A 43,190-nucleotide genomic window follows, 5' to 3' on the forward strand; every position below is an offset into this window, starting at 1 on the left:
GGAACACGCGCCATAGCCGTGGTGTCCGCCCGCACACCGCTGCTTCCTCTCCTCACCCTCCGCGCGGAAGTGATCGCCACTCTCGAGCCGGGAATCCTGAAGTGAAGGTGGTACGGGCGGCCGGTCCGAGGCGAGTCGAGGGGACACCTCCTGAGGTCGCCGCAACTGCGGCTTGGTGGACCTGGCGGCGGGTCGTGGGACGTGACACGCCACTCCTTCACCGCCGGTCGCTTCCGGGGTGTGCCTTCGGAGGCCGGGGTGGGCGGATTGTGTGTGACCGGCAAGCCCGCGTGACCGGTGGCGTTCGAGTGTGGCATGGGAGGCCGGTGTGGGGGGGTGTGTGACCGGGCAAGCCTGCGTGACCGGTGGCACTCGGGGTGTGCCTGGGGAGGCCGGGTTGGGCGGGTTGTGTGCGGCATGGTGAGCCTGCGCTGGTGGCATTCGGGATGTGCCTTGGCAGGCCGGTGTCGGCAGGTCGTATGTGACTTGACTAGCCCGCGTGACCGGTGGCGCTCGGGGCGTGCCCTGGGAGGCGGAGATGTGCGCGGGGCGGGGTGTCGCACAGGTCCGCGCCGCTGGCGGGGCTCGGGACGCGCGTGGGGAGGCTCAGGCAAGCGGCAAGGTTCGAGGTATGACATCGGAGGACGAGACGAGGCCGAGATCGGCGGCGGGATAGCCCGGCGCATGGTGCGGTCCGAGGACGGGTTGGCGACCGTCTTCGCGTGTCTAGCGCTCGTGGCGCTGATCTGGGCGACGCTGCTGATCGCACAGGTGGGCTGCGTGGTGGTGGCGCGCCATCGAGCGCAGGCGGCGGCGGACTTGGCGGCCCTCGCCGCGGCGGGCGCACTGGTCGAAGGCGCCGACACCGCATGCGACGAGGCCGGAGTGCTGGCGCGACGGATGGGGACGCGAGTCCGCGCGTGTACGACATCGGAGTGGGACGTCACTGTGACTGTCGAAAGGAATGTACCAATAGGTCTGTATGGCGTTCGGATCGTTCGGGCGAGCGCGCGAGCCGGCCCGGTTGAAGAGTGACGGAGTTCGATACACAGTCACGCTTGCGTCGCTTCCGGTAGCGGAAATCGGCAATTCTACTGGCCGGTTAAAAACGGACCTCCGGAATTCCCCGAGGAAGCTTGGATAACAAAAGCGAATGGCGTACGGGACGGCAATGGTGCCAGTGGCAATAGTCTAGTTAACATGAATCCATTCCTTTTTATTCGCCAGGGGTGAAGCGTTGCCATTCCACTAGGAGGTGTCCCAACTGCACCAGCATGTTCGCTGGCAAGGTCGACAACCGGTCACGACCCAGGCTCCGCGCCGTCACGAACCGGCCGACACGTCCTCGTCGGCGGAAAGTTCGGCGAGGACGGCGGCGAGCAGGCGTGCCGCCGCCGCCTTGTCCAGCGGATGGTTCCCGTTGCCGCACTTGGGCGATTGGACACAGGACGGGCAGCCCGTCGCGCAGCCACACGACTCGATGGCCAGCCGCGTCGCCGAAAGCCACTGGCGGAGCCGGGCGAACCCGCGTTCGGCGAAACCCGCTCCGCCGGCCTGGCCGTCGTAGACGAAGACGGTGGGCAGGCCGGTATCCGGGTGCTCCGCGGTGGAGACGCCGCCGATGTCCCAGCGGTCGCAGGTCGCCACCAGCGGCAACAGCCCGATAGCCGCGTGCTCGGCCGCGTGCAGCGCTCCGGGAACGTCTTGGGGTTCGATTCCCGCCATGGTCAACAACTCCGGTGTCACGGTGTACATGACCGCCCGGGTCGGCAGCGTCTGCGGCGGCAGGTCCAGTTCGACCAGGTCGAGCACTTCGCCGGTGACCAGCGTGCGAAGGTAGCCGATCACTTGGCTGGTGACCCGCACCTGTGCCAGTCCAACTGTCACGTGACCGTGGGCGCGGTGCTCGGTCACCGCGTCGACGGCGATCGAGGTCACCTGACGTGCGCTGGTGGTCCACCCGGGCTCGGCGGCGTGTACGAAGGCCACGCCGTCGTCGAGGTCCAGCTCGTCGACCACGTAGGTCTCGCCTTGGTGCAGGTGAACGGCGCCTTGGTGCAGCGTCGCCCGTGCCCGCCCCGCGTCGGCGGTGCCCAGCAGCCTGCCGGTCTCACCGTCCACGATGGCCACCGGAGCGCCGATGCCGCCACGGACGTCGACCGCGTCGTGCGGCTGGGTCTCCGCGGTCACGTACCAGCGCGCGCGGTCCGCTGTGCCACGGCGTCTGATCAGCCCTTTCTCGGACAGATCGGCCAATACCTCGCGGGCGCCGAACTCGTCCACCTCGGCGTCGGTGAGCGGGAGCTCGAGCGCGGCGCAGAGTAGCTGTGGGCCCAGCACGTAGGGATTTCGTGGATCGGTGATGGAGGCCTCGACCGGCTTGTCGAGCAGTGCTTCGGGATGGTGGACGAGGTAGGTGTCCAACGGATCGTCCCGCGCCACGAGCAGGACGAGGGATCCCTGGGTGCGCCGTCCCGCCCGTCCGGCCTGCTGCCAGAACGATGCCACCGTTCCGGGAAAACCGGAGATGACCACGGCATCCAGTCCGGCGATATCGACGCCGAGTTCCAGCGCGTTGGTCGTCGCCGCGCCCAGCAGCGATCCGTCCGACAGGGCCGCTTCCAGATCGCGCCGATCCTCCGCGAGATATCCCGCCCGGTAGGACGCCACCCGCGCGGCCAAGTCTGGATCGACCTCGGCCAACAGCCTTTTGGTTTCTATCGCGGTCAGCTCCGCGGCGCGACGCGATCGGACGAACGTCAAGGTCCGCGCCCCTTCGGTTACCAGATCCGCCATGATCCGCGCTGCCTCCGTGGTGGCGGCTCTGCGCACGGGCGCGCCGTTCTCGCCGGTCACCGCCGTGAGCAGAGGTGGTTCCCAGAGCGCGACCGTGCGCGGGCCCTGCGGCGATCCGTCCCGGGTGACCGCGACGCACGGCGCGCCGATCAGTCGCGACGCGGCCGCAGCCGGTTCGGCCGAGGTCGCCGAACAGAGCACGAACACCGGATCGGCGCCATATCGAGCGGCGATGCGCCGCAGCCTGCGCAGCACCAGCGCGACGTGCGAGCCGAAAACACCGCGATAGGCGTGGCATTCGTCGACCACCACATAGCGCAGCTTGCGCAGCACGCGGGCCCAGCGCTGGTGTGACCGCAGTATGCCCAGGTGGAGCATGTCGGGATTGGTGAAGATCCATCGCGCGTTCGCGCGTACCCACTGGCGGATCTCGGCCGGTGTATCGCCGTCGTAGGTGGCCGGATGCACGTCCCGCAGCGGACCTTCGTGGGTCAGCGCGCCGACCGCGCGCAACTGATCGGCGCCCAGCGCCTTCGTCGGCGACAAATACAGTGCGGTGGCCTTCGGATCCGCTTGCAGCGCCGTGAGCACCGGCAACTGGTATCCGAGCGATTTACCTGAAGCGGTGCCGGTGCTCACGACCACGTGCCGACCGTCGAACGCCGCATCCGCCGTCTCCACCTGGTGGCGCCACGGCGCGTCGACGCCCGTGTCGCGCAATGCCGAGATCACCTCCGGTGATGCCCAAGCCGGCCAGGCGCGGCGCTCGGCGGCCCGGGCGGACAGCTCGACCACATGGGTCAGTCGAGGGTCGTCATCCGGACCGCCGGTTAGGACACGATTCAGCAACGATGCTCCGTAGCTGGGCTCGCTTCTCGGTTGCGCGCGCAGCGCCGAGTCGGGTGGATTCACGAGACGAACCCCGCAACACGCTCGGGAAGTGTGAAACGTGTGTGTCCGGGAATCCCCACCTGCCATTTCGATACCAAATAGCGACCTGGGTCACAGCTCCTTTGCTGAACGTCCACTCGGTTATCACCAGGCAAACGAACCCCAAGTCTGGATTCCGCCATTGTGTCCCTCACCTGCGCATTCGCAAGATCAACTTTTTTGCAAATTGTCGGTAACTCGACTGTTGAATTGCCCGAAGACATGGTTCACTGGTTCCTGGTCGCAAGCTTCTGTGTTCGAGGGACGGATCCAAAGTCCAAACCGTCAGCAGGATCGATGTTGCGAACGGTGTGCTTGGTGCTTTCCTGCAGGGGGAACCAACAGTACAGCGGTCGGAACGGACCCGGTGGACGAACCCAGTTGTCCGCCGTTCCGGTAAGAAAAGAGAAGGAACAGAATGGCACAGGGAACTGTGAAGTGGTTCAACGCGGAGAAGGGGTTCGGCTTCATCGCGCCGGAGGACGGCTCCGCTGACGTCTTCGTCCACTACTCCGAGATCCAGGGTTCGGGTTTCCGCACCCTCGAGGAGAACCAGAAGGTCGAGTTCGAGGTCGGCCAGGGCACCAAGGGCCCGCAGGCCACCGGAGTGCGTGCGCTCAGCTGAGCGGCGCGAGATCCACAGCTCGTCCCTCACCACCGGCAACGGGGTGGGGGACGAGCTATATCTGGGGTAGTCACGGCCCGCGTGAGCCGGCGGAACGGCCCGCTGAGCACGCCGCGGCGCAGGTGTGGCGAAAAGACAGGGCATACTGATTCGAACTGACGCGCGTACGCTCAGTGGTTCGAGTCGCAAGCACTCGACCACACGCGGCGTCACGGTATAAACGTGTCTGGTGCGACGTTCAGCCGTCGCAGCCGCTTACCCCAGCCGCGCACAGCGGGAAACAACGCAGCGCGGGTCGATCAGGAAAGGTGTATTCGCCGGTGGCAACACGAGACCGCGGTGCAGCCGACCAGGGCCGTGCCCTGCGTCGTCTCGTGATCGTCGAGTCCCCGACCAAGGCCCGCAAGATCGCGCCGTACCTCGGTCGCAACTACACGGTCGAGGCGTCGGTCGGTCATATCCGGGATCTGCCGCGAGGCGCGGCCGACGTCCCGGCCAAATACAAGGGCCAATCCTGGGCGCGGCTCGGCGTGGACGTGGACAACGACTTCGAGCCCATCTACGTCGTCAGCCCGGACAAGAAGGCCAAGGTCACCGAGCTCAAGAGCCTGCTGAAAGACGCCGACGAGCTCTATCTGGCCACCGACCCCGACCGTGAGGGCGAGGCGATCGCCTGGCACCTGCTGGAGACGCTCAAACCCAAGGTGCCGGTCCGGCGAATGGTGTTCCACGAGATCACCGAGCCGGCCATCCAGGCCGCGGCCGCGGATACCCGCGATCTCGACAACGACTTGGTCGACGCGCAGGAGACCCGCCGCATCCTGGACCGCCTCTACGGCTACGAGGTCAGTCCGGTGCTGTGGAAGAAGGTCATGCCGCGGCTGTCGGCCGGCCGTGTGCAGTCGGTGGCCACCCGGGTGATCGTGCAGCGCGAGCGCGAGCGGATGTCGTTCCGTTCCGCCGAGTACTGGGACATCGCCGCCAAGCTCGACGCGGGCAACGGTGAGGGCGGCGACGCCACCAATCCCAGGACCTTCGGAGCGCGGCTGGTCGCCGTCGACGGGGCGCGGGTCGCCACCGGACGAGATTTCGGGTCGGACGGGCAGCTCAAGGCCGTCAGCGGCGTCGTCGTACTGGACGAGGGCTACGCGCGGCGGCTGGCCGAGGCGCTGGACGGCGCCGACCTGGTGGTCTCCTCGGCGGAAGCCAAGCCGTACACGCGCAAGCCGTATCCGCCGTTCATGACCTCGACGCTGCAGCAGGAAGCGGGGCGCAAACTCCGTTTCACCTCCGAGCGGACCATGCGGGTCGCGCAGCGGTTGTACGAGAACGGCTACATCACCTACATGCGCACCGACTCGACCACGCTGTCGGAGTCGGCCATCGCCGCGGCCCGTGCGCAGGCGACCCAGCTCTACGGCGCCGAGTACGTGCACCCGACCGCGCGCCAATACAACCGCAAGGTGAAGAACGCGCAGGAGGCCCACGAGGCGATCCGCCCGGCGGGCGACACCTTCGCGACGCCGGGCCAGCTGCACGCGCGCCTGGACAACGACGAGTTCCGGCTGTACGAGCTGATCTGGCAGCGCACCGTCGCCTCCCAGATGGCCGACGCCAGGGGCACCACGCTGACGCTGCGCATCACCGGCGTCGCGGGCACCGGCGAGGAGTGCGTGTTCTCCGCGTCCGGCCGCACCATCACGTTCCCCGGGTTCCTCAAGGCCTACGTGGAGAGCGTCGACGAGGAGGCCGGCGGCCAGTCCGACGACGCCGAGTCCAGGCTGCCCGCGCTGGAGGAGGGCCAGGCGGTCACCGCGGTCGAGCTGAATCCCGACGGGCACAGCACGAATCCGCCCGCGCGCTATACCGAGGCGTCGCTGATCAAGACCCTCGAAGAACTCGGCATCGGCCGTCCGTCGACGTATTCGTCGATCATCAAGACGATCCTCGACCGCGGCTACGTCTACAAGCGCGGCAGCGCGCTGGTGCCGTCGTGGGTGGCGTTCGCCGTGATCGGCCTGCTGGAAGAACATTTCGGCCGACTGGTCGATTTCGACTTCACCGCCGCCATGGAGGACGATCTCGACGCCATCGCGGGTGGGCGCGAGCAGCGCGGAAACTGGTTGTCCAGCTTCTACTTCGGCGGCGACCACGGCGTGGAGGGCTCGGTCGCGCGGTCCGGCGGTCTGAAGAAGATGGTCGGAGAGCGGCTCGACGACATCGACGCGCGAGAAATCAACTCCATCAAGCTGTTCAGCGATAACGCTGGACGCGATGTCGTCGTCCGGGTCGGCAAGTACGGGCCGTACCTGGAACGGATGGTCGCCGATCCCGATGACCCGGAGGGCAATCCGGTGTCGCAGCGGGCCAATCTGCCCGACGACCTGCCGCCGGACGAGCTGACGCCCGAGGTGGCCGAGAAGCTGTTCGCGACGCCGCAGGAAGGACGTTCACTCGGCGTCGATCCCGAGTCGGGGCACGAGATCGTCGCCAAGGAAGGGCGTTTCGGTCCTTACGTCACCGAGATCCTGCCCGAACCGCAGGCCGCCGACGGGCAGGAACCCGCCAAGAAGACCGCGAAGAAGGCCGCGGCGCCCAAGCCGCGCACCGGTTCGCTGTTCAAGTCCATGGACCTGTCCACCATCACTCTCGACGACGCGCTGAAGCTGCTGTCGTTGCCCCGCGTGGTCGGCACCGACCCGGCCAGCGGCGAGGAGATCACCGCGCAGAACGGGCGTTACGGGCCCTACCTGAAGAAGGGCACCGACTCCCGGTCGCTGAACACCGAGGACCAGATCTTCACGGTGACGCTGGAGGAGGCGCTGAAGATCTACGCCGAGCCCAAGCGCCGGGGACGACAGGCATCGACCGCCGCCCCGCTGCGTGAACTCGGCAACGACTCGGCCAGCGGCAAGCCGATGGTGATCAAGGACGGCCGCTTCGGCCCGTACGTCACCGATGGCGAGACCAACGCGACGCTGCGCAAGGGCGACGAGATCGAGTCGATCACGCCGGAGCGGGCCATGGAACTGCTCGCCGACCGGCGGGCGCGCGGACCGGTGAAGAAGGCGGCCAAGAAGACCGCCGCGAAGAAGGCGCCCGCCAAGAAGGCAGCGGCGAAGAAGACCGCCGCCAAAAAGGCGACCACCACGAAGACGGTGGCCAAGAAGAGCGCGGCGCAGAAGTCGGCGGCGAAGAAGACCGGCGTCGGGAAGTCGTGAGTTCTCAGCTCATGGCGACGCCCGTAGCGTGTGCGCCATGAGTACAGAACAGGAACGCGAGGATCTGATCGCGATGCTCGCCGACCAGCGTGCGCTTTTTCGCATCACGCTGCGCGGTATCGATGACGAGCAGGCGCGGCGGCGCACCACCGTGAGCGAGCTGACCCTCGGCGGCTTGCTGCACCACCTGGTCAGTTGCGAACGGCACTGGACCTCGGTGATCGTGGAGCGGGACGAGAACGCGGAACTGGACCTCTCGCAGTACGGCAGCGAGTACGTCATGGCGGACGAGGAGACCGTAGCCGGTCTGCTGGCCACCTGGGACGAGGTCGCTGCGGCGACGGCAGAGCTGATCCGCTCGGTGGACAGCCTCGACAGCTCGATCCCCACACCGACGGCGCCGTGGACTCCGGAGCGGATCTGGCAGTCGGTGCGGTACACGGTGCTGCACATCCTGCGAGAGATCGCGCACCACTCGGGCCATGCCGACATCATTCGCGAGGCGCTGGACGGCGCGAACAGCACAGCGCAGCGCGCCTCCTAGCCGCGGTAAGACGCGGCGGCAGTCGACGGAACTGGGCAGGCTTGGTCCTGAGTGGTGCGAGGGGGTCTGTAAGGGTACGCGGAACCGGCAGATCGCCGGGCGTGGCTGTGATGTGCCGAGTCAGCGGGTGTGTCTGCGGTCAGCTTCGGTTCGGCATGGTTGTGGTCTGCCGAACCGGGTGCGACCGGGACCCTTCCGGACGGCGGTGCGCTGTCGGTGGGGGCGGCTAGGGTGTACGGCGTGGCGGGTGTCTTCGATCGGTTGGTCGGCCAGGAGGCGGTCGAGTCCGAGCTGATTGCCGCCGCCGTCGCGGCGGGCGGGGGGCGGGTCGACGGCGCGATGACGCATTCGTGGCTGTTCACCGGGCCGCCGGGGTCGGGCAGATCCGTCGCCGCGCTGTGCTTCGCGGCGGCGTTGCAGTGCACCGACTCGGAGACGCCCGGGTGCGGCAGGTGTCACGCCTGCACCACGACCATGGCGGGTACGCACGGCGACGTTCGCCGGGTGGTGCCCGAGGGACTGAGCATCAGCACCAAGGAGATGCGCGAGATCGTGCAGGTGGCCTCGCGCAGGCCGAGTACGGGGCGCTGGCAGGTGGTGGTGATCGAGGATGCCGACCGGCTGACCGAGGCGGCGGGCAATGTGCTGCTCAAGGTCGTCGAGGAGCCGCCGGACCGGACGGTGTTCCTGCTCTGCGCGCCCTCGGTGGATCCGGAGGACATCTCGATCACGCTGCGCTCCCGCTGTCGGCATGTGCACCTGGTGACGCCTTCGGTGCCCGCCATCGCACGGGTGCTCCGGGAACGCGACAAGCTCGATGAGAAGACCGCGAACTGGGCCGCTTCGATCAGCGGCGGGCATGTCGGCCGAGCCCGCAGGCTCGCCACCGACGAGGAGGCGCGAGCCCGCCGTCGGCGCGCGCTGGCGTTGGTCACGGCGTCCGGAAAACCGGGTGCGGCCTACGCCGCCGCCGACGAACTGGTCCGCGCGGCCGACGACGAGGCCAGGCAGATGAGCGCGGCCCGCGACGAACGCGAACGTGAGGAACTGGCCACCGCGCTGGGGGCGGGCGGCACCGGCAAGGGCGCCGCGAGCGCCACTCGCGGCTCCGCCGGCGTTCTCAAGGATCTGGAGCGACGGCAGAAATCGCGCGCGACCCGCACCGGCCGCGACGCGCTCGATCGCGCCCTGATCGACGTGGCAGGCGTCTACCGGGACGCGCTGGCCGTCCGTTTCGGCGCCACCCGCCTCGGCTCCGGCGTCGCGCTCACCCATCCGGACCTGTCCGACGAGATCCACGATCTGGCCGAACGGGTGCGTCCCGAAGGCCTGCTGCAGTCCATCGAGGCCGTCCTCGCCTGCCGCGAAGCCCTCGACCTGAACGTCAAACCCCGCTTCGCCCTCGCCGCCATGGCCGCCGCCCTCATCGCGGCCCGCGCGAAATGACCGTGACCACCCGTTTTCGCGATCCGGCCGCGAGACGATAGACTCGCTTGGCCGAAAGGCACGCCGCCTTAGCTCAGTCGGTAGAGCGCTTCACTCGTAATGAAAAGGTCGGGGGTTCGATTCCCCCAGGCGGCTCCAACGAAAGGCTAGGTCAACGGCAGTTCCGGTACCCTGGAACGGACCTGGTGTCATCACCGCCGTCATCAACGGCATCTCGAGGCGTGTCTTCCGACAACCGGAAGGTTCACCAAGGCCGGTGGGTCACCCGCTGGAAAGCGGCGTTGAACGCTTTCGACATCACCTTCGAAGGCCGACTCAGCGCTGGACGGAAGTAACCCAATCAAACCGAGTTACACCGATGACTGGACAGACCTGGCCCGAAGGCGGTGTCGCCTCCGGGCCACGCTGCGTCGCCGGTCGCTGTTCAGTTCTGGGTGGATTGGACCGGTGACTTCGCCGGATGTGCGTCAGGGGAAACCCCGTCGTGAGCGACCATGGCATCGGTGCGGGCCAGGCGCGGGCCAGAGGCGAGTAGACCCACCATCGCCCAGGGCGCGAGTTCGGGTTTGGCTTTCTCGGCGTCCATGCCGAGTGCTTTTTGCGCGTCGGCACCTGTGATCCCGTAGCGCACCCCGGTGTCAGCGACGAAGAACATGCTGTCGCGACGTTGGCTGTCGGGCTCGATGCCGGTGGTCTGCACGAAGAATCCCGATCCCGGGGTGGAATAGAACTGGGCGACCTTGTCACTGCCGGACGAATCGGCCTGGGCCAGGCGCACCGGTCGGGCGGTACCGGGGATCGGCAGTGCCTTGCCGGTGATCAATGTCAGCTCAGCGTGTTTGCTGCCATCGGAGACGTTCGCGCCGGACAGCGGTTGCCATGACAGACACTGCACCGGTGAATCCTTGGTGTCAACGATGGTCGGGGCTGTATCAGGAAAGTCAGCCACCGGGAGCACGTTCACCATATCCACGCGGGTGCGTTCGAACGGCTGAATCTCACTGTTTCCGGCGGTTATCGGGTTGGAGTTGCGAACGATGGCGGCGGTCAGCGGTGAGATCGCCTGTAACCCCTCGCGGAGCACTACGAAGTGTTGATTGTCGGTCGACAGCTTCACAACATCGCCGTTGTGGTACCTGCTCAGAACGGCAGACAACGGGACCCCGCCCGGGTCGGTGATCTTCGGCGCCACGATGGCCGGCACTTCAGGAATCGCGTTGAGCAGGCCTTCGCTGATCGGGCGCGGGGTCATGCCGCGGATGCCTAATGCGTCGGTCACCGAGCGGTCGGCCATATCCACCCGGGCACGGCGGTTGTCGTAGATCAGATACGCCGAGTCTCGCCCTTGCACCAGCAGCGCCCGGCCGTGGACGAGGGCGCCGGCCTTGTCTCCGAGGTCGGGACTGCCAGCGATCACGGTGCTGGTCACAGTGTTCGAGCCGTCGTTGCGCAGCTCGTCGCACACCGTCCACGCGCGGCCCTTGCCGTCGGTGGCGAAATTCAGCGACGAGGGGGCGCCTGGAATACCGATCAGAAGCCCGCGCGGCTTCTTCGCCAGTTCCGACTCTTTGATGATCACCGGTTTGGCCGGATCACCGACCGCCAACCGTGCCGACGCGAGATTCAGTGCCGGGTGCACCACGCCCTCGATCACCGCATACACCTGACCGGACTCTTTGCCGATGAGGATCTTGTTGTCGTCGATCTTGTCCTGCGGTCGTATCAGCGCCAGCACACCACAGCCCGCGAGCACGACACAGCCGAGGATCAGGCCGGCCGCGTAGGCACGCGACTGCGAACGCATCGGATCATGCAACATACGCACATCCCGGCGCACCAAGGCATGCTCCATACGCCGGACCAGGAAGCGGTAACCGCTGACCTGCCAACGCGTAGTGGGTTTTGAAGGCATACGTGCTCCCCCTACCAGTGCTCACAACTTGCCGACATACCCTAGCCCCGCGTCACCTTCCCAGCACTAATTTAGCGGCCAACCACAGGTGGGTCCCCAGCCGATCCACGCAGGTACTGGTGTCGCGGTCGCCTATCTGTCGGAACGATCGAAACGCCGCGGTGTCGACCCAAACGACACGGCGCCGGCAGGGTCCGCACGAACTACAGCGAACGAACGACACACCATCAGCAGTCAGAAGAATGCCTTGTCATGTCGCCAGACGCGGTAACTGCGGAATCCAGTGAGCGGTCGGACCGAGGATCAGACCGTTGACGGAGTGGTCCTTGATGCTGGCGCGTCGTTGCCGCGGCCGACCGGGCGTCGCTGCTGGCATCGTGCCGGTCGGGTAGCAGGCGCCCGTTCGAGAACACTTGACTGCGGGAAGCAGATCTTCAGCTGAGGCAGTGAATTTGTTCTGAATAACGAACCGATCCGCGCATGACGAGGCCGAGCGGTTCATGACCGCCCGGCCGTGTCGACCACCTCGATCCGATTCCTCGGGAGACCATCATCAGAATGGCAAGAACAGGCCGATGGTCGCACCGATGGCAGCGCCGACCGCGCAACCGATGACGGCGCCGACGAGGAAGAACCAGATACCGATCAGAACGCCGATCGCGCACCCGATCGCCGCGCCCACGAAGACGCCGACGAGCAGAGCGTCATGCAGCAAGCCCTCCACCTCGGGTGGGGTGTTGACCGCGGCGGGGTTCGGTACGCCGGCCGCCGGTGTCAGCGTCAGCGACTTACCCGACGGATCGAGTGCTGGTGTCAGGGCGAAGTTCTGGCCGGTCTCCATACGCAGTGTCGTCGGGATCGCACCGATGATCGCGCCGTCGTCAGCGAGCACGTTGACCGCAGCCGGTGTCACTTCGAACCGTCCCGAAGCCAGATCCACCGTAGCGGTGCGATGATCCGGCGCCAAGGATGTCGTGTAGGAGATAGGCCCATCCACCCCGTTCATCGTGAGGCCTGCCAGGGTGCCCTCACCGTGTGCTGTGGCCGTTGCTATGCCCGTTGCCGACGGTCAATCCATGGCCGGGCGGGATGGCGGCCAGGCGTCACCCCACTCCACGTTCCTCGCACCGCGGTACGCGTCGCCCTGTCGCTTCGAGACTCGGGTCTGCAGTACGCCGTCGTCCGGCGTGCAGAGCTGCATGGTGACCAGGCCCTTGCGTTTGAGTGGATGCCGCAGCATTCGACCCTGCGCGGGCCGGTACGGGGTTCGAGAGGCGATGACATAAGAAAACTTCTCGTCCTCATGGCCGCGTTCGCCGCCCTTCAGCCGCCTATGGAGGGAAGTCCGGTTGATCCGCGTGCTGAAATGGCACCAGTCCGTGCCCGGGGCGAGCGGGCATGCGCGCTGGTGCGGGCAGGGCGCCACGACCGTCATATCGGAAGCGATCAGCACGTCGCGGGCGGCGAGGATTCTTCGGTGGCCGTCTGGGGTTCCCGGTTCGATGACGGCCACTACTTCCGCGCCGCCAGCAGCTCGGGCAACCAAAGCGGCTTGCTCTGCGTCGGACAGCTCGCTCAGCACATAGGAAATCGTGACCAGGTCGGCTGCGCGGAGTACCTCCTGGTCGGCGAACGAGGCTCGCCGCCACACGGCAGAACGTGTCGCCGCGGCGGTGGCGCCCTGCGCAAGCCTGCGGCCGAGCTGCAGCGCCTCGTCCACCTGATCGAGAACCGTCGCGTCGGTCAGGGAAGGGAACAGTTCCGCCGCGGCCCATAGCGCCGCGCCGGTACCTCCGCCGACGTCGAGAAAGGTCCGCGGCAGGAAGTCGGGGGCCTGCTCGGCGAACCGATCGAGGGCCCTGCGCACGGCGGCCCAGGTTGCGGGCATGCGGTAGGCGGCGTACGCGGTGACATCGGCGGTCGATACGAGGATCGGCGTCGACGCCGGATGCGGGTCCCGATAGCGAGAGATCAGCCGGTCGACCGAAGCGGCGAGTTGCCGCTCGGGAACGCCCACACACGCCCGGTCCAGGGCTTCGATGAGTTCGACGGGCAACTCCACCCGAAAGCTCCTCCGTGTCGACTGGGTCGTCATTCTGACATGTCGGCCCACGCCCACTGGTCAGCGGTGACCGACGACCCGCACCGGGTGGCGGACAATGCCTCGGCGGTGCTGCTGCTGACCGACTGGCCGCAATACCGATCGCTGGATTGGCGGGGATCGCCGCGGCGATGCGGCATCCGATCGACACCCGTAATCTCCTCAATTGTGCGATGGCCGCGGCAGCAGGGCTGCAATGGACCGGCACCGGACGGGCAGCCCTCGAGCTGACGGTGTAGCTAATCGTGAAGGCGGTTCGCCGCTCAGGAGGCCCAGGGGCCGATGCCGCCGACCTTCTCGATTCGGATGCGGGTGAGATAGCCGGGGGTGCGTCCGCCGGGGGAACTGGGCGTTCGGGCTGGCCAAAGTCTTGGCGAGCTCACGGAGCAGTTCGGGTGCGCCGCCCTCCACGACGCGGGCGGTGCCGGTGATCGACAGGTATGGGCGCATCACCTCGCCGCGTTCCTGGGACAGAATTGTCACCGCCACGCGCGGGTCGCGGCGGACATTGCGGATCTTCTGGTAGACGCCCAGGTGGGCGGTGACGAGTTCGTCGCCCTCCGGCGTCGATCGCAAAGCCACCCAGACGACCGATACCTGTGGGCTGCCGTCCGGGTTGATGGTCACCAAGGTCGCGTCAGCGCCGGAACCGATGAGTGCGCGTGCGGCGTCGTCGAGTCTCATGTGCTTTTCGACTATCTGATCGGCGCTTTCATTCCCGCGCGGGCGCCACAGTCCTGCTGGGGTACCGCGGGCTGCCGGCGAAGATCGCGAGGCAGCCGCGGGCTAACAGCCGTGGTCAGTGTTCGCACCGGTTACGTGACGACGAAGACTCCCTTCCCGGGAACATGCGGGAAGTTGGTCGCGATGAGGACTTCCACCCGGCCGAGGCCAGAGGGTATGCGGACAGGCACCCAGACATCCGCGACGTTCTCCTCGGCCGGTGTGGCGTCATCGAGCCAGATCGAGGGGAGGGTGCCCAGCTCGCCGGTGTCGGAGTTCCGCCACGACACGGTGACCTCCGCGCCGCAGGAGCCGCCCGGCCGGTCGGGGCTGAAGACGAACTCCGGCCGCAGCCAGAGCGTCGCGTTGTCGGCGTAGTTGCGGTCGGGGTCGTATCGGGCGGCGATCATGCCGATACCCGCGCCCTCGCCGCCGCACAGGGTTCGCGCCGGGGGGACGCCGAGGGGCAGCGCGGATGCGGACGGGGTGGACACGGCAAGTGCGCCTATGGCCAGAGCCAGGACCGCCACACCACGACAGACATTCACCGCTGCTCCCTTCGCCGGAACCAGAACTTGTCTGTCTGAAGTGTCGACTCTAGTTCGCTGTGTGTTAACGGTTCTGGTGGAAATGAGGAGCTGAGCGGCGGAAACCACAGCTGTTACCGCTGGATAAGCGAGGAGGGCGGTACTGATCGCTGGATAGATGTCCGGTCGAGTATCTGACGGGCAAACAGGACGGCCCGGATGGGACGGTCCTGCGACACGACCGAGAGCAGGGCCGGGAAAGCGCGAATCCACGCGGCGCGCGGCCCCGCGGTCGCAGCCGCTACACGTCAGCCGCCGTGCCCGGCGTTGCCGCGGAGACAGTTGCTCCTGGACCGGGCGCCGTTGACCGGCCCAGGAGAACGTCCTCCGGGGTCAACCGGCGACTGCGGAGCGCAGATGGGCGCGCTCGGCGGTAGCGGCCAATTCCGCGTTGAAGCGGTCGGCGGCTTCGATATTGCCCAGGTGGCCGGTGGGCCACACATGGTAGGCGGCCAAGTGGCCGGTCTCGGCGAGGGCGTCGGCGATGCGGCGCGACATACGTTCGGGCAGCAAGCGGTCGTGTGCGCCCGCGATCACCGTGGTGGGCACGGTGAGGGCCGCGGCGGCTTCGGCGAGATCCATGTCGGCGAGCGCTGCGGCGTGCCTGCCGCGGGTGAGCGGCCGGCACGAGCGCACGATGCCGAGGGCGAACTCCACCTGGTCGTCGGTCGCGTGTGGCGTCATCACGCGCGCCTTGAGCAGTGCGCTGACCGGCCAGCCGCCCGGCAGCGGGACCGGGGCGGTGAGCAGTGTCTCCGCGATGATCATCGGCATGCGCACGGTGGCGCCGAGCACGGTGATGGGCCGGTCCGCCAGCGTCAGCGGCTTGTTCAGCAGCGGAAGCAGATCGGTGTCGTAGCGGATATTGCCCGAGGAACTGTTCAACAGCACGGCGGCGGCGGCTTGCTTGCGGACCTGCTCCGGATAACGAGCGGCCCACGCCTGCACGGTGATGCCGCCCATGCTGTGGCCGACCAGGACGGCGCGCTGCCCGGGGCGCAGCGTCGCGTTCAGGACCGCAGACAGATCGTCGGCCAGCGATTCCTTGCTGGGCAGCGACTTGCCGCATTCGCTGGCGCCGTGGCCGCGCTGGTCGTAACAGACCACGCGGTACCGGTCGGCGAACGCGTTGATCTGCGGGTTCCAGTACTCGATGCTGCAGCTCCAGCCGTGGATCAGCACGATGACGTCGCCCTTGGCAGGACCGTACGCGTGTACTCGAAGGCGGGCGCCGTCTGCGGTGGTGACGGGGATGACCGCGTGACGGGCGGTGGGGGCGTTCAATGACGCGGTGCGGAACGTACGGGACCGCAGTCCGGCACGGTATTCGGCGGTCAGCGCGCCATTGCGCGCGTCGGCCAGCGTCCTCATCGACTTCACCAGCATCGAGCACTCCTTTGTGTCCACCGTCACCGTACAGTGCAAGCAGGGTGCTTGCTAGTGCTAGCGCCGTAGGACGGTATTCCTGGTCTATATCGGGGAGTACCCCCGGAATCGCTACGGCAAAAGATCATTTCCGGCACGAAACTCGGACGCGATGAATCGGGCTTGTCGGAGTTCGATGCCGGGATCGCAGCCGGCGTAGCGCCGCGCTGCGGTGGCAGTCGCGACCGCCGCACGGTTACCGTTGACCTCGTGGACATCGCGCGCACTGCTTCCGGCCCCGTGACGGAACCGGGCCCCGAGCCGAGGACAGGTCGGCGTGGCATCGCGCTCCCCCTGCTCATGGCGGGAGTCGGAATAGGTGTCGGCGTGTTGCTGCACCTGCGCGATCCGCATATCGAAGGCTCCTACGGCACCTGCCCGGTCTACGCTCTGACCGGCTGGTACTGCCCCGGCTGCGGCGGCATGCGGGCCGTGCACAACCTCACCGATGGGCAGGTCATCGACGCGCTGCACAGCAACTTGCTCGCGCTTCCGCTGGTCCTCGCGTTCGCGGTGTGGGTGACGGACTGGACCGTGCGGGCATGGCGTGGTCAGAAGATGCGGCTGCCGTCGATCAGCCGCACCGCGATGTGGAGTTTCTTCGCGTTCCTGGCGATCTACACGGTGTTGCGCAATACGCCGTGGGGAACCTTGTTCACACCGGTGTAACAATCCGGGATCAGGGCATCCGCAAGTATGAACGATTCGCTGAAGACCAGGGTGCGGCAGAAGTTGCTGCGCCAGCTCGTGGAAGATCCGCGCGACACCGAACACGACGACCCCCGGCAGATCGCCGTGGAAACCGATCTGGACGCGCTGGCCAACGTCCCGGAGGACGATCCGCTCGTCGAGGAACTGGCGGCGCGCTATCTCGTGTTCTGATCAGGCGGTCGAGGCGCCGCCGAAGGGCGGCAGCTGCGGTAGTCGCTCGGCGCGCAGCCAGCTGTCCCACAGCGATCGCAGCGGCACCAGACTGTAGTGCCCCGCCAGGTCGGTGAACTCCTCGGTGGTCACCGAGGAGTGCCGGTAGCGGATGGTCCACTCGCGGAGCAGATCGAAGAACGGCGAGTCGCCGAGTTCCAAGCGCAGGGCATGCAGGGTCAGGGCGCCGCGTTTGTAGACGCGGTCGTCGAACATGCGCAGCGGTCCCGGATCGCCGATGACGATGTCCTGCGGTTCGCGAGAGAGGTTGTGCCGAGCGGCTCGGGCCAGCTGGTCGGTGGTGGGTCCGCCCGCCGCCTCCGACCAGATCCATTCGGCGTAGCAGGCGAAACCTTCGTGCAGCCAGATGTCTCGCCACTGCCGGATGGTGAGGCTGTTGCCGAACCACTGGTGCGCCAGTTCGTGGGCGACCAGCCGTTCGGCGCCGCGGCGGCCGTCGCAGTGGTTGGCGCCGAAGATCGAGATGCCGTGGGCCTCGATCGGGATCTCCAGCTCGTCGTCGGTGACGACCACGGTGTAGTCCTGGAACGGGTAAGGGCCGAACTTCTCGCTGAAGACCTCCAGCATCTTCGGCTGACGAGCGAAGTCGTAATCGAAACTGGCGCGCAGACGCGACGGCAGGACGGCGTGCATCGGCACCAGGGAGTGCGAGGAACCGATCCGGTGCTTGGAATAGTGGCCGATCTGGATGGTGGCCAGGTAGCTCGACATCGGTTCGGGCTGCTCGTACACCCACGTGGTCTGACTGGCTTTGGTCTGCTTGCGCAGCAAGGTCCCGTTGGCCACCGCGTAGTACGGTGAATCGGTGGTGATCGAGATCCGGTAGCTCGCCTTGGAACTCGGGTGGTCGTCACAGGGAAACCAGGACGCCGCGCCATTGGGCTGGCTGGCCACGAGCGCCCCTTCGGTGAGTTCCTCCCAGCCCACTTCGCCCCAGGGGCCGCGCACCGGTTTCGGGGCGCCGCCGTACTGCACCACGAGCGAGAGCACGCCGCCCGCCGGAATCCGCTGGTTCGGCGTGATCACAAGCTTGCCGTGCTGGTGGGTGAACTTCGCGGCCTTGGCGCCGTTGACCGACACCTTCGACACGCTCAACGCCTGGGAGAGATCGAGCGCGAACCGAGGCCGCACCTCGGTGGTCACCGCGGTGATCACGGCGCGGCCGGCGAGCCGGTTGGCGGCCACCCGGTAGGACAGCTCGAGCTCGTACCGGGAGACGCGGTACCCGCGGTTGCCGTTCTGCGGAAGGTAGTCATCGATGGGGGCTTCGTAGAACTTGCCCGCCATCAGCGCGTCCCGGGATCGCCCGTGAACCAGGGCGCGATCGGGTTGCCCCACCAGCGCGTCGAGGCGGGCACCGTGTCCCCGCGCATGACCAGCGAGGCCGGGCCGACGGTCGCGCCGTCGCCGAGCGCGGAAGCGGGCAACGCCACGCAGTGCGGACCGAGGGTGGCGCCCGCGCCGATGGTGACGGTGTCCATCGCCATGATCCGGTCGTGGAACAGGTGGGTCTGCACCACACAGCCGCGTTCCACGGTCGCGCCGTCGCCGAGAGTCACCAGGTCCGCCTCCGGTAGCCAGTAGGACTCGCACCATACCCCGCGGCCGATGTGCGCGCCGAGACCGCGAAGCCACAAGTTCAGCACGGGCGTCCCGGTCGCCGCGCGCGCGAACCACGGAGCGGCAACCGTTTCCACGAAAGTGTCGGAGACCTCGTTGCGCCAGACGAACGAACTCCACAGCGGGTGCTCCCCGGTGCGGATGCGGCCGACCAGCAACCATTTGGCGGCCACCGCGCTCGCTCCCGCGACAGCGCCCGCCGCGAGCAGCACCAGCCCGCTGAGCACCCCGGCGGCCAGATGGCCGAAGGTTCGCGCGAGCCAGGCCAGGGTGAACAGCACGCCGAGGCCGATCGCGAAGGTGACCAGGACCGGGATCAAGCGGCAGGTTTCGACGACGCCCCGGGCGACGCGCAGGCGGGCGGGCGGGTCGAAGGTGCGCGCCGTATCGGCGCTCTCCGCGGCGCGGCGCAGCCGGACCGGCGGACTGCCCAGCCAAGACGAACCGGGCTTCGCCTTCGACGGCGCCGCCGACAGCACCGCCACCAGCCCGTTCTTCGGAACCCGTCGGCCGGGCGCGGTCATCCCGGAGTTGCCGAGGAAGGCGCGTTTGCCGACCTTGGCCTCACCGATGCGCAGCCAGCCGCCGCCGAGTTCGTAACCGGCGATCATGGTGTCGTCGGCCAGGAACGCCCCGTCGGCGACGGTGGTGAACTTCGGCAGCAGCAGCACCGTGGACGCCTCCACGCTCTTGCCCACCTTGGCGCCGAGCAGGCGCAGCCACACCGGAGTGAGCAGGCTCGCGTACAGCGGGAACAGGAACGTGCGCGCGGAGTCCAGCAGTCGCTCCGTGGCCCACGCCTGCCAGCCGACGCGGCTGCGCACCGGGTGGTAGCCCTCGGTCAGGCCGATGCTCAGCAGCCGGACCGCGACGATGGTCGCCCCGGCGTAGACGCCCAGACTGAGCAATGTCGCGAGGGGAAGTACGGCGAACGCGCGCACCGCGCCGTCGGCGAGCGTGCGGGTGTCGCGAATGAACCAGGCGAGGAACGCGCCGCCGGCGCCGATACCGAGAATCGGCATGGCGGCCAACGCCATCGACGTGATGCCGAAGATGCCGACCCAGTGCCGGGCCCGCCGAGGCGTGTGCGCCGGCCAGCGGTGCTGGGCCTTGCCGACCTTCACCGCGGGCGAACCGGCCCACTCCTGCTCCGCCTTCACCTTGCCCGCCACCGCGGAACCCGGCGCGACCTCGGCATTCTTGCCGACCTTCGTGCCGGGCAGCAAGATCGAGCGCGAGCCGACCACCGCGCCGGGGCCGACGGTGATCGGCCCGAGGTGCACCACGTCGCCGTCGATCCAGTACCCGGACAGGTCGACCTCCGGCTCCACGCTGCAACCGTCGCCGAGTTCGAGCATGCCGGTCACCGGGGGGAGGCTGTGCAGATCGACTCCCGCACCGATCTTCGCGCCGAGCGCGCGGGCGAACGGCACCATCCACGGCGCTCCGGAGAGGTTCTCGGCGCCGCTGGCCTCGGAGAGGCGGACGGCGGCCCACAGGCGTAGATGCACCGAGCCGCCGCGCGGGTAGCGGCCCGGCCCGATACCGCGCAGCAGCAGCCGCGCCCCGGCCACGCAGATCGCCATGCGGCCGGGCGGGGAGATGAACAGCAGGAACGCCGTGAGCGTCCACCACCACGACAGCTGCGGCAGCCAGGGCAGCGAACCGGACCAGGCGGCGATGTTGCCGACGATCGCCAGCCAGGTGAGCCACTGCAATCCGGTGAGGGTGGTGAGCGGAATGGTGGCCAGCACCTGCGCCGCCTGTGCGAGCCGTGGCGTCGGGCGCACCGTCCGCTCGGCGACGGCCACGGCGGGCGTGGTCTGCTCCAGCAGGTCGGCCAGCGCGCCGAGGCGGGGATGATCGTAGACGTCGGCGACGGCGATCTGCGGATACCGTTCGCGCAGCGCCGTGACCAGCTGCGCCGCCGCGAGCGAGCCGCCGCCGAGGTCGAAGAAGTCCGCGTCGAGGTCGCCGACCTCCGCGCCGAGAATGGCGTCCCACAGTCCCGCGACCCATTGCGCGGTGCCGGTGAGGTCGTTGTCGTCGTCGTCCTCGGCGGCGTTGGGCAGCGGCCAGGGCAGCGCGTCGCGGTCGACCTTGCCGGATGTGCGAGTGGGTAGCTCCTCGACGACGGCGAGCCTGGGCACCAGCGGAGCGGGAAGTCGTTCGGTGAGGACGGCGCGGGCGGCCTTGGCGTCGAAGTCCGGCCCCGGGCCGGTCAAATAGCCGACCAGGATCTTGTTGCCCGCTTTGGTGGTCCGGATGGCCGCCGCGGCTCCGGTGACACCGGGTAGATGCTGTAGCGCGTTATCGATTTCGCCGAGTTCGATGCGCCGCCCGCCGAGCTTGATCTGATCGTCGGCGCGACCGAGGAAGACCAGTCCGGCGCTGTCGTTGCGGACCAGGTCGCCGCTGCGGTACGCGCGCTCCCAGCCGACGGAGGGCAGCGGCGCGTACTTCTCGGCGTCCTTGACCGGGTCGAGATAGCGAGCCAGACCGACGCCGCCGATCACCAATTCGCCGGATTCGCCCTCGGCCACCGGGCTACCCGCCGAATCCACCACGACCAGATCCCAGCCATTGAGCGGCAGCCCGATGCGAATCGGCCACCGGCCGTCCAATCGCGCGGCGCATGCGACGACCGTCGCTTCGGTGGGGCCGTAGGTGTTCCACACCTCGCGAGCCGAATCACCGTTCCCGGCCAGACGTTCGGCGAGTTCCGGCGGGACGGCCTCGCCGCCGAAGATGAGCAGGCGCACGGCCTCCAGCGCCTCCACCGGCCAGGTCGCCGCCAACGTCGGTACGGTCGAGACCACGCTGATCTCCCGCCGCACCAGCCAGGGACCGAGATCGGCGCCGGTGCGCACCAGCTCACGCGGGGCGGGCACCAGGCAGGCGCCGTTGCGCCAGGCCAGCCACATCTCCTCGCAGGACGCGTCGAAGGCCACCGACAGACCGGCGAGCACCCGGTCGCCGGGGCCGATCGGGGCGTCACGCAGGAACAGGTCGGCTTCGGCGTCGACGAACGCGGCGGCGTTGCGGTGGGTGACGGCAACGCCTTTCGGGGTGCCGGTGGAACCGGAGGTGAAGATGATCCAGGCGTCGTCGCCGGGGCCGGGCAGCGTCGACCAGGTGTCCTCGCGCCGCAGCTCCGCGGCGCGGATGCCCGCGGCGGTGGTCTCGATGCCGTCGGCGGTCACGATCGCGGTGACCTGCGCCTCCCCGAACACCAGCTGGGCGCGCTCGTCCGGGTCGTCGGCGTCGACCGGCACGTACGCGGCCCCGGAATACAGGACGGCGAGGATGGTCACGTAGAGCCCGCGGGTGCCCGACGGCATCCGCACGCCGACCCGGTCGCCCGGCCGCACGCCGGCCGTGGCGAGACGGGCCATGGTCTTCTCGATCTCGACGACCAACTCCAGGTAGGACAGCGTCACCTGGCCGTCATCGATCGCGGGGGCGTCGGGATGGGCGAGGGCCGTTGCGGTCAGGATGTCCACGAGGGTCCTGGCCTCGGGCGCGCGGTCGCCGCGCGACAACGGGCGCGCCGGTGCGTGGACGTCTGTCTCGAGCATGGTGCTCTGCGCACCTCCCATCGGCCTGCCTCACACTTTCCTGTTGTTGTGTCATAGCTGGGTTACCAAACGGCAAACACCGCTACGGCCAGCTGTCCACGGTACCCGGGGTTGTCGTCGCTTGTTGGGCACCGGACCGGCTGCCGGATCGGTAGGCGCTGCGCGTGTTGTTGCAGGTGGAATCGTGATTTGCCGCTGCGGCTGGCCGAAATGCTGGTCGCCGGGCAGTCCGCTGGGTTCGCCGGAAGATCGCTGGCACCGAGGTGTGATTCGGCTCATCGAAGCGGTCCGTGCCTCGCCGATGTCATGGTGCCGACGCTTGGAGCGTCCCGGTCGCACGGCGCTACGTGCGACTGCCAGGCGGATCAGCTCGTTCAAAAATCGATCTGCGGAGGAGGGGCGGGCATCGGCTGTTGGGAGCTGCGTGAAAGCCCCAGGAAGGCGCGGCGCGCGTGTTGTCGTGGGGGTGCTTGTAATGGCTCCGGTGTGGTGGTTATGTCCACGCGGTGCTCATGGCAGCTCGGGTCGAACGTGGTTGACAGTGCCGGGGCGCTTCTGCCACTCTCGGGTCAGGTCATGAGTGCCAGCGTCAAGCCCCGGCTTGCTGGCCGGCAACCCTCCTCCGCGGTGGGGTGCTCCGGGTGACGACCCGGCCGCCGCCCGACCGGGCGCGGCAAGCGCGGACTCGATGAATCATGCGATCACGGGTCCTTGAGCCGACGGGATTTCACGTGACGATTACCGCTGTCGACAATTCCTGTGCCGCACTCGCCCCAGTCTCGGGTGCCGAATTGCGCGTGCCGCTGGTGCAGGGTGGAACGGCGACCTACGCCAACTTCGACTACGCGGCGAGCGCGCCGGCGTTGACGCAGGTGACCGACCGGGTGCAGCAGTTGCTGCCGTACTACGCGAGCGTGCACCGCGGTGCGGGCTACGCCTCGCGGATCTCCACGGAGTGCTACGAGGCCGCCCGCGGGTCGGTCTCCCGATTCCTCGACGCAGCCGACGACCAGGTGGTGGTCTTCACCCGCAACACCACCGACTCGCTGAACCTGCTCGCGGCCTGCGTTCCAGGCGACACCGTGGTGCTCGACATCGAACACCATGCGAACTTCCTGCCGTGGAACAGGCAGGGCCGCCGAGTCGTCGCCGCCGCCGACACGGTCGAGGAGACCGTCGGCAGGTTGGTCGCCGAACTGTGCAGCAGGCCCGCCGCATTGCTCGCGGTGACCGGCGCGTCGAACGTGACGGGGGAGGTGCTCCCGCTCGAGCGGCTGGCCACCATCGCCCACCAGTGCGGCGCCCGGATCCTGGTGGACGCCGCCCAGTTGGCGCCGCATCGGCGAATCAGCCTGCGGGACAGCGGAATCGACTACCTTGCGTTCTCCGGGCACAAGCTGTACGCGCCGTTCGGCGCGGGTGTGCTGGTGGGCAGGCGCGATTGGCTCGACGCGGCGCAGCCCTATCTGGCGGGCGGCGGGGCAGTGCGCGAGGTGCGTACCGACGGGGCCGAGTGGGCGCCGGCTCCGCAGCGGCACGAAGCCGGGTCGCCGAACGTGCTCGGCGCCGCCGCGCTGGCCGCCGCCTGTGACGCGCTCTGTGCCATCGACGCGGAAACCCTCGCCGCGCACGAACACCGGCTGGCCGACCGGCTGCGCGACGGCTTGGCCGCGATTCCCGGCGTCCAACTGCTGCGCATCTGGACCGACAGCCCGGACGCCGTCGGCATCGTCGCTTTCACGCTCGATGATTTCGTCCCGGGACACGTCGCGGCCTATCTGTCCGCCGAACACGGCATCGGCGTGCGGGACGGACGCTTCTGCGCCCACCCGCTGCTCACCCGTCTCGGACTGGACGGTGCACTGCGCGCCAGCATCGGCCTCGGCACCACCTCCGCCGACGTGGACCGCCTGATCGATGCGATCGCCACCCTCGTAGGAACTGGTCCCACCTGGAACTACGCCCTTACCGGCGGCGTGTGGAACCCCACCCCGGAAACCCGCCCCTTCAACTCCACCGCCCCCACCGGCGCCGCCCCCTGCCTCGTCGGCTGACACCGCGCTTGCCGTCAGTTCGGCGCGGGCCCCTCGCCGCAGGTATAGCATTGATGCTATGGCGTGGGGTACTGTTGAGTTGGAACCGGAGGTACGCGATTGGGTGGAAAGGCTCCCCTCGGTCGCATTTGCCAGAGTGGCGTTCTATATCGATCTGCTTGCGGACAAGGGGCCACTGCTCGGCGAGCCGTATACCCGACAGTTGGACGGTAAGTTGCGGGAACTGCGGTTTTACTTGGACAGTTTCGCGGTCCCGGCTCACCTACTGGATTGCGCCCGGGCGTCGGATCGTGATGCTGACCGTATTCGTCAAGACGAGAATGCGGGAGCATGCCGAGATCGAGCGAGCGCGGCGAGCGTTCGACCTCTGCATCGCAGAGCGGCACACGGCCGAGGAGGATGAAGTAAATGGCTGAGCGCGGTGAGTGGGCGGACATCAGAGACCGCCGGATGCAGGAACCCGGTGCTGCGGAGGCTTACGAAGCGGCCCGGTTGGCCTATGAACTGGGTCGAACGATTCGGCGCATGCGCGAGGAGCGGGGCTGGAGTCAGACCGTATTGGCCGAGGCCGCGGGTATGACGCAGTCCGCGGTGGCCAGGTTCGAGGCGGGTGGGACGGTGCCGAGTCTTCCCGTGCTGGAGCGTTTGGCTCGCGCGCTCGACGCGGAGTTGATCGTGCAGGTGCGGCCGAAGGTGGCGTAGCCGCGTCGGCTCAGTCGCCCAGAGCGGTCGGGCGGTAGTAGCGCCCGTTGTAATACAGCAGTGGTGCGGCGGCGGGCTTCTCGTCGGTGTTGTCGTGCACCCGGGTGACCAGGCCGACGACGAAGGTGTGGTCGCCGATGGGGATCAGCTGGTGCACGGTGGCGCGCATCCAGATCGGGGTGCCGTGCAGGACCGGTTCGCCGGTGTCGAGGGTGGTCCACAAGGCGCGGTCGGTGAAGCGCTCCTCGGCGGTCCGGGAGAACCGATGCGCCAGATGCTGCTGGTGTTCGCCGAGGAAGTGGATGACGACGGACTCGGCGTCGAGCATGGCGGACAGGCTGGAGGAGGTGTGCGCGATGTTGAACGAGACCAGCGGCGGGTCCAGTGAGAGCGAGGCGAATGAGGTCGCGGTGAAGCCGACCGGCCCCTGTGGCGAGTGCAGCGTGACGACGGTGACGCCCGCCGGATAGTGGCGCATGGACGCGCGATACTGCTCCGCGGTGATGCCGCTCAGGTCATCGGGAATTCGTAGTTCCGTCTCGGGGCGTGGTGCGTCGGTCACATGACGAAACTACGCCCGGATTTTCCGGTCCCGCGAGGGGTGTGTTGGTTCGGCACTGTTTCGCGGCCCTCGCCGCGATCAGTCCACGTCGATCGGAAGACCGGCGGTGATCCGCAGCAATTCGGGGAACGACGTGCGGAAGACGGTGTTCGGGTGTCCGCCCGCCGCCCAGATCTCGCGGTGGCGCCCCAGCGCGTTGTCCACCCAGGTGGGCAGGTTGGTCGGGTGGCCGACCGGCGCGACGCCGCCGATGGGCTGACCGGTCACTTCGCGCACCGTATCGGCGGGAGCGCGGGTCAACGTCCCTTCCAGGCGCGCACCGGTCCGTGCCAGATCGACCTGGTGTTCGCCCGACACCAGCAGGAGGACCGGGTCGTCGTCGAGTAGGAAGACCAGCGATTTCGTGATCGCCCCCACGTCGACGCCGAGTGCCCGCGCGGCGTCCACCGCGGTGCGCGTCGGTTCCGGCTGGGTGACGATGAGACCGTGATGACCCCGGGAGATGAGGGTGTCGGCGACCCGGCAGGCGACCGGTGGCAATGACGACCTGCGCATCTCACCAGGGTAGAGCGATTGCGGACGGTACGCCGGACAAGTCGCGCGGCCGGTTCAGTATTCCGGGTAGCCTTCGCTGGGGCCGAGCATCCCGGCGATCCGCTCGCGGGTGATCCGGGCCAGTTCGGTCAGGTCGCGCGCGGAGACTTGTTCGTGCGCAACCGCTTCGAAGGCGCGGTCGACATCCCGCGGGGACAGCGCGAGCAATTCGAGATCTGCCTTGGTCAGCAGGGCCTCGTGATCCGGATATGGTCGGGCGTCGCTCAATGTCGTGGCCCAGGTGACGTTGCAGCAGCACGCGTACAGGGCGTGCACCGCGCGGGCGCGCGGCATTTCGTTGAACCGGTCCAGACCTATTCCCCGATGCATCAGCATGGTGTCCTCCGAAACCGATGAATGAGGTTTGCTGACTCGACCATGATCCGCCGTCGGGCGAGTCGGGAACCAGTTCGCCACCGCATTTTTTGCACAGGGTTTACCCGCTGCGGAGTTTCACCGCGAATCCTCGCACGCCGCGAACTCCCGGGCCGGGACACCGGGCGCGCGTCGCCTCGATACGCTGTACAAATGACTGATTGGCAGGCTTTCACCGTCGAAACCAAGGATCACGTCGCGCAGGTGACGCTGACCGGCCCCGGCAAGGGCAACGCGATGGGTCCCGACTTCTGGCGTGAGCTGCCGGAGGTCTTCGGAGCGCTGGACGCCGACCCCGACGTGCGCGCGATCGTGCTGACCGGTTCCGGCAAGCACTTCTCCTATGGTCTGGACCTGCCCGCGATGAGCGGCACCTTCGGTCCGCTGATGGCCGAGCGCGCCCTGGCCGCACCGCGGACCGACTTCCTCACCGAGCTGCGCAAGATGCAGGCTTCGGTCACGGCGGTGGCGGACTGCCGCAAGCCGGTGATCGCGGCGGTGTCGGGCTGGTGCATCGGCGGCGGGCTGGATCTGATCGCGGCGGTCGACATCCGCTACGCCAGCGCGGACGCCAAGTTCAGCTTGCGTGAGGCCAAGGTCGCGATCGTCGCCGACATCGGCTCGCTGCACCGGCTGCCCGGCATCATCGGCGAGGGGCACCTGCGGGAGCTGGCCTACACGGCCAAGGACATCGACGCCGCCCGCGCGGAGAAGATCGGCCTGGTCAACGACGTCTTCCCGGATCAGGAAGCGGCGCTGGACGCGGCGCACGCGACCGCGCGCGAGATCGCCGCCAACCCGCCGCTGGTGGTGCAGGGTGTCAAGGACGTGCTGGATCAGCGCCGCGTGGACGAGGTCGCCGCGGGCCTGCGCTACGTCTCCGCGTGGAATGCCGCGTTCCTGCCCTCGGAGGATCTCACCGAGGCGATCAAGGCCGTCTTCGAAAAGCGCCCGCCCGAATTCCGCGGCCAGTGACTCCCGCGGCGCGTCCATATCGCAGTGGGCGCGCCGTGCTCCGGCCCCAAGGGTGGGTATCGAGGGTGGGCAAGGTGATTCGCCTCAGGGTTGCGTCGCACTCACCCTAGGGGTGGCTGTGCGAGGCGCCGATCGTCCATATCGTTTGAGACGTCAGAAATTTCGCCTCGCATTCAGGAGCAAAACCAATGCGTATCAAGTCCTTCCTCGCCGCTGGTCTGCTGGCCACCGCTGCCGTCGCCGGGGTGTCGACGGCCGCTTCGGCCTCGGCCGCGCCGGTTTACCAGGACGTCGCCTACAGCGGCACCTACGTCGGCACTTACGCCACGCTGTACGCCTGCCGCGCCGACGGCGAGTCGCCGAGCACCGGCGGCTACTACTGGGAGTGCATCGAGACCTGGAACGGCTGGGACCTCTACATCTACTACTGATCCACCTGTCACAGAGAAGGGGCATCCGGCATCCGGGTGTCCCTTTTCGCCTGCCGCGGTTCGAATTTCAGTTCATACGACAAAAGCGGGGAATCCGTTCCGGACTCCCCGCTTTCTCGTGCCACCGGGCTTTCAGTGTCCGCCCTGGTCCTTCAGACGCTGGATGGACGCCTCCACCTCGGCCTCGGCCTCGGCGCGACCGACCCACTCCGAGCCCTTGACGTACTTGCCGGGCTCGAGGTCCTTGTAGCGCTCGAAGAAGTGCTTGATCGCGGCCAGTTCGAACTCCGGGACGTCCTTCAGATCCTGGATGTGATCCCAGCGCGGGTCGCCGGCGGGCACGCACAGGACCTTGTCGTCGCCGCCCGCTTCGTCGGTCATCTTGTACATCGCGACCGGACGCGCTTCCACGATCACACCCGGGAACACCGAGTCGGGCAGCAGGACCAGCGCGTCCAGCGGGTCACCGTCCTCGCCGAGGGTGTTCTCGATGTAGCCGTAGTCGGCGGGGTAGACCATGGACGTGTACAGGAAGCGGTCGAGCCGGACCCGGCCGGTCTCGTGATCGACCTCGTACTTGTTCCGGGAACCCTTGGGGATCTCGATCGTGACGTCGAACTCCACGCCATCTCCTTCGTGCATCGGTGCCGAGCCTGCGACTCGGCTTGTTTCGGCGACTGCCGACTCGGCCGCTGCGGAGTGCGCCGACTCGCCAGGTTGTTCGGGGGAACGTTTGCGCAACGAGGATAGTGTGGGCGGCGGGGACATGGGTGCGGCAGGCGGCTGCTGCGGGAATCGGTCAGGAGAGCGGCGGCGACGTGTTTGGTGGCAACGAGAACATCGGTGGGCTGGCCGCCCGGCGGCGCCGCAACAGATGGATCTGGATATCGACCACGCTGATCGTGCTGCTCGCCGTCGCCGTGGTGGCGCTGGTCACGGTGCGCCCGTGGACCGACGAGTTCCGGCACGGCGGGCTGACCATCGCCGCCGCGCCCGCGCCGGTCGAGCCGTCGCCCCGGGTCACTCCGGCCCGGTCGGCCGGTTCGGCGCCGAGTCCCGCCGGGATCGCCGCCGCGCTGGCGCCGGTGATCGGCAATCCGGACCTCGGCGCGTTCGCGGGCCAGGTGACCGACGCCGACAGCGCGATGGTGCTGTGGAGCGGTGACGCGAACCGGCCGATGATCCCGTCGTCCACCGCGAAGATCCTCACCACGGCGGCAGTCCTGCTCACGTTGCCCGCCGAGCACCGGGTGACGACGAAGGTGGTCGCCGGTGCGGCGCCGAACGAACTGGTGCTGGTCGGTGGCGGCGATCCGACGCTCACCGCGCAGCCGGACGGCAAAGGGTACTACCCGAACGGGCCGCGCCTGTCCGACTTGGTCGACCAGATCAGGACCACGGGCCGCCAGGTGGACACGATCGTGGTCGACACCTCCGCCTACTCCGGACCCACCATGGCGCGGGGCTGGGACCCGATCGACATCCCCGAGGGTTCCATCGCCCCGATCGAGCCGGTGATGCTCGACGGCGGCCGCTTGCAACCGCTCGTCGAGTACTCGCCGCGTACCGCTACGCCCGCACTGGACGCCGGCCGGCGACTGGCCGTCGAATTGGGGCTCGACCCGGCGCGGGTGCGGGCGGGCGTCGCGCCCGCGGGTGCGGCCGAGATCGCCTCGGTCCGCTCGGCGCCGCTGCGTGACCGGCTGCGCGACATGATGGTGTATTCCGACAACGTGCTCGCCGAGGCGATCGGCCGGGAGTTGGCCGCCGCGACCGGCGGCTCGGCCTCCTTCGACGGCGGGGTCGCCGCGGTGCGCACGGCGCTGAGCGCGGCAGGTTTCGATCTGGCCGGCCTGGATATGCACGACAGCAGCGGGCTTTCGGTCGATGACCGGATTCCCGCCCGATTGCTCGACCGGGTCGTGGCGACCGCGGCCAAGCCCACCGGCGCCACGGCGGTGCAACCGGCCGGTACCAAGGCCAAGCCGGAGAACGACCGCACCGCGGCCATCTTGGCTCCGATGCTCGACGCGCTGCCGGTCGCGGGCGCTACCGGCTCGCTCACCAGCCGCTACGTCGCCCGCGACCGCCAGGCCGCGGGCTGGGTCCGGGCGAAGACCGGAACTCTGTCGGTGTCCAGCGCGTTGGTCGGGTATGTGCTGGACGCCGATGGGCGGGTGCTGACCTTCGCTCTGATGTCGAACGATCGACCGCCGGAGGTGAGCAGGCCCGCGTTGGACGCGATCGCAGGCACGCTGCGAAACTGTGGATGCACGTGACGGGTGGTTGATCATGACCCAGCAAGGTTCCGACACAGCCGAGTTCGGCTCCGCGGGCGTGGCCGAGCGGCGCAAGGCCCGCTCGGGTCTGTCCGGCGTGGTCGATTGGCGTCTGGCCGCGCGAACCGGCTCGGCGCTCGCGCCAGCGGGTCCGCGCACGTCGCGCTACTCGGCCGAGCAGGTCGTGGCCGAACTCGCGGATTCCTCCGTGCGGGCCGAGGCGCCGGTTCGTGAGGTCAGCGGGTTGCTGGACGACCGGCCGGTCCCCGCGGCCAGGATCGTCGACCGGCCGGGGTGGATCCAGGCCGCCGCCGACTCGATGGCCCAGCTCACCGGAACCGGTGGGGCGCTCGCCGAACGCAAGCTGCTGGCGGGCAAACCCGCCGGTGTGCAGGCGGGCGCGATGCTGGCCTTCCTGTCCACCGCGATCCTCGGCCAATACGACCCGTTCACCGGAGCGGACGGCACCCTGCTGCTCGTCGCCCCGAACATCGTGGCCGTCGAGCGCGCGCTCGGAGTGTCGGCCGGCGATTTCCGGCTCTGGGTCTGCCTGCACGAGGTGACCCACCGGGTGCAGTTCTCCTCGGCGCCCTGGCTCACCGAATACATGCGCGCCAATGTCGAGGTGCTCGGCGAGGTCGGTGACGAGCCGGTGAGCGACATGCTGACCCGGCTGCTCGAGGAGGTGCGCGACCGTCGCCGCGGCACCGCCTCCGACGACCCGGTCGCGCGCGGCGTGGTCGGGCTGCTGCGCGCCACCCAGGCGCCGCCGCAGCGCGAGGCGCTGGACCGTCTGCTCATGCTCGGCACCCTGCTGGAGGGGCACGCCGATCACGTCATGGACGCGGTCGGCCCCGCGGTCGTCCCGTCGGTCGAGCAGATCCGCACCGCGTTCGACCAGCGGCGCAAGCGTCCGACCAATCCGGTGCAGCGCATCCTGCGCGCCCTGCTCGGCGTGGATGCCAAGGTGGCCCAGTACGTGCGCGGGAAGAAGTTCGTGGACGAGGTGGTCGGCACGGTCGGGACGGCCCGGTTCAACACGGTGTGGACCGAACCCGAGACTTTGCCGCGCACCGACGAGATCGAGCAGCCGCAACGCTGGATCGAACGGGTGCTGGCCTGAGCGATCAGGCCCTGTTCGGCCCCGGCGGCGGACTGCCGAGCGAGGCAGGCCGGTAGGCTGCGCCCCATGGGGCGTTCGCCAGGAACGACACCCGGGCGTTTCGCATCGAAGGCCGGGTCGTCGGATTCCGCGCGGCCGCCGGCGGCCGGTGCGGGCGACGTCCGGCGCCTGCCCGAGACCGCTGCCGTGCTCACTGTCCGCAGGGCCGTCCGGGACTGGCTGGCCGATTTCGGGCCGCGTGAGAACGAACCACAGGTGGTCGCGGTCGCGCTGTCCGGCGGCGCGGATTCGCTGGCCCTCACGGCCGCGTCGGTGGCGGAGACGAACGCCGTCCACGCACTGGTGGTCGATCACCGGCTGCAACCCGGTTCCGGCGCCGTGGCGGCCGAGGCGGCGGCCCAGGCGCTCGCCCTGGGCTGTCGGTCCGCACGGGTGCTCGCGGTCGAGGTCGGCACCGAGGGCGGCGTGGAAGCCGCCGCGCGCCGGGCGCGCTACGCCGCGCTGGATTCGGCGCGCGACGGCCTGCCGGTGCTGCTCGGGCACACGCTCGACGACCAGGCCGAAACGGTGCTGCTGGGGCTCGCGCGCGGCTCGGGTGGCCGCTCGATCCAAGGGATGGCCCCCTGCGCCGAGCCGTGGGGGCGGCCGCTGCTCGGCGTGCGCCGGGAAACGACCCGGCAGATGTGCGCCGACTTGAGCGTCTCCCCACACGACGACCCGCACAACGCGGCGCCCGAGTTCACCCGGGTCCGGCTGCGTACCGAGGCGTTGCCGCTGCTCGAGCAGATCCTCGGCGGCGGGGTGGCTCCGGCGCTGGCGCGCACGGCCGAGCAGCTGCGGGAGGACGGCGCGGTGCTGGACGCGCTCGCCGCCGAGCTGCGGCACACCGCGAGTGATGGGCAGGCGCTGGTGATCGAGACCCTCGCCACTGCGCCCGCGGCCCTGCGAAAACGGGCAATCCGGGCATGGCTGCTGGACCAGGGGGCGAAAGCGCTGACCACCAAGCATTTACAGGCAGTCGACGAACTGGTGACGGCTTGGCGCGGGCAGGGCGGTGTCGCGGTCGGCGGAGGAAGGCCGGATAGCAGGTTGGTCGCCGGGCGCGAACATGGCAGGCTGACACTGCGGCTGAGTGAGGATGGGCATCGGAGGCGATGACGCAGACCGAACCGGCCCGACGGGCTCACCACCACGGAAGGGAATCCAGCTGACGTGTACGGGGACGACATCGCGTCGGTGCTGATCACCGAGGAACAGATCGCCGCGAAGACCCAGGAGCTGGCCGAACTCATCGCCAAGCGGTATCCCCCCGACGCTCCGGAGGGCGATCTACTGCTGGTGGGCGTGCTCAAGGGCGCCATCTTCTTCATGACCGACCTGGCCAAGGCGCTGCCGATCCCGACCCAGATGGAGTTCATGGCCGTCTCGTCCTACGGATCGTCCACTTCCTCCTCCGGCGTGGTGCGCATCATGAAGGACCTGGACAAGGACATCGCGGGCCGCAACGTCCTGATCGTCGAGGACATCATCGACTCCGGGCTCACGCTGTCGTGGCTCAAGCGCAACCTGTCCACCCGCAACCCGGCCTCGCTCGAGGTGGTCACCCTCCTGCGCAAACCCGACGCGCTACGCACGCCCGTGGAAGTCGCGCACGTCGGCTTCGACATCCCGAACGAATTCGTCGTGGGCTACGGCCTCGACTACGCGGAGCGCTACCGCGACCTGCCCTATATCGGCACCCTGGACCCCAAGGTCTACGGCGGCTGAGTCGTCAGCCGGGCAGGACGCCGAAAATCGTTGCCGGAGAACCGGAACCGCCGCGGTAGAGCGGTCCGCCCACCAGTACCCACGCGCCCGTCGCCGGTAGCGCGGCCAGGTTCGACAAGCACTCCAGACTGATCCGGTGCTCGCCGTAGAGCAGCTTGGACACCGCGTACGTCTCGTCGGTACCCACGTCCGGGCCGAACGTATCGATGCCGAGCGCGCCTCGGCGCCCGAGCCTGCCGGTGCCCAGCAGCCATTCCACCGTCTCCACCGCGAAACCCGGCTGGCGGCCGGACGATTCCCCCGTGCCGATGAACTCCGGGGTGCCCCACTTGGCGTCCCAGCCGGTCCAGGCGATCACCGCGGCGCCGTCCGGGATCCGGCCGTGCTCCGCCTCCCATCGCCGCAGATCGCCGACCGTGATCGCGTAGTCGCGATCATCAGCGCAGTGCTGCCGGACATCGATGGTCACCGCGGGCAGCAGCAGGTCGTCCAGCTCCAGTTCGTCCGCGGCCAGCCCGTCGGCGCGGAAATGGACCGGTGCGCCCCAATGGGTTCCGGTGTGTTCGCCCTGCTGGATGTAGCGCAAGTGATAGCCGTCGTCGGCGATCGTGGCCACGACGTCGGTGCGGAACTCGGGATCGCCCGGGTACAGCGGCGTGCTGGCCGGATCGTGGACGTGCGAGAGATTCACCAACCGCCCCAGCGGGTTCGGTGTGCTCATCGGCTGCGCTGCGGAATCGCTCGGGCCAGCGCGAGCAGATCTGCTTCCAGGAGCCGGAACAGCCGATAGGTCAGCACGAATGCCAGGATGCCACCCACGCTCAGCACGCGCACCGGAACGATCACCAGCTCCAGGTCGGCGGCGTTGACGAAGGTCGCGCTCGCCACGCCCAGCAGCGGAACCGACGCCGCGGCACCGAGATAGAAATTCCCGCGCCTGGCCAGCGCGCGCAGTTGCCTTTCGTCGTCGCGGCCGATGCCACCGCGCACCAACAACTGTGGATAGATCGAGCGCACCGCGTAGACCATGATCGGGAAGAACGGATACGCCAGCGCGATCGCCGCGCACACCACCTGCGCGGCGAAGAAATGCAGGAAGGTCCCGCGTGGTAGGTCGACACCGGAGGAAGCCAGGCCCAGTGGCCAGACGATGCCCGCGACCAGCCAGAAGCCGAAGGGTATCCAGACCGCCCAATCGCCCATCAGCAGCGTGTCCCGGCGCGCTTTCGCCAGCGTGCGCGCGGAGTATCCGCGGCCGCGGCGGAGGCGGAACGCGATGGTGAGCGGCCGCCGGGTCATGAACACCAGCAGCAGCGCGGCGACCGGGAACGCGACGAGATTGTTGATCAACCCGACCGCCGCGAATTTCTCCTGATCCGCCGCCGACATCCGGTCGATGATCAAAGCTTGGTTCAACTGGATGTTGTAGAAGCTGGCCAGCACGTTGGGGACGCCGACGCACAGCGCGGCGACCGGCAGCAGCCAGCCGCGGGCCCGGTGGGCGAGGCTGTCCGGCGGGGGGTCCACCAAGTCCCGCGCGCGGGTGTCGAGGCACAGATCGAGCTGTCCCGCGAGTTCGGCGCCGCTGCGCCAGCGGCGTTCCGGGTCCGCGTGCAGGCACTCCAGTAGCACGCGGCGCAGCGCGGCCGGAGTGTCTTCGGGCAGGCGCGCCAGTGCCGCGGTCGAGACGCCGTCACGGCGGACCGCGAGCATCCGCGCGTACGTCTCGGTCACAGAGCCGTCCTCGATGCGCGGCGGGTCGGCGAACGGACGCACACCGGTCAGCATCTCCCACAGCAGCACCCCGAGGGAGTAGATGTCGCTGGCGTTGCGCGGGGCGGGCGCACCGGGATCCAGATAGTGCGCCAGTTGCTCCGGGGACCGGTAGGTCAGCGCGTCGGTGCTACCGGAATCGCGCGGCGCGGGGACGCGGGCCGCCGCCTCGCCCAGGGCGAAATCGGCGAGCTTCGGGATGCCTTCCGCGGTGAACAGGACGTTGGCCGGTTTGATGTCGTGGTGCAGCACGCCGTGGTGCTCGGCGTAGTCCAGGGCGTCGGCCAGCCGCCTGCCCACCCACGCCACGGTCTCCGGCCAGCTCAGCCGGGCGATCTCGGCGCGCACGCTGGAATCCGACGGCCGGATCTCGCCCTTGGCCTCCATCGCGGTGTCCACCGCGCGCAGCAGCAGCGCACCGCCGTCGGACACCGGGCCGCGACGGCGCTGCTCCAGCACCCCCACCGCGGTGCCTCCGGGAAGGTACTGCATGTAGACCAGGCGCGGCAGCGGGGCCACCCGGGCCTCCGGGGCGAGCGGTGGCGGCGCGGCCGGGGAATCGGCGTGATCGGGTCGGTCTGGGCGGGTGACGTCCAGGCCGATCGAGTCGACCAGCGTCGCGTCCGGAGGGGCGAGGAGCGTGGCGGCGTCGCCGGATTCCGCCGCCGGTCCGGCATCGCGATCGGGAAGGGGCGCGGTGTCGCGGCCAGGTCGGCGTGTGCGGTGCACGGTTGTGTCGTCGCTGCCGACCCGGCTGGGCACGGTATGCGCCGCCGCGACCGTCGCGTCGTCCGCGGTGGATCGGCGGCCGACAGAAGCTCCGGCGAGGCCGGGAAGTAAGGGCTGGGCGATGGTTGCGTCGTCGGTCGGGCGGCTCGCGGTTCGGTCCGAGCGGTGGTGTGGCGATGGTTGCGTCGTCGTCTGGATGGTGGGTTATTCGCTCGGGTGGCGGTGTCGCGACAGTGGCGTCGTCGCTCGGGCGGTTCGTCGTTCGGTCCAGCGGCGAAGCGTCGGCGTCGGCGTCTCGTTCGGGTCGTGGGGCCGCGATGGTTGCGTCGTCTATCGGGCGGTTCGCGGTTCGGTCGGAGGGATGGGGCAGCAATGGTTGCGTCGTCGCTCGGGCGGTTCGCGGTTCGGTCCGGGGGTGGGGTGGCGATGGTCGCGTCGTCCCCTGGGCGGTTCGTCGTTCGGCCCGGCGGCGAAGCGTCGGCGTCGGCGTCTCGCTTGGGTGGTGGTGTGGCGATGGTTGCGTCGTCGCTCGGGCGGTTCGCGGTTCGGTCCGGGGGTGGGGTGGCGATGGTCGCGTCGTCCCCTGGGCGGTTGGCAGCCCGGTTGGGTGGTGGGGTGTCGTCGGGCTCGAACGGCTCGGCGCTCGCGATGTCGCGTTTGGGGCGCGGCGCGGTGATGGTCGCTTCCGCGTCGTCTGCGGTGGCGGGAGAGTGGCTGCCGTTCGCCGGCGGACCGGCGAAGGTCGAGCTGCGCGCGGCGTCGGAGCTGAGCACCCGCTGGTCGAAGACGCGCACGATGTGGGCGTGGTCGAGCTGGGCCATCGTGTGCGGTGCGCCCGCCCGTCCCGCCGAGAACCGGACGGCGACCAGTCGCTGCATGGAACGCTGCCTGGCCAGGAAGACGCGGCCGAGCAGACCCGCGCCCAGGTCGGTGAGCAGGTCGAAGTCATCGATCCGCAGCCCGGGCGCGAGGTCGGCGAGCGCGGCCACGGCGTCGCTCGATTCGGCTGTGCCCGCCTCATCCTCGGCGGCGAAATCGGCGAGGCGTTCGCGAACGATGTCGGCGAGGTCCGGGTACTCGGCGAGGAAATCCTCCGTCGGCAGCGGTCCCCGTTCGCGGCGCGCCAGGAATTCTTCGCACACCAGATCCAGGAGCTGGGGGCTGTTCGCCACCTCGGGGAACTCGATGCGGTATTCCACGATCCGTTTGCCGAGCCCTTCGCGCTCCCAGCGACGCCGCAGATCCACCCGGATCAGGTCGACGAGAACGGCCAAGCGCACCTGTGTGCCATCGGGCACGTAGTCGCGGATCTGGGGCGGCAACCGATCGCTGTTCAGGCTGTGTTGCCAGTCGTCGGCGAAACGGACGACGGCATCGGCGCGCGAAGAGATCACGCGCCGGTCTCCACGGTGGCCGCCGGCACGCGTGCGGATCGCCCCTCGGCAGGCCCTGTGACGGCGGCTCCGGGATCGACCACCCGCTCCAGCGCACGCAGATCCGCTTCCAGCGCACGGAACAGCAGATAGGTGCCCACGAACGCGATTATGCCGCCCACGCACAGCAGCCGGACCGCGAAGATCACCGACGGAATGTCGGGCGGGGGCAGGAAGGTCACTCCGGCGACCGCGAGCAGCGGCACCGAGGCGGCCACCGCCAGATACCCGTTACAGCGACGGTCCAGGCCGCGCAGCCACACCGCGTCCTCAGGGCTGATGTCCCCGTGCCGCAGGAACAGCGGATATATGCACCGCACCATGTAGAAGGTCAGCAGGAAGAAGGGATAGGCGACCGCGATCGCGCCGCATACCACCAGTGAGGAGAAGAAGTGCACCACGGCTGGTGCCGATATGTCTCCCGTCGACACCTGTAGTGCGATCGGGAAGATCAACCCGGCCAGCACCCACAGCGAGAAGGCGACGGCCACGGCACGATCGCCCATCAGGAGTGCGTCCTTTCTGGCACGCCGCAAAGTCTTCGGGTCGTATCGTCGTCCTTTGCGCAGGCCGCGCGGCACCGTCAGCACGTATCTAGCCATGTACAGCACCAGCGCGATGCCCGCCGGGAAGAAGATCGCGTTCACGGCGCCCGTGATGATCAAGAAAGTCTGCTGGGCGTTCTCGGTCATCCGGCTGATGATCAGGTGTTGGTTGTGCTGGATGTTGTACAGCGAGGCGAGCACGTTCGGTAGCGCCACCGCCACCAGCGCCACCGGCACCATGTACGGGCGCAGCCGCTTGCGCCAGCTGTTCGGGGCCGGATCGACCAGCTCCCGCGCGCGCTCGTCCAGGCACATCTCCAGCTGCCTGGCCAGGATGGCGCCGCTGGACCAGCGGTCGGTCCGCTCCGGCTCGAGGCAGGTCCGCAGCACGCGGCACAGCGCGGCGGGGCAGTCGGGCGGGACCCGCTCCAGCGCGGCCTCGTCCACGCCTGCGCTGCGCCGCTCCAGCATGGCCTCCAGGGTGGTGTCGTCGCCGTGCTCGCCCGCTCCCGCCGTGCTGTCGTCGAACGGCTTGGCTCCGGTGAGCAGTTCCCACAGCACCACGCCGAGAGAGTAGATGTCGGCGCGGGTGTCCAGGTCGGCGGCGCTGCGGCCGAAGCTCGGGTGGCAGGCCTCCAGCTGTTCCGGCGACATATAGGCCAGCGAGCCGCCGAAGTAGGCCACCGGACTGGTGCCTTCCACGTTGCGGCTGAAGCTGATGTTGAAGTCGGCCAGTTTCGGTACGCCCTCGGCGGTGAGCAGGACGTTCGCCGGTTTCACGTCGCGGTGCAGCACGCCGTGCGAAGAGGCGTAGTCCAGCGCCTCGGCCAACCTGCGGCCGAGCCAGGCCACCGTCTCCGGCCAGCTCAGCGTCGCGAGCTCGGCGCGCACGCTGGAATCGGTCGGCCGGATCTCGCCCTTTTCCTCCATCGCGACGTCCACGGCGTCCAGCAGCAGTTGGCCGCTGCGCTCGGCGGGCGGGGTGGCGCGCACCCAGCGCAGCACGCCCAGCAGCGTGCCACCGGGAAGGAACTGCATGTAAAGCAGCCGCAACCGGCGCGCGGCGCGTTCGGCGTCGTCGAGCAGCCGCTGGTCGAAGACCCGCACGATGTAGTCGTGGTCGAGCTGGGCCAGCGTCTGCGGCTCGGTGCCGTGGTCGCTGGAGATCTTGACCGCGACCAGCCGTTGCAGCGAGCGCTGCCGGGCCAGGAAGACGCGGGCGAACGCACCGCTGCCCAAACCGGTCAGCAGATCGAAGTCGTCGATGCGCTGACCGATCTCGATGCGGTCGAGCGGGTCGAGGCGGCCCGGCCCGGTGCCGATCGTCGTCGGCACGGCGGTGGCGGTGCCCGTCGATTCGGCGGCGGTCGTCGTGGTCATCTCGGAATCACGAGCGGACTCGGTGGTTCGGTTCAACGCGGTGTCGTCGAGATCGGAAACGGGCTGCGCGAAGACGGTCCGCGTGGAGTCCTCCAGGGTCGCGCGGCGGGTGCTCTGATCGAGCTCGTCGGCGTTCAGCAATTCGCGCAGTTGCTTCGCCTGCCGCGGATATTCGCGCAGGCATTCGCGCGGGTCGACCCGCTCCCCGCTCTGGCGGCGGATGACGAACTCCTCGTACACCAGACCCGCCGGAATATCCTCGGACGCGAGTTCGGGAAATTCGGCGCAGTAATCGGCCAAGCGCATGCGAGCGGCGCGTTCCGGCGTGGCTCCCGGACGGTGCAGCCAGCGATGGCGTAAGTCGACGCGAATCAGCTCCAGCAGGGCCTCGCGGCGCAAGGTCGTCGCGTCGGGCAGGAATTCGGCGATCGTGGGCGGGCGCCGGGTGGACTCCCATGCAGCGGAGAACGCCGCCACCGCGTCGGATTCGGCACGGGACAGCTCACCACTCCTCGCACGGGTGGAAACACCTGTGTCGGGACCGGAACTTCTCTCAGAGTTCGCACTCATGCTCGGACCTAGTGGCTCGGCGGACGCCGCGGAATCCGCATCGTTTGTCGGTCGGGTGTGCCGAAAATTTCCCGCCACACCCCACACCATCATCCCCCGCGCCGTATTCGAAATGATAACTTGCGGCTCGACAGTGGATCACCCGATTTCGACAACGACGCGACGGGGGATGACCAGCACATGTCCGACGAGGCCGCGGTAGTGGCGAACGGCTCGATATCGGCGGCGAAGGCCGCGCCGCGAACAACCGTTCCGAATGCGAAAACCACCGAACCGATGCTCACCCGAGTACGAGCGACCACGGCCGACGCGCGGCCGGAGCGCCTGTGGGACGCCGAATCCGGCCTCGAACGCGGCCCGGCCGCGACGATCGCCGCGTGTGTGCGCGACGGTCTGCTGCATCCGGGCCAAGTAGCGGCGGACGCCGGGACGCGGATCGCGGCGGCGGATCGCAAGGACAACGCGTTCAGTGTCCTTCGCGCCGAGCAGGCGATGGCCGATTCGGTCGGCTTGATGGAGCGCGCCGACCTCGACGTACTGCCCATGGCGGGTGTGCCGGTCGCGGTCGAGCACGGAATGCCGATGGCGGGCCAGGCCGCGCCGCCGGGTGCGGCGGCCACCGCGGATCATCCCGTGGTGGCCAGGTTGCGTGCCGCGGGCGCGGTGGTGCTCGGGCAGGTCGCGGCCCCCGAACTGGGCCGGTGGTCGACCAGCGCGGGCGCCGAGCGCGTCATCCGCAATCCGTGGAACCCCGCACGGAACGCGGGCAGCGCGGCCGGAGCGGCGGTCGCGGCCGGGCTGGTTCCAGTGGCGCACGGTTGCGACGGTCTGGGCGCGGTGCGGGTCGCCGCCGCCTGCTGTGGAATCTTCGGCATCAAGCCCGGTCAGCACACGGTTCCCGACGTGGGCGCCTGGTCGGGGCTGGTGGAGAACGGTGTACTGGCCACCAGCGTGGACGACGCCGCGCTGGCGCTATCGGTCCTGGCGGCGCGGCCGGACCTGGCCGAGGTGGATCCACCCGGCCGACTACGCATCGGCCTGGCCGTGGATCCACCGTCTCCGCTATTGCGCGTCGACCGGCACTGGACAGCCGCGGCCCGCGCGGCCGCCTCGGTGGCAGCGGGGGCGGGCCACCTGGTCGAATCGACGGAGCTACCGTACGGGAACGCGGTATTCGCGGCGTTCCTACGCTGGCTGGCCCTCAGCGCGCGCGATGTCCCCGCGCTACCCGACCCCGACCAGCTATCCCGCAGAGCCCGCCGTCGCCTGGCCCTCGGCCGGGCGGTGCACCGGTTCCGGCTCGACCACCCCGCCCAGATCGACCGGGTGGAAGCACGACTACTGGAGTTCTTCGAGCGTTACGACGTGGTGATCACTCCCACGCTCGCCGCCCCGCCGCCGATGGCGCGGGCCTGGCACTTCCGCGATCGACCGGCCACTCTGCTCGCCGGCGCGCGATTGGCACCCTTCACCCCGCTGTGGAATCTGGTGGGCTGGCCCGCCGCTTCCGTCCCCATGGGCATGCATCCTCGGTCGGGCACGCCGGTGGCCGCCCAGTTCGCGGGGCCGCCCGGCAGCGAATCCACGCTGCTGCGGCTGTCCGCTCAGGTGGAGACCCGCTGTCCGTGGCAGCGCACCGCGCCCGAGATTCGCTGATTCAGACGCTGACCGGCGACTGCTGCGCGGCGAAACCGCCTTCGACGGCCCGACCGGCGAACTCGAGGATGGTGGGCCGGTTGTCGTCGGCCCGCCACGCCACGGCGAGTTCGCACGGCGCGAGACCCGACACGGGCCGTGCGGTCAGACCGGGCCAGCGGTACATCGGCACGTTGTTCTCGGCCAGCAGGCACACGCCCAGCCCGAGACTCACGGCTTCCAGCTTGTCCTCGGCGGTCGCGGCCTCGGCGCCGATCTTCGGCGGACGGCCGCCGCGTCCGTCGTTGCCGAGCCAGAAGTCGCGTACCGCACCGGCTTCGGTGGGCAGCGCCACGAACGGCTCGTCGAGCAGGTCGGCGAACTCGATGGTCTCCGAGACGGCCAGCGGATGGTTCTCCGGAAGCAGCACCCAGCGCGGCTCGGTGCGCAGCACCTGCCAGCGGTAGCGGCTCTGGTCGGGCAGGGGGAGCCAGACGAGGGCGAGATCGGCCTGCCGTCCCGCCAGCCCGCTGGAGGGATCGGTCCAGGAGGCCGCGTGCAGCGCGAGGCGATGCCCGCTGGCGCTCTCCAGATCGCTGAGCAGGCCGCGACCGAGCGCGGACTGGATGCCGACGCGCAGCACCTCGCCCGCTTCCTGCAGCGAGACGTTGGTGACCTCCCACAGCTCCAAGATCTTGCGGGCGCCTTCGAGCAGCTCCTTGCCCGCGACGGTCAGCGCGACACTGCGCTGGTTGCGGTCGAACAGGACCACGTCGAGCTGACGTTCCAGCTGACGGATCTGACGCGACAGAGTGGGTTGTGCGATGTGCAGCCGCTGAGCGGCGTTGGTGAAGTGCAGTTCCTCAGCGACAGCGACGAAATACCGCAGGTCGCGCAAGTGCGGGTCCATAGCCCCTTGCTATCAGAATCAGTCCGGAATTTCCAGCCTTATCAGGCCGAAAAGTTCGGATACGGGCACCGAAACAGTCGGCAGGTTTGTTAGAGACAGCATATTGCCTGTGCTGGTGCAGCGCACGATGCGGTTGGCGAATTCTGGGCACCCGCCGACGGGTTATCGTCGCGTTTCCTTATTTGGGCACTTGACCAGCATCAATGGCAGTCGGCCACTTCGCGGAGTAGCGGATTGCGGACATGGCTGGGGTTGCCTGCTATCGGCTGAGAATATGCCGCCGACCGGCTACCGGGGGTTGCCGATGTCGCACGTGATATTCGTCACACAATCGTTTTCGAACGGCCCGCCACCCCCGCTCGGTGTGCTCCAGAACGCAGCGGGGCGCCGCGGCCGAGACGACTCCCGACCGCGGCGCCCCGGCGCCACACCCGCGATCACACGCCGCGGGCACGCTCCTCGTACGCCTTGCGCTTGTCGGCGTCGACGTCGTCGAGGAACGCGCGCCCGGACCCGAGCGCCCGGCCGATGCCGTCCCCGAGCGCCTCGGGCAGCAGGCCGACGAACTGCGAGATGAACCCGGCCATCGCGGTCACCCTGACCTTGGACTTCGGCGCGACGATCAGCTTGACGACGGCGTCGGCGATCTCCTCCGGCTCGGCCGGGCGCAGCAGCTTCGGCGGGGTGACGCCGGACCCGAGCTCGGTGTTGGTCAACGTCGGCAGCACCGAGGAGAAGCGCACGCCGGTGCCGCGATACTCCTCCCGCAGCGTGTCGGTGAACCCGAGCACCGCGTGTTTGCTGGCGTTGTAGGTGGCCAGGCCGGGGATGTGGGTCTCCCCGGCCAGTGAGGCGATGTTGATGATGTGCCCGCTGCCGCGCGCCAGCATCCGGCGCAGCGCC

34 protein-coding genes, 1 tRNA gene, 1 pseudogene and 1 riboswitch are annotated in these 43,190 nt (G+C 68.8%); of the genes and pseudogenes, 17 read left to right on the plus strand and 19 right to left on the minus strand.

Annotated elements, in window-relative coordinates:
- Positions 1 to 684: 684 nt before the first annotated feature.
- A complete protein-coding gene (locus tag ON27_RS01940; RefSeq protein WP_043718441.1) occupies positions 685 to 1,035 on the plus strand; it encodes an Rv3654c family TadE-like protein in 351 nt (116 codons plus the stop codon).
- Between the two features lie 288 nt (positions 1,036 to 1,323).
- On the opposite strand, the gene sftH is transcribed toward ON27_RS01940, so the two are convergent.
- Entirely contained in the window at positions 1,324 to 3,645 is a 2,322-nt protein-coding gene (sftH, locus tag ON27_RS01945; protein WP_245559749.1) for a DEAD/DEAH box helicase, read from the minus strand.
- Positions 3,646 to 4,144: 499 nt separating this feature from the next.
- Here sftH and ON27_RS01950 point away from each other — a divergent pair, with 499 nt between their 5' ends.
- The 5 genes from ON27_RS01950 (at position 4,145) to ON27_RS01970 (ending at position 9,700) form a co-directional block, all read left to right on the plus strand.
- Complete coding sequence (locus ON27_RS01950; RefSeq protein WP_011206895.1) at positions 4,145 to 4,351, plus strand: cold-shock protein; 207 nt, start codon at positions 4,145 to 4,147, stop codon at positions 4,349 to 4,351.
- A 320-nt stretch (positions 4,352 to 4,671) separates the two neighbouring features.
- Complete coding sequence (topA, locus tag ON27_RS01955; protein ID WP_043718443.1) at positions 4,672 to 7,572, plus strand: type I DNA topoisomerase; 2,901 nt, start codon at positions 4,672 to 4,674, stop codon at positions 7,570 to 7,572.
- 37 nt (positions 7,573 to 7,609) lie between these two features.
- On the plus strand, positions 7,610 to 8,116 hold the full coding sequence (locus tag ON27_RS01960) for a mycothiol transferase (protein ID WP_043718446.1): 507 nt from the start codon (positions 7,610 to 7,612) through the stop codon (positions 8,114 to 8,116).
- Between the two features lie 240 nt (positions 8,117 to 8,356).
- Complete coding sequence (locus tag ON27_RS01965) at positions 8,357 to 9,562, plus strand: DNA polymerase III subunit delta' (protein WP_043718479.1); 1,206 nt, start codon at positions 8,357 to 8,359, stop codon at positions 9,560 to 9,562.
- A gap of 62 nt (positions 9,563 to 9,624) precedes the next feature.
- Positions 9,625 to 9,700: transfer RNA gene (locus tag ON27_RS01970), tRNA-Thr, on the plus strand.
- 286 nt (positions 9,701 to 9,986) lie between these two features.
- Here ON27_RS01970 and eccB read toward each other — a convergent pair.
- The 7 genes and pseudogenes from eccB to ON27_RS43815 form a co-directional block, all read right to left on the minus strand.
- Entirely contained in the window at positions 9,987 to 11,474 is a 1,488-nt protein-coding gene (eccB, locus tag ON27_RS01975) for a type VII secretion protein EccB (protein ID WP_083887333.1), read from the minus strand.
- 553 nt (positions 11,475 to 12,027) lie between these two features.
- A complete protein-coding gene (locus tag ON27_RS01980; protein ID WP_245559750.1) occupies positions 12,028 to 12,480 on the minus strand; it encodes a DUF8020 domain-containing protein in 453 nt (150 codons plus the stop codon).
- Positions 12,481 to 12,543: 63 nt separating this feature from the next.
- Complete coding sequence (locus ON27_RS01985) at positions 12,544 to 13,536, minus strand: small ribosomal subunit Rsm22 family protein (protein ID WP_218002947.1); 993 nt, start codon at positions 13,534 to 13,536, stop codon at positions 12,544 to 12,546.
- 302 nt (positions 13,537 to 13,838) lie between these two features.
- Positions 13,839 to 14,259 (minus strand): annotated as a pseudogene (locus ON27_RS01990) (TIGR03618 family F420-dependent PPOX class oxidoreductase).
- 131 nt (positions 14,260 to 14,390) lie between these two features.
- Complete coding sequence (locus ON27_RS01995) at positions 14,391 to 14,792, minus strand: hypothetical protein (protein ID WP_157227060.1); 402 nt, start codon at positions 14,790 to 14,792, stop codon at positions 14,391 to 14,393.
- 426 nt (positions 14,793 to 15,218) lie between these two features.
- Positions 15,219 to 16,271, minus strand: coding sequence for an alpha/beta fold hydrolase (locus ON27_RS02000; RefSeq protein ID WP_043718453.1), 1,053 nt, complete (start codon positions 16,269 to 16,271; stop codon positions 15,219 to 15,221).
- 111 nt (positions 16,272 to 16,382) lie between these two features.
- Complete coding sequence (locus ON27_RS43815) at positions 16,383 to 16,664, minus strand: hypothetical protein (RefSeq protein WP_169334481.1); 282 nt, start codon at positions 16,662 to 16,664, stop codon at positions 16,383 to 16,385.
- On the opposite strand from ON27_RS43815, the gene ON27_RS02005 reads away from it, so the two are divergent.
- Both ON27_RS02005 and ON27_RS02010 read left to right on the plus strand, forming a co-directional pair.
- Positions 16,638 to 16,979, plus strand: coding sequence for a DUF2752 domain-containing protein (locus tag ON27_RS02005; protein ID WP_245559751.1), 342 nt, complete (start codon positions 16,638 to 16,640; stop codon positions 16,977 to 16,979). The two genes, ON27_RS43815 and ON27_RS02005, sit on opposite strands and share 27 nt — an antisense overlap.
- 27 nt (positions 16,980 to 17,006) lie before the next feature.
- Entirely contained in the window at positions 17,007 to 17,192 is a 186-nt protein-coding gene (locus tag ON27_RS02010; protein ID WP_043718456.1) for a hypothetical protein, read from the plus strand.
- Here the strand turns inward: ON27_RS02010 and ON27_RS02015 are convergent, their stop codons facing one another.
- Positions 17,193 to 18,539, minus strand: a complete 1,347-nt coding sequence (locus tag ON27_RS02015) for a M1 family metallopeptidase (RefSeq protein ID WP_083887337.1) — start codon at positions 18,537 to 18,539, stop codon at positions 17,193 to 17,195.
- Positions 18,539 to 22,450 (minus strand): Pls/PosA family non-ribosomal peptide synthetase, encoded by a 3,912-nt coding sequence (locus ON27_RS02020; protein ID WP_043718458.1) that lies wholly within the window; start codon positions 22,448 to 22,450, stop codon positions 18,539 to 18,541. The genes ON27_RS02015 and ON27_RS02020 overlap by 1 nt, the downstream gene beginning before the upstream one ends.
- Positions 22,451 to 23,022: 572 nt before the next feature.
- Positions 23,023 to 23,136, plus strand: a riboswitch (SAM riboswitch).
- Between the two features lie 45 nt (positions 23,137 to 23,181).
- Between ON27_RS02020 and ON27_RS02025 the strand changes: the two genes are divergently transcribed.
- Together ON27_RS02025 and ON27_RS02035 are read left to right on the plus strand one after the other, a co-directional pair.
- Positions 23,182 to 24,504 (plus strand): aminotransferase class V-fold PLP-dependent enzyme, encoded by a 1,323-nt coding sequence (locus ON27_RS02025; RefSeq protein ID WP_373282721.1) that lies wholly within the window; start codon positions 23,182 to 23,184, stop codon positions 24,502 to 24,504.
- 408 nt (positions 24,505 to 24,912) lie between these two features.
- Entirely contained in the window at positions 24,913 to 25,206 is a 294-nt protein-coding gene (locus ON27_RS02035) for a helix-turn-helix domain-containing protein (RefSeq protein ID WP_043718460.1), read from the plus strand.
- A 10-nt stretch (positions 25,207 to 25,216) separates the two neighbouring features.
- Here the strand turns inward: ON27_RS02035 and ON27_RS02040 are convergent, their stop codons facing one another.
- From ON27_RS02040 to ON27_RS02050, 3 genes are all read right to left on the minus strand, one after another.
- Positions 25,217 to 25,768, minus strand: a complete 552-nt coding sequence (locus tag ON27_RS02040) for a flavin reductase (RefSeq protein WP_043718462.1) — start codon at positions 25,766 to 25,768, stop codon at positions 25,217 to 25,219.
- Positions 25,769 to 25,846: 78 nt separating this feature from the next.
- Positions 25,847 to 26,323 (minus strand): YbaK/EbsC family protein, encoded by a 477-nt coding sequence (locus tag ON27_RS02045; RefSeq protein WP_043718464.1) that lies wholly within the window; start codon positions 26,321 to 26,323, stop codon positions 25,847 to 25,849.
- A 54-nt stretch (positions 26,324 to 26,377) separates the two neighbouring features.
- Entirely contained in the window at positions 26,378 to 26,698 is a 321-nt protein-coding gene (locus ON27_RS02050; protein WP_043718466.1) for a 2-oxo-4-hydroxy-4-carboxy-5-ureidoimidazoline decarboxylase, read from the minus strand.
- A gap of 192 nt (positions 26,699 to 26,890) precedes the next feature.
- Here ON27_RS02050 and ON27_RS02055 point away from each other — a divergent pair, with 192 nt between their 5' ends.
- Positions 26,891 to 27,712 carry a crotonase/enoyl-CoA hydratase family protein gene (locus tag ON27_RS02055; protein WP_043718469.1) on the plus strand — a complete coding sequence of 274 codons (822 nt, stop codon included), beginning with the start codon at positions 26,891 to 26,893 and terminating at the stop codon, positions 27,710 to 27,712.
- Positions 27,713 to 27,900: 188 nt separating this feature from the next.
- Positions 27,901 to 28,143 (plus strand): hypothetical protein, encoded by a 243-nt coding sequence (locus tag ON27_RS02060; RefSeq protein ID WP_043718472.1) that lies wholly within the window; start codon positions 27,901 to 27,903, stop codon positions 28,141 to 28,143.
- Positions 28,144 to 28,275: 132 nt separating this feature from the next.
- Here the strand turns inward: ON27_RS02060 and ON27_RS02065 are convergent, their stop codons facing one another.
- Positions 28,276 to 28,767 (minus strand): inorganic diphosphatase, encoded by a 492-nt coding sequence (locus ON27_RS02065; protein ID WP_014348688.1) that lies wholly within the window; start codon positions 28,765 to 28,767, stop codon positions 28,276 to 28,278.
- 215 nt (positions 28,768 to 28,982) lie between these two features.
- Between ON27_RS02065 and dacB the strand changes: the two genes are divergently transcribed.
- The 4 genes from dacB (at position 28,983) to hpt (ending at position 33,312) form a co-directional block, all read left to right on the plus strand.
- Positions 28,983 to 30,422 carry a D-alanyl-D-alanine carboxypeptidase/D-alanyl-D-alanine endopeptidase gene (dacB, locus tag ON27_RS02070; RefSeq protein ID WP_043718489.1) on the plus strand — a complete coding sequence of 480 codons (1,440 nt, stop codon included), beginning with the start codon at positions 28,983 to 28,985 and terminating at the stop codon, positions 30,420 to 30,422.
- Positions 30,423 to 30,435: 13 nt separating this feature from the next.
- The gene (locus ON27_RS02075; RefSeq protein ID WP_083887339.1) at positions 30,436 to 31,545 is read left to right on the plus strand and encodes an Rv3626c family coenzyme F420 biosynthesis-associated protein; all 1,110 of its coding nucleotides are present in this window, start codon (positions 30,436 to 30,438) and stop codon (positions 31,543 to 31,545) included.
- 66 nt (positions 31,546 to 31,611) lie between these two features.
- Complete coding sequence (tilS, locus tag ON27_RS02080) at positions 31,612 to 32,703, plus strand: tRNA lysidine(34) synthetase TilS (protein WP_083887335.1); 1,092 nt, start codon at positions 31,612 to 31,614, stop codon at positions 32,701 to 32,703.
- Positions 32,704 to 32,757: 54 nt separating this feature from the next.
- Positions 32,758 to 33,312, plus strand: coding sequence for a hypoxanthine phosphoribosyltransferase (hpt, locus tag ON27_RS02085; protein ID WP_040864524.1), 555 nt, complete (start codon positions 32,758 to 32,760; stop codon positions 33,310 to 33,312).
- 4 nt (positions 33,313 to 33,316) lie between these two features.
- On the opposite strand, the gene ON27_RS02090 is transcribed toward hpt, so the two are convergent.
- The 3 genes from ON27_RS02090 to ON27_RS02105 all read right to left on the minus strand — a co-directional run bounded on the left by ON27_RS02090 (position 33,317) and on the right by ON27_RS02105 (position 39,742).
- Entirely contained in the window at positions 33,317 to 34,033 is a 717-nt protein-coding gene (locus tag ON27_RS02090; protein WP_083887336.1) for a cyclase family protein, read from the minus strand.
- Positions 34,030 to 35,847, minus strand: coding sequence for a serine/threonine-protein kinase (locus ON27_RS02095; RefSeq protein WP_051046134.1), 1,818 nt, complete (start codon positions 35,845 to 35,847; stop codon positions 34,030 to 34,032). The genes ON27_RS02090 and ON27_RS02095 overlap by 4 nt, the downstream gene beginning before the upstream one ends.
- 1,357 nt (positions 35,848 to 37,204) lie before the next feature.
- Positions 37,205 to 39,742: a serine/threonine-protein kinase gene (locus ON27_RS02105; RefSeq protein WP_063711264.1), complete on the minus strand. Its 2,538-nt coding sequence runs from the start codon at positions 39,740 to 39,742 to the stop codon at positions 37,205 to 37,207.
- A gap of 180 nt (positions 39,743 to 39,922) precedes the next feature.
- On the opposite strand from ON27_RS02105, the gene ON27_RS02110 reads away from it, so the two are divergent.
- A complete protein-coding gene (locus tag ON27_RS02110; protein ID WP_083887340.1) occupies positions 39,923 to 41,398 on the plus strand; it encodes an amidase family protein in 1,476 nt (491 codons plus the stop codon).
- Between the two features lies 1 nt (position 41,399).
- On the opposite strand, the gene ON27_RS02115 is transcribed toward ON27_RS02110, so the two are convergent.
- Both ON27_RS02115 and ON27_RS02120 read right to left on the minus strand, forming a co-directional pair.
- Positions 41,400 to 42,287 (minus strand): LysR family transcriptional regulator, encoded by an 888-nt coding sequence (locus tag ON27_RS02115; protein ID WP_043718476.1) that lies wholly within the window; start codon positions 42,285 to 42,287, stop codon positions 41,400 to 41,402.
- Between the two features lie 437 nt (positions 42,288 to 42,724).
- Positions 42,725 to 43,190: SDR family NAD(P)-dependent oxidoreductase (locus ON27_RS02120; RefSeq protein ID WP_043718508.1), on the minus strand; the 466-nt coding region annotated here is incomplete at its 5' end.

Source organism: Nocardia asiatica NBRC 100129, from assembly GCF_000308415.1.
Lineage (GTDB): Bacteria > Actinomycetota > Actinomycetes > Mycobacteriales > Mycobacteriaceae > Nocardia > Nocardia asiatica.

Bases quoted from the DNA above. Each gene is read 5' to 3' on its own strand.
- eccB (WP_083887333.1), bottom strand. From the start codon at position 11,474: ATGCCTTCAAAACCCACTACGCGTTGGCAGGTCAGCGGTTACCGCTTC.
- ON27_RS02060 (WP_043718472.1), top strand. From the start codon at position 27,901: ATGCGTATCAAGTCCTTCCTCGCCGCTGGTCTGCTGGCCACCGCTGCC.
- ON27_RS02075 (WP_083887339.1), top strand. From the start codon at position 30,436: ATGACCCAGCAAGGTTCCGACACAGCCGAGTTCGGCTCCGCGGGCGTG.
- ON27_RS02015 (WP_083887337.1), bottom strand. From the start codon at position 18,539: ATGGCGGGCAAGTTCTACGAAGCCCCCATCGATGACTACCTTCCGCAG.
- tilS (WP_083887335.1), top strand. From the start codon at position 31,612: ATGGGGCGTTCGCCAGGAACGACACCCGGGCGTTTCGCATCGAAGGCC.
- ON27_RS01940 (WP_043718441.1), top strand. From the start codon at position 685: ATGGTGCGGTCCGAGGACGGGTTGGCGACCGTCTTCGCGTGTCTAGCG.
- ON27_RS02020 (WP_043718458.1), bottom strand. From the start codon at position 22,450: ATGCTCGAGACAGACGTCCACGCACCGGCGCGCCCGTTGTCGCGCGGC.
- ON27_RS02055 (WP_043718469.1), top strand. From the start codon at position 26,891: ATGACTGATTGGCAGGCTTTCACCGTCGAAACCAAGGATCACGTCGCG.
- ON27_RS02035 (WP_043718460.1), top strand. From the start codon at position 24,913: ATGGCTGAGCGCGGTGAGTGGGCGGACATCAGAGACCGCCGGATGCAG.
- ON27_RS43815 (WP_169334481.1), bottom strand. From the start codon at position 16,664: ATGCGGATCGCGCAGGTGCAGCAACACGCCGACACCTATTCCGACTCC.
- ON27_RS02115 (WP_043718476.1), bottom strand. From the start codon at position 42,287: ATGGACCCGCACTTGCGCGACCTGCGGTATTTCGTCGCTGTCGCTGAG.
- ON27_RS02050 (WP_043718466.1), bottom strand. From the start codon at position 26,698: ATGCTGATGCATCGGGGAATAGGTCTGGACCGGTTCAACGAAATGCCG.
- ON27_RS01980 (WP_245559750.1), bottom strand. From the start codon at position 12,480: ATGAACGGGGTGGATGGGCCTATCTCCTACACGACATCCTTGGCGCCG.
- ON27_RS02000 (WP_043718453.1), bottom strand. From the start codon at position 16,271: ATGCTGGTGAAGTCGATGAGGACGCTGGCCGACGCGCGCAATGGCGCG.
- ON27_RS02110 (WP_083887340.1), top strand. From the start codon at position 39,923: ATGTCCGACGAGGCCGCGGTAGTGGCGAACGGCTCGATATCGGCGGCG.
- ON27_RS02105 (WP_063711264.1), bottom strand. From the start codon at position 39,742: ATGAGTGCGAACTCTGAGAGAAGTTCCGGTCCCGACACAGGTGTTTCC.
- ON27_RS02045 (WP_043718464.1), bottom strand. From the start codon at position 26,323: ATGCGCAGGTCGTCATTGCCACCGGTCGCCTGCCGGGTCGCCGACACC.
- ON27_RS01950 (WP_011206895.1), top strand. From the start codon at position 4,145: ATGGCACAGGGAACTGTGAAGTGGTTCAACGCGGAGAAGGGGTTCGGC.
- ON27_RS01960 (WP_043718446.1), top strand. From the start codon at position 7,610: ATGAGTACAGAACAGGAACGCGAGGATCTGATCGCGATGCTCGCCGAC.
- ON27_RS02010 (WP_043718456.1), top strand. From the start codon at position 17,007: ATGAACGATTCGCTGAAGACCAGGGTGCGGCAGAAGTTGCTGCGCCAG.
- ON27_RS02090 (WP_083887336.1), bottom strand. From the start codon at position 34,033: ATGAGCACACCGAACCCGCTGGGGCGGTTGGTGAATCTCTCGCACGTC.